The organism is Bradyrhizobium sp. SRL28 (genome assembly GCF_018596315.1).
GTDB lineage: Bacteria > Pseudomonadota > Alphaproteobacteria > Rhizobiales > Xanthobacteraceae > Bradyrhizobium.
In genome coordinates this window covers 225381-280520 of sequence record NZ_JAHEAG010000007.1, presented here as the reverse complement: position 1 = coordinate 280520, position 55140 = coordinate 225381, and the positions used below count along the sequence as shown (strand labels likewise).

The 55140-nt window shown below is 62.8% G+C and carries 58 protein-coding genes and 1 tRNA gene (2 of these 59 running past the window's edge); 32 read left to right on the top strand and 27 right to left on the bottom strand.

Annotation, left to right across the window (positions count from 1 at the left end; translation table 11 throughout):
• Both KIP88_RS18515 and KIP88_RS18510 read right to left on the bottom strand, forming a co-directional pair.
• On the bottom strand, positions 1-842 hold the 5' portion of the coding sequence (locus KIP88_RS18515; RefSeq protein WP_214489374.1) for an iron ABC transporter substrate-binding protein. Its footprint begins 181 nt before the window's first position; the window shows 842 of its 1023 coding nt (coding positions 1-842); it begins with the start codon at positions 840-842; the stop codon falls past the left edge of the window.
• Entirely contained in the window at positions 839-1048 is a 210-nt protein-coding gene (locus KIP88_RS18510; protein WP_214489373.1) for a molybdopterin-binding protein, read from the bottom strand. The genes KIP88_RS18515 and KIP88_RS18510 overlap by 4 nt, the downstream gene beginning before the upstream one ends.
• Before the next feature lie 302 nt (positions 1049-1350).
• Between KIP88_RS18510 and murA the strand changes: the two genes are divergently transcribed.
• From murA to KIP88_RS18460, 10 genes are all read left to right on the top strand, one after another.
• Positions 1351-2640: a UDP-N-acetylglucosamine 1-carboxyvinyltransferase gene (gene murA, locus KIP88_RS18505; RefSeq protein WP_214489372.1), complete on the top strand. Its 1290-nt coding sequence runs from the start codon at positions 1351-1353 to the stop codon at positions 2638-2640.
• A 17-nt stretch (positions 2641-2657) separates the two neighbouring features.
• Positions 2658-3119, top strand: coding sequence for a DUF2948 family protein (locus KIP88_RS18500; protein ID WP_214489371.1), 462 nt, complete (start codon positions 2658-2660; stop codon positions 3117-3119).
• A 228-nt stretch (positions 3120-3347) separates the two neighbouring features.
• On the top strand, positions 3348-4643 hold the full coding sequence (hisD, locus tag KIP88_RS18495) for a histidinol dehydrogenase (RefSeq protein ID WP_214489370.1): 1296 nt from the start codon (positions 3348-3350) through the stop codon (positions 4641-4643).
• Complete coding sequence (locus tag KIP88_RS18490; protein WP_214489369.1) at positions 4640-5143, top strand: UPF0262 family protein; 504 nt, start codon at positions 4640-4642, stop codon at positions 5141-5143. Before hisD ends, KIP88_RS18490 begins: the two co-directional genes overlap by 4 nt.
• Before the next feature lie 21 nt (positions 5144-5164).
• Positions 5165-5629 carry a low molecular weight phosphatase family protein gene (locus tag KIP88_RS18485; RefSeq protein WP_214489368.1) on the top strand — a complete coding sequence of 155 codons (465 nt, stop codon included), beginning with the start codon at positions 5165-5167 and terminating at the stop codon, positions 5627-5629.
• Between the two features lie 283 nt (positions 5630-5912).
• Positions 5913-7325, top strand: a complete 1413-nt coding sequence (locus tag KIP88_RS18480; RefSeq protein WP_214489367.1) for an amidase — start codon at positions 5913-5915, stop codon at positions 7323-7325.
• A 260-nt stretch (positions 7326-7585) separates the two neighbouring features.
• Positions 7586-8209, top strand: a complete 624-nt coding sequence (locus KIP88_RS18475) for a Maf-like protein (protein ID WP_108514414.1) — start codon at positions 7586-7588, stop codon at positions 8207-8209.
• A complete protein-coding gene (yacG, locus tag KIP88_RS18470; RefSeq protein WP_214489366.1) occupies positions 8199-8411 on the top strand; it encodes a DNA gyrase inhibitor YacG in 213 nt (70 codons plus the stop codon). The genes KIP88_RS18475 and yacG overlap by 11 nt, the downstream gene beginning before the upstream one ends.
• Positions 8412-8549: 138 nt before the next feature.
• Positions 8550-8625, top strand: a tRNA-Phe gene (locus tag KIP88_RS18465).
• 389 nt (positions 8626-9014) lie between these two features.
• Entirely contained in the window at positions 9015-10253 is a 1239-nt protein-coding gene (locus KIP88_RS18460) for a CHRD domain-containing protein (RefSeq protein WP_214489365.1), read from the top strand.
• Positions 10254-10538: 285 nt separating this feature from the next.
• Here the strand turns inward: KIP88_RS18460 and KIP88_RS18455 are convergent, their stop codons facing one another.
• The 3 genes from KIP88_RS18455 to KIP88_RS18445 all read right to left on the bottom strand — a co-directional run bounded on the left by KIP88_RS18455 (position 10539) and on the right by KIP88_RS18445 (position 13603).
• Positions 10539-11759, bottom strand: a complete 1221-nt coding sequence (locus KIP88_RS18455) for a bifunctional 2-polyprenyl-6-hydroxyphenol methylase/3-demethylubiquinol 3-O-methyltransferase UbiG (protein WP_214489364.1) — start codon at positions 11757-11759, stop codon at positions 10539-10541.
• A gap of 223 nt (positions 11760-11982) precedes the next feature.
• Complete coding sequence (locus KIP88_RS18450) at positions 11983-12417, bottom strand: hypothetical protein (RefSeq protein WP_214489363.1); 435 nt, start codon at positions 12415-12417, stop codon at positions 11983-11985.
• A gap of 208 nt (positions 12418-12625) precedes the next feature.
• A complete protein-coding gene (locus KIP88_RS18445) occupies positions 12626-13603 on the bottom strand; it encodes a tripartite tricarboxylate transporter substrate binding protein (RefSeq protein ID WP_214489362.1) in 978 nt (325 codons plus the stop codon).
• A gap of 1033 nt (positions 13604-14636) precedes the next feature.
• Here KIP88_RS18445 and KIP88_RS48500 point away from each other — a divergent pair.
• Positions 14637-14948, top strand: coding sequence for a PAN domain-containing protein (locus KIP88_RS48500; protein ID WP_374226478.1), 312 nt, complete (start codon positions 14637-14639; stop codon positions 14946-14948).
• A gap of 25 nt (positions 14949-14973) precedes the next feature.
• Here the strand turns inward: KIP88_RS48500 and KIP88_RS18435 are convergent, their stop codons facing one another.
• Both KIP88_RS18435 and KIP88_RS18430 read right to left on the bottom strand, forming a co-directional pair.
• The gene (locus KIP88_RS18435; protein WP_214489360.1) at positions 14974-15294 is read right to left on the bottom strand and encodes a hypothetical protein; all 321 of its coding nucleotides are present in this window, start codon (positions 15292-15294) and stop codon (positions 14974-14976) included.
• 111 nt (positions 15295-15405) lie between these two features.
• Positions 15406-15900, bottom strand: coding sequence for a ferritin-like domain-containing protein (locus tag KIP88_RS18430; protein ID WP_214489359.1), 495 nt, complete (start codon positions 15898-15900; stop codon positions 15406-15408).
• A 166-nt stretch (positions 15901-16066) separates the two neighbouring features.
• Between KIP88_RS18430 and KIP88_RS18425 the strand changes: the two genes are divergently transcribed.
• Both KIP88_RS18425 and KIP88_RS18420 read left to right on the top strand, forming a co-directional pair.
• The gene (locus tag KIP88_RS18425; RefSeq protein WP_214489358.1) at positions 16067-16255 is read left to right on the top strand and encodes a hypothetical protein; all 189 of its coding nucleotides are present in this window, start codon (positions 16067-16069) and stop codon (positions 16253-16255) included.
• 320 nt (positions 16256-16575) lie between these two features.
• Entirely contained in the window at positions 16576-16866 is a 291-nt protein-coding gene (locus tag KIP88_RS18420; protein WP_214489357.1) for a hypothetical protein, read from the top strand.
• Between the two features lie 105 nt (positions 16867-16971).
• Here the strand turns inward: KIP88_RS18420 and KIP88_RS18415 are convergent, their stop codons facing one another.
• The 3 genes from KIP88_RS18415 to KIP88_RS18405 all read right to left on the bottom strand — a co-directional run bounded on the left by KIP88_RS18415 (position 16972) and on the right by KIP88_RS18405 (position 18895).
• The gene (locus tag KIP88_RS18415) at positions 16972-17217 is read right to left on the bottom strand and encodes a PilZ domain-containing protein (protein ID WP_214489396.1); all 246 of its coding nucleotides are present in this window, start codon (positions 17215-17217) and stop codon (positions 16972-16974) included.
• 119 nt (positions 17218-17336) lie between these two features.
• Positions 17337-18359, bottom strand: a complete 1023-nt coding sequence (locus KIP88_RS18410; protein ID WP_214489356.1) for an aldo/keto reductase — start codon at positions 18357-18359, stop codon at positions 17337-17339.
• 110 nt (positions 18360-18469) lie between these two features.
• A complete protein-coding gene (locus tag KIP88_RS18405; protein ID WP_214489355.1) occupies positions 18470-18895 on the bottom strand; it encodes a PaaI family thioesterase in 426 nt (141 codons plus the stop codon).
• Positions 18896-18974: 79 nt separating this feature from the next.
• Between KIP88_RS18405 and KIP88_RS18400 the strand changes: the two genes are divergently transcribed.
• The 3 genes from KIP88_RS18400 to KIP88_RS18390 all read left to right on the top strand — a co-directional run bounded on the left by KIP88_RS18400 (position 18975) and on the right by KIP88_RS18390 (position 22102).
• A complete protein-coding gene (locus tag KIP88_RS18400; RefSeq protein WP_214489354.1) occupies positions 18975-19604 on the top strand; it encodes a CoA pyrophosphatase in 630 nt (209 codons plus the stop codon).
• Positions 19605-19821: 217 nt separating this feature from the next.
• The gene (locus KIP88_RS18395; RefSeq protein WP_214489353.1) at positions 19822-20802 is read left to right on the top strand and encodes a tripartite tricarboxylate transporter substrate binding protein; all 981 of its coding nucleotides are present in this window, start codon (positions 19822-19824) and stop codon (positions 20800-20802) included.
• A 106-nt stretch (positions 20803-20908) separates the two neighbouring features.
• Positions 20909-22102, top strand: a complete 1194-nt coding sequence (locus KIP88_RS18390) for a hypothetical protein (protein WP_214489352.1) — start codon at positions 20909-20911, stop codon at positions 22100-22102.
• 144 nt (positions 22103-22246) lie between these two features.
• On the opposite strand, the gene KIP88_RS18385 is transcribed toward KIP88_RS18390, so the two are convergent.
• A complete protein-coding gene (locus tag KIP88_RS18385; protein WP_214489351.1) occupies positions 22247-22549 on the bottom strand; it encodes a hypothetical protein in 303 nt (100 codons plus the stop codon).
• A gap of 202 nt (positions 22550-22751) precedes the next feature.
• Here KIP88_RS18385 and KIP88_RS18380 point away from each other — a divergent pair, with 202 nt between their 5' ends.
• Positions 22752-23231 carry a hypothetical protein gene (locus KIP88_RS18380; protein WP_214489350.1) on the top strand — a complete coding sequence of 160 codons (480 nt, stop codon included), beginning with the start codon at positions 22752-22754 and terminating at the stop codon, positions 23229-23231.
• Positions 23232-23238: 7 nt separating this feature from the next.
• Here the strand turns inward: KIP88_RS18380 and KIP88_RS18375 are convergent, their stop codons facing one another.
• The 3 genes from KIP88_RS18375 to KIP88_RS18365 form a co-directional block, all read right to left on the bottom strand.
• The gene (locus KIP88_RS18375) at positions 23239-24456 is read right to left on the bottom strand and encodes an EAL domain-containing protein (protein ID WP_214489349.1); all 1218 of its coding nucleotides are present in this window, start codon (positions 24454-24456) and stop codon (positions 23239-23241) included.
• Positions 24457-24907: 451 nt separating this feature from the next.
• Positions 24908-25867: a TAXI family TRAP transporter solute-binding subunit gene (locus KIP88_RS18370; protein ID WP_214489348.1), complete on the bottom strand. Its 960-nt coding sequence runs from the start codon at positions 25865-25867 to the stop codon at positions 24908-24910.
• Between the two features lie 22 nt (positions 25868-25889).
• On the bottom strand, positions 25890-27917 hold the full coding sequence (locus KIP88_RS18365; RefSeq protein WP_214489347.1) for a TRAP transporter fused permease subunit: 2028 nt from the start codon (positions 27915-27917) through the stop codon (positions 25890-25892).
• 275 nt (positions 27918-28192) lie between these two features.
• On the opposite strand from KIP88_RS18365, the gene KIP88_RS18360 reads away from it, so the two are divergent.
• Positions 28193-28999, top strand: coding sequence for an SDR family NAD(P)-dependent oxidoreductase (locus KIP88_RS18360; protein ID WP_214489346.1), 807 nt, complete (start codon positions 28193-28195; stop codon positions 28997-28999).
• A 9-nt stretch (positions 29000-29008) separates the two neighbouring features.
• Here KIP88_RS18360 and KIP88_RS18355 read toward each other — a convergent pair whose 3' ends face one another.
• Entirely contained in the window at positions 29009-30553 is a 1545-nt protein-coding gene (locus KIP88_RS18355) for a sodium:proton antiporter (protein WP_214489345.1), read from the bottom strand.
• A 62-nt stretch (positions 30554-30615) separates the two neighbouring features.
• Entirely contained in the window at positions 30616-31386 is a 771-nt protein-coding gene (locus tag KIP88_RS18350; protein WP_214489344.1) for a hypothetical protein, read from the bottom strand.
• Between the two features lie 244 nt (positions 31387-31630).
• On the opposite strand from KIP88_RS18350, the gene KIP88_RS18345 reads away from it, so the two are divergent.
• Complete coding sequence (locus KIP88_RS18345) at positions 31631-32395, top strand: tetratricopeptide repeat protein (RefSeq protein WP_214489343.1); 765 nt, start codon at positions 31631-31633, stop codon at positions 32393-32395.
• On the opposite strand, the gene trpS is transcribed toward KIP88_RS18345, so the two are convergent.
• A complete protein-coding gene (trpS, locus tag KIP88_RS18340) occupies positions 32373-33398 on the bottom strand; it encodes a tryptophan--tRNA ligase (protein WP_214489395.1) in 1026 nt (341 codons plus the stop codon). The genes KIP88_RS18345 and trpS overlap by 23 nt on opposite strands.
• Positions 33399-33683: 285 nt before the next feature.
• Here trpS and KIP88_RS18335 point away from each other — a divergent pair, with 285 nt between their 5' ends.
• Positions 33684-35042, top strand: a complete 1359-nt coding sequence (locus tag KIP88_RS18335) for a tetratricopeptide repeat protein (protein WP_214489342.1) — start codon at positions 33684-33686, stop codon at positions 35040-35042.
• A gap of 210 nt (positions 35043-35252) precedes the next feature.
• On the top strand, positions 35253-37163 hold the full coding sequence (locus tag KIP88_RS18330) for a propionyl-CoA synthetase (RefSeq protein WP_214489341.1): 1911 nt from the start codon (positions 35253-35255) through the stop codon (positions 37161-37163).
• Between the two features lie 52 nt (positions 37164-37215).
• Here KIP88_RS18330 and KIP88_RS18325 read toward each other — a convergent pair whose 3' ends face one another.
• The 3 genes from KIP88_RS18325 to KIP88_RS18315 form a co-directional block, all read right to left on the bottom strand.
• A complete protein-coding gene (locus tag KIP88_RS18325; protein ID WP_214489340.1) occupies positions 37216-38847 on the bottom strand; it encodes an ankyrin repeat domain-containing protein in 1632 nt (543 codons plus the stop codon).
• A gap of 242 nt (positions 38848-39089) precedes the next feature.
• Positions 39090-39341 (bottom strand): hypothetical protein, encoded by a 252-nt coding sequence (locus tag KIP88_RS18320; protein ID WP_214489339.1) that lies wholly within the window; start codon positions 39339-39341, stop codon positions 39090-39092.
• Positions 39342-39440: 99 nt separating this feature from the next.
• Positions 39441-40469, bottom strand: a complete 1029-nt coding sequence (locus KIP88_RS18315) for a YafY family protein (protein ID WP_214489338.1) — start codon at positions 40467-40469, stop codon at positions 39441-39443.
• A gap of 88 nt (positions 40470-40557) precedes the next feature.
• Here KIP88_RS18315 and KIP88_RS18310 point away from each other — a divergent pair, with 88 nt between their 5' ends.
• Both KIP88_RS18310 and KIP88_RS18305 read left to right on the top strand, forming a co-directional pair.
• Positions 40558-41202, top strand: a complete 645-nt coding sequence (locus KIP88_RS18310) for a glutathione S-transferase family protein (protein ID WP_214489337.1) — start codon at positions 40558-40560, stop codon at positions 41200-41202.
• A 25-nt stretch (positions 41203-41227) separates the two neighbouring features.
• Complete coding sequence (locus tag KIP88_RS18305) at positions 41228-41662, top strand: DUF6157 family protein (RefSeq protein ID WP_214489336.1); 435 nt, start codon at positions 41228-41230, stop codon at positions 41660-41662.
• Between the two features lie 30 nt (positions 41663-41692).
• Here KIP88_RS18305 and KIP88_RS18300 read toward each other — a convergent pair whose 3' ends face one another.
• Complete coding sequence (locus tag KIP88_RS18300) at positions 41693-42478, bottom strand: enoyl-CoA hydratase/isomerase family protein (protein WP_214489335.1); 786 nt, start codon at positions 42476-42478, stop codon at positions 41693-41695.
• Between the two features lie 472 nt (positions 42479-42950).
• Here KIP88_RS18300 and KIP88_RS18295 point away from each other — a divergent pair, with 472 nt between their 5' ends.
• Together KIP88_RS18295 and KIP88_RS18290 are read left to right on the top strand one after the other, a co-directional pair.
• Positions 42951-43616, top strand: a complete 666-nt coding sequence (locus KIP88_RS18295; RefSeq protein WP_214489334.1) for a Crp/Fnr family transcriptional regulator — start codon at positions 42951-42953, stop codon at positions 43614-43616.
• A 19-nt stretch (positions 43617-43635) separates the two neighbouring features.
• Complete coding sequence (locus KIP88_RS18290; protein WP_214489333.1) at positions 43636-44511, top strand: DUF6537 domain-containing protein; 876 nt, start codon at positions 43636-43638, stop codon at positions 44509-44511.
• A 129-nt stretch (positions 44512-44640) separates the two neighbouring features.
• Here KIP88_RS18290 and KIP88_RS18285 read toward each other — a convergent pair whose 3' ends face one another.
• Complete coding sequence (locus KIP88_RS18285; protein WP_214489332.1) at positions 44641-46041, bottom strand: TAXI family TRAP transporter solute-binding subunit; 1401 nt, start codon at positions 46039-46041, stop codon at positions 44641-44643.
• 419 nt (positions 46042-46460) lie between these two features.
• Here KIP88_RS18285 and KIP88_RS18280 point away from each other — a divergent pair, with 419 nt between their 5' ends.
• Together KIP88_RS18280 and KIP88_RS18275 are read left to right on the top strand one after the other, a co-directional pair.
• A complete protein-coding gene (locus KIP88_RS18280) occupies positions 46461-46814 on the top strand; it encodes a DUF3307 domain-containing protein (protein ID WP_214489331.1) in 354 nt (117 codons plus the stop codon).
• A 197-nt stretch (positions 46815-47011) separates the two neighbouring features.
• A complete protein-coding gene (locus KIP88_RS18275) occupies positions 47012-47416 on the top strand; it encodes a hypothetical protein (RefSeq protein WP_214489330.1) in 405 nt (134 codons plus the stop codon).
• Between the two features lie 99 nt (positions 47417-47515).
• On the opposite strand, the gene KIP88_RS18270 is transcribed toward KIP88_RS18275, so the two are convergent.
• Together KIP88_RS18270 and KIP88_RS18265 are read right to left on the bottom strand one after the other, a co-directional pair.
• The gene (locus tag KIP88_RS18270) at positions 47516-47830 is read right to left on the bottom strand and encodes a YkgJ family cysteine cluster protein (protein WP_214489329.1); all 315 of its coding nucleotides are present in this window, start codon (positions 47828-47830) and stop codon (positions 47516-47518) included.
• Positions 47831-47881: 51 nt separating this feature from the next.
• Complete coding sequence (locus KIP88_RS18265) at positions 47882-48580, bottom strand: YafY family protein (protein ID WP_214489328.1); 699 nt, start codon at positions 48578-48580, stop codon at positions 47882-47884.
• 120 nt (positions 48581-48700) lie between these two features.
• Between KIP88_RS18265 and KIP88_RS18260 the strand changes: the two genes are divergently transcribed.
• Positions 48701-48949, top strand: a complete 249-nt coding sequence (locus KIP88_RS18260; RefSeq protein WP_214489327.1) for a hypothetical protein — start codon at positions 48701-48703, stop codon at positions 48947-48949.
• Between the two features lie 62 nt (positions 48950-49011).
• Positions 49012-49743 carry a glutathione S-transferase family protein gene (locus KIP88_RS18255; protein WP_214489326.1) on the top strand — a complete coding sequence of 244 codons (732 nt, stop codon included), beginning with the start codon at positions 49012-49014 and terminating at the stop codon, positions 49741-49743.
• On the opposite strand, the gene KIP88_RS18250 is transcribed toward KIP88_RS18255, so the two are convergent.
• A complete protein-coding gene (locus KIP88_RS18250) occupies positions 49744-50376 on the bottom strand; it encodes a pyridoxamine 5'-phosphate oxidase family protein (protein WP_214489325.1) in 633 nt (210 codons plus the stop codon).
• Positions 50377-50495: 119 nt separating this feature from the next.
• Here KIP88_RS18250 and KIP88_RS18245 point away from each other — a divergent pair, with 119 nt between their 5' ends.
• Entirely contained in the window at positions 50496-51389 is an 894-nt protein-coding gene (locus tag KIP88_RS18245; RefSeq protein ID WP_214489324.1) for a LysR family transcriptional regulator, read from the top strand.
• Here the strand turns inward: KIP88_RS18245 and KIP88_RS18240 are convergent.
• Complete coding sequence (locus KIP88_RS18240; protein ID WP_214489323.1) at positions 51386-51814, bottom strand: PaaI family thioesterase; 429 nt, start codon at positions 51812-51814, stop codon at positions 51386-51388. The genes KIP88_RS18245 and KIP88_RS18240 overlap by 4 nt on opposite strands.
• A 331-nt stretch (positions 51815-52145) precedes the next feature.
• On the bottom strand, positions 52146-53315 hold the full coding sequence (gene pobA, locus KIP88_RS18235) for a 4-hydroxybenzoate 3-monooxygenase (RefSeq protein WP_214489322.1): 1170 nt from the start codon (positions 53313-53315) through the stop codon (positions 52146-52148).
• A gap of 239 nt (positions 53316-53554) precedes the next feature.
• Here pobA and KIP88_RS18230 point away from each other — a divergent pair, with 239 nt between their 5' ends.
• Together KIP88_RS18230 and KIP88_RS18225 are read left to right on the top strand one after the other, a co-directional pair.
• On the top strand, positions 53555-54571 hold the full coding sequence (locus tag KIP88_RS18230; protein WP_214489321.1) for a TRAP transporter substrate-binding protein: 1017 nt from the start codon (positions 53555-53557) through the stop codon (positions 54569-54571).
• Positions 54572-54650: 79 nt separating this feature from the next.
• Positions 54651-55140, top strand: partial view of a TRAP transporter small permease gene (locus tag KIP88_RS18225; protein ID WP_214489320.1) — the 5' portion only. The gene runs 20 nt beyond the window's last position; 490 of the gene's 510 nt are visible here — the first part of the coding sequence; its start codon is at positions 54651-54653; its stop codon lies beyond the right edge, outside the window.

Here is a 55140-nt window from a genome sequence, read left to right as displayed (position 1 = left end):
CCGAACGGCATCTTGGGCGACAGATGGATCCGGTTGTCGCGCACCGCCTTGACCGCAGCCCAGGACGGATCGTTTCGCACGGTCGCCGCGAACTCCTGATCGATGGTGACGATCACGTCGGGATTCCACACCAGAACCTGTTCGATCGAAACGTTGGCGAGGCCGCCCTGGGTTTCGCCGGCAACATTGCGGCCGAGCATTTCGATGGTCTCGACATTGATCGAGCCGCCGAGCCCGGTCGACAGCCCGCGCGGCCCCCGCGCATAGTAGACCTTTGGTCGCTCGTTTGCGGCAATCGGCTCGATGCGGCCGAGGATGGTCTTGAGCGTATCCTCGGCGTAGCGCGCCAGTTTTTCCGCATCCTCAGGCCGGCCGATCAGCGTTCCTAACGTGCGATAGGTCCCGGCAATCGCCGCAAAGCGGCCATCCAGCAGCGCGTAGGGGATGCTGGTCTGCTCTTGCACGCGATCCGCCAGCGAGACAAAGGTGGCGCTGGTCGAACCGATGTCGAGAATGAGGTCGGGCTTCAGCGCCAGCACCGTTTCCAGATTGGCGGTGTTGCCGCGCCCGGTGATGCGCCCGACCTCCGGCCGTGTGCAGATGTCCGGCAGCATGTAAGCGCATTCTTCAGGCCGGTTGGCGCGCGGCCAGCCGATCAGCAGTTCAGGCGCCAGCGTATAGAGCAGGATCGCCGCCGGTGGCCCGGCCGGAAACACGCGCGATACTTTTGCGGGGACCGGCACGTTGCGCCCTGCGGCATCCCTGATGGTTTGTGCGAGTGCACTGCGCGGCGCAATCAGCGCCGCCGACAGGCCCGCGATCAGGGTGCGACGGTCGATCACTCCGTGCCCACCATCACGTCGCTGGCCTTGATCACGGCGATGGCCGCCTTGCCCTTGGCGAGATTGAGTTCATCGACCGCCTCATTGGTGATCGCAGAGGTAACGATGACACCGCCGCCGATATCGATCCGGATATGGGACGTAGTCGCGCCCTTCACGACATCGACGATGGTGCCCTTGAGTTGGTTGCGCGCGCTGATCTTCATTGGGAACTCCGTCTCCTGTCCGAACAAGGTTGATGCCGAAAATCCGTGAGCGGCTAAGGATGCGCTGTCCTCCTGACGTCAGTATGAACAACGCGAACGGCCAGGCGCGGGGTGTTCGGCCATGATTGTCAAACCACAATCCGCGCTGACAGCCAAGGCGGCCGGGAGATGCATGATGTCGGGGGCAATGTCAGTCTGATCGGCCAAATCAGGTGTTGCCTCATCAAATAGCCGTAAATTTCCAAGCTTTTGCGAGTCGATCAATCTGTCCGATCATTTGTGCAGAGCAAAAGGGTTTTGGCATGGACCGCATTCGTATCGTTGGCGGCAGCAAGCTCAACGGCACCATCGCCATTTCCGGCGCGAAGAATGCCGCCCTGCCGCTGATGATCGCAGCGCTCCTGACGGAGGAAACGCTCGTCCTCGACAACGTGCCGCGGCTTGCCGACGTCGCGCAGTTGCAGCGCATCCTCGGCAATCACGGCGTCGACATCATGTCGGCGGGCAAGCGGCCGGGCGACCGCCAATATCAGGGCCAGACCCTGCACATCTCGGCAGCCGACATCATCGACACGACCGCACCTTATGATCTGGTGTCGCGGATGCGCGCCAGCTTCTGGGTGATTGCACCGCTGCTCGCGCGGATGCACGAGGCAAAGGTCTCGCTGCCGGGCGGCTGCGCCATCGGCACGCGACCGGTCGATCTCCTGATCATGGCGCTGGAAAAGCTCGGCGCCGAACTCACCATCGATGGCGGCTATGTGGTGGCCAAGGCGCCCGGCGGCCTGCGCGGCGGCGAGATCGATTTTCCCAAGGTGACGGTGAGCGGCACCCATGTAGCCCTGATGGCGGCGACGCTTGCGAAGGGCGCGACCATCATCACCAACGCTGCCTGCGAACCCGAAATCGCCGATGTCGCCGATTGCCTGAACAAGATGGGCGCGCGCATCAACGGCGCCGGCACGCCGCGGATCGTGGTCGAGGGCGTCGAGAAGCTGCACGGCGCGCGGCACACCGTATTGCCGGATCGAATCGAGGCCGGCACCTATGCGATGGCGGTCGCCATGACCGGCGGCGACGTGCAGCTTTCCGGCGCGCGTCCCGAATTGCTGCAGTCGGCGCTCGACGTGCTGACGCAAGCCGGCGCCGTCATCACCGTCAACAATGACGGTATCCGGGTCGCGCGCAATGGCGCGGGGATCAAGCCGGTGACGGTGTCGACCGCGCCTTTCCCCGGCTTTCCGACCGATTTGCAGGCGCAATTGATGGCGCTAATGGCCTGCGCCGGCGGTTCCTCGCAGATCACCGAGACCATTTTTGAGAATCGTTTCATGCACGTGCAGGAACTCGCGCGGTTCGGCGCGCGTATATCACTCGACGGCGAGACCGCGACCATCGATGGCACCGCCACGCTGCGCGGCGCGCCCGTGATGGCGACGGACCTGCGCGCCTCGGTGTCGCTCGTCATCGCAGGGCTTGCCGCCGAGGGCGAAACCATGGTCAACCGCATTTACCACCTCGACCGCGGCTTTGAGCGGCTCGAGGAAAAGCTTTCGGCCTGCGGTGCGTCTATCCAGCGCATCAGCGACTAGAAGATTATCGAGGACCTATGCCGGCGCCCGATTCGCTCAAACTGATTGCGCTCGATGCCGACGATCTCGCCGTCATATCGGCCCATGTGCAGGACGCCCGTGTCCAGGCGTCCGACATCGTCTGGCGGCAGGACGAAAAGCGGCTGGTGGTCGGCCTGAACAGGCTGGACTGGGAGCAGACCCTGTCAGGCGGAACCGAGCCGCGCCGTTCGATCGCGGCACTGCGCTTCGACCGTGTTTTGGCCTGCAAGTCGCGCAACATAGATCTGGAGCAACCCAAGGCGGTGCTGGAACTGGTCGGGATCGAATTCCATCCCGGCGAGGCCCCCGGCGGCAGCGCGCTGCTGCTGTTCAGCCATGGCGAGGCGCTGCGGCTGGACGTCGAATGCCTGGAATGCGAGCTGACCGACCTCGGCACCGACGACCTCGGCACCAGCGACCTCGCCATCGCACCCCTGGGGCCGGAGGGGCGAGGATGATACCTCTCCATCGTCGTCCCCGCGAAAGCGGGGACCCATAACCACAGGTGTGAGCCGTGAAAGGGGCTGTCGCCCCAGCTGGCCCCACATGGACATCGGTGGTTATGGGTCCCGGCTCGCGCTTCGCTTGGCCGGGACGACGAGATTTTGGGGTCTGGCAAGGGTTGACGGCCCTTGGCCGCCGCGCCATTGAGCATAGGCCTTCGACCCGATCCCAAGAAAGCCACCATGCCCGTTCGCCTGGACAGAAGCAGCGCCGATTTCGACGAGCGATTTGCGACGTTCCTCGCCGCCAAGCGCGAGGTTTCGGCCGATGTCGAGCGCGCCACCCGCGCCATCGTCGATGACGTGGCCGCGCGCGGCGACGCCGCCCTGCTCGAGGCGACCAAGAAATTCGACCGGCTCGACATCGACGCCTCCGGCCTGCGCGTGACCGCGGCCGAGATCGATGCCGCGGTCGGGGCTTGCGACACCGCAACCCTCGATGCGCTGAAATTCGCCCGTGACCGAATCGAGGCGTTTCACAGGAGGCAATTGCCGAAGGACGAGCGCTTCACCGATGCGCTGGGCGTCGAGCTCGGCTGGCGCTGGAGCGCGGTCGATGCGGTCGGCCTCTACGTGCCCGGCGGCACCGCGGCCTATCCGTCCTCGGTGCTGATGAATGCGGTGCCGGCCCGGGTTGCCGGCGTGCCGCGGGTCGTCATGGTGGTGCCTTCGCCGGACGGCAAGCTCAACCCGCTGGTGCTGGCCGCGGCACAGCTTGGCGGCGTGTCCGAAATCTATCGCGTCGGCGGCGCGCAGGCGGTGGCGGCATTGGCCTATGGCACGGCGACGATCGCGCCGGTGGCAAAAATCGTCGGTCCGGGGAATGCCTATGTCGCCGCCGCCAAGCGGCAGGTGTTCGGCAAGGTCGGCATCGACATGATCGCCGGCCCTTCGGAAGTGCTGGTGATCGCCGACGACACCGGCAATGCCGGCTGGATCGCGGCCGATCTGCTGGCGCAGGCCGAGCATGATGCGAGCGCGCAGTCGATCCTGATCACGGACAGTGCCAGGCTTGCCGCCGAGGTCGAAAGCGCGGTGGAGTCCCAGCTCAAGACGCTGCCCCGTGCCGACATCGCGCGAGCCTCGTGGAACGATTTCGGCGCCATCATCATGGTGAGGCAACTCGACGAGGCGGTGGAGCTGGCGAATGCGATCGCCGCCGAACATCTGGAAATCATGACCGCGGATGTGGAAGGCCTGTCGGCCAAGGTCCGCAACGCCGGCGCGATCTTTCTTGGGTCCCATACGCCGGAGGCGATCGGCGATTACGTCGGCGGCTCCAACCACGTGCTGCCGACGGCGCGTTCGGCGCGGTTTTCGTCGGGGCTCGGCGTGCTAGACTTCATGAAGCGCACCTCGATTCTCAAATGCGGGCCGGACCAGTTGCGCGCGCTGGGGCCTGCCGCGATGACCTTGGGCAAGGCCGAGGGTTTAGACGCCCATTCACGCTCCGTCGGATTGCGCCTCAATTTGCCATGAACAAGCCGCCACCAGACGATGACCAGCACAACCGCATCGTCGCGGTGACGCTCGACGAGGAATCGATCGGGCGTTCCGGGCCCGATATCGAGCATGAGCGGGCGATTGCGATCTATGATCTGATCGAGCAGAACGTGTTCGCGCCGGAAGCCGATGCGCAGGGGCCATTCACGCTGCACCTCGCCATTACCGGCAACCGGCTGATGTTCGACATCCGCCGCGAGGACGGCACGCCCGTCGTCGCGCATTTGCTGTCGCTGACGCCGTTCCGGCGGATCGTGAAGGATTATTTCATGATCTGCGACAGCTACTACCAGGCGATCCGCACCGCGACGCCCGACAAGATCGAGGCGATCGACATGGGCCGCCGCGGCATCCATGACGAGGGCTCGCGCACGCTGCAGGAACGGCTGAAGGGCAAGGTAAGAATCGATTTCGAAACCTCGCGGCGCTTGTTCACGCTGATCTGCGTCCTGCACTGGAAGGGGCAGGACGCATGACGCCGAGAGAAGCCTGACCGCATGGATGCGCCCCGCGCGCGCAACCCGCAGGCCGTGCTGTTCGCATGCGGAATGAACAGCGTGCGTTCGCCGATGGCGGAGAGTCTGCTGCGGCAGATGTTCCCGCAGGCGCTCTATGTGAAGTCCGCCGGCGCCAAGAAAGGCGAGCTCGATCCGTTCGCGGTCGCCGTGATGGCCGAACTCGGCCAGGATATTTCCGGCCACAAGCCGATGACGTTCGAGGAGCTCGAGGATTGGGAAGGGCTCAATTTCGACCTCATCATCACGCTGTCGCCGGAAGCCCACCACAAGGCGCTGGAGCTGACGCGCACCATGGCCGCCGATGTCGAATACTGGCCGACGCCGGATCCGACCGGCATGGAAGGCAACCGCGAGCAGAAGCTTGCCGCCTATCGCGAGGTCTGCGACGGCCTATCGATGCGCATCCGCCGCCGGTTCGCCAAGGCGGGTGCGGCGAGCGGGTAGTTCTTTGCCGGAGACTGGCGTTCCCCGGATGCAGCGCAGCGCGCCGCGCTTGCGGCGTGGTGCGCTGCTGGTCCGGGGTCCACGTCGGCCATAGGTCCCGGCTCTGCGGAGCAGCGCTTGCGCGCTGCACCGCGTCCGGGACACGAGACTAAAGGTCGGTGCGGCGAGCGAGCGGGTGGGGGCCGGTCGCACCGTCGACATCAGACAAGTGCAATACTACTCTCACCGACGGGTGGGGGGGCCTGCGCGCGACTTCGTTGCGCATGTCATGTTGGAGCAAGCGATGAGCGAGATCTGGCAACTCCCGGCCACCGAACTGGCGCAGCGCATTGCACGCCGGCAACTGAGTTCGGCCGAGGTGATCGACGCCCATCTGGCGCGCATCGATGCGGTGAACCCGGCGCTGAATGCCGTGGTGCGCGTGCTGGCCGACGAGGCCCGCGCGGCTGCGGTTAAGGCCGACCAGAAGCTGGCGGCCGGCGAGAACGTTGGCCCGCTGCATGGCGTGCCTTTCACGGTGAAAGAAAACATCGACATGGCCGGCCTGCCCACCACCTGGGGCGTGCCCGCGCTGGCCAAGGCAGTGGCGCCGGCGGATGCGCCGGTCGTCGAACGCATGCGCGCCGCCGGCGCCATACCGATCGCCCGCACCAATCTGCCTGACATGGCGCTGCGCGTGCACACCGATAGTTCGCTTCACGGCCTGACGCGAAATCCCTGGCATCCAAGCCGCACCGCAGGCGGCTCGAGCGGCGGTGAGGCCTCAGCACTGGCCAGCGGCATGAGCCCGATCGGCCTTGGCAATGACATCGGCGGCTCACTGCGGAATCCCGCGAACGCCTGTGGCATCGCTTCCATCCGTCCATCCGCCGGCCGCGTCCCCGATGCGGGTTATGTGCCGGCCGAAGACCGGTTGCTGGCGGTGCAACTGATGAACGTGCAGGGGCCGATGGCACGCCGCGTCGCGGATGTGCGGCTCGGTCTGCGTGTCTTGATGGGCGCGCATCCACGCGATCCCTGGTCGATCGATGCCCCGTTCGAGGGACGAGCGCTGGCGTGGCCGGTTCGCGTGGCCGTGCTGCCCGAGCCGCCCGGCGGCGGCACCGATCCAAAGGTGGCGGCTGTGGTGCGGCGTGCCGCACAGGCGCTGGCCGACGCCGGCTATGTCGTGGAAGAAGCCTGCCCGCCACGCTACGACGACGCGATTGGCTGCTGGCGCCGCCTGATCATGGGTGATTTCGGCTCGGTGCTGGCATTGTTGTCCCCGATGATGGGCACTGAGGCGATGGCCTTCCTGAACAACTTCAATCAGGACATCCCGCCTTTGGCCGACGCGGCGTCATGGTCGCAATTGATGGCCGAACGCGATGGCATCGCACGCGCATGGTCGACCTACATGGCCGACCGGCCGTTGCTGCTGTCGCCGACCTGGACGCAATTGCCGTTCGAGCATGGTTTTGATTCGGCGACCCCGGCCGGAGCGGCCGCGACCAAGGAACTGATGCGCCCGGTGGTCCCGGCCAATTTGCTCGGGCTGCCTTCGGCCTGCGTGCCGGCCGGGCGTGACGAGGAAACGGGATTGCCGATCGGCGTGCTGATCACCGGGCAGCGATTGCGCGACGATTTGTGCCTGGATGCGGCCGAGGCCATAGAGGCCCGCCTGGGCATAGCTACGCCAATTGATCCGGTGCGCTGAAGGGCGCCGTGGCGGGTGGTTTCCCGTCGTTCCTGCGAACGCAGGAACCCATACGCCGCGGCCGTGCGACTTTAGGAAGTGCTAATCGCCGATTGTCATTCCGATGACAACGGCCTGTGGTTATGGGTCCCTGCGTTCGCAGGGACGACGAAAGATTCCCAGTGACAACAATCACTTGTTCCCCGGTTGTGGAATGGAGTGCCTTCCGATAGGTTCCGCGCGCGCATCCCCTCCGAATCCTTTTCCACGACAAACCCCGCATGCTTGGCCGCCCCAAAATCGTTCTCGCTTCCGGTTCGCCGCGACGGCTCAGCCTGCTCAACCAGGCCGGCATCGAGCCCGACGCGCTGCGCCCGGCCGATGTCGACGAAACCCCGAAGCGGGGCGAGCTGCCGCGCGCCTGCGCCAATCGCCTGGCCCGCGCCAAGGCCGATGCGGCGCTGAAATCCGTCCAGCTCGACGACGAGCTGCGCGGCTCCTTCATCCTGGCCGCCGATACGGTGGTCGCGGTCGGCCGCCGCATCCTGCCCAAGGCCAATCTGGTCGACGAAGCCGCGCAGTGCCTGCGGCTGCTCTCGGGGCGCAATCACCGCGTCTACACGGCCATTTGCCTGGTGACGCCGAAGGAGGCGTTTCGCCAGCGCTTGATCGAAACCCGCGTCCGCTTCAAGCGCTTAAGCGAGGACGACATCCAGGCCTATATCGGCTCCGGCGAATGGCGCGGCAAAGCCGGCGGCTACGCCGTGCAGGGCATCGCCGGATCGTTCGTGGTCAAGATGGTCGGCTCCTACACCAACGTCGTCGGCCTGCCGCTCTACGAATCAGTCACGCTATTGGGCGGCGAGGGCTTTCCGATCCGGTTCGGCTGGCTCAATGCCAGCTAAGCCGCCCCAAGCCGCCGGCAGGCCCAAGGATGCCGGGGAATCCAAGGGCGCTTCAAAGCCCTGCCCGGAATGCGGCAAGCCGGCGAGCCCGGCCACGGCACCCTTTTGCTCCCCACGCTGCCGGGATGTCGACCTGAACCGCTGGCTATCCGGCAAGTACGTCATCCCCGGCCGCGAGACAGACCCCGAAGACGCCGAATAAGGGATATTTGCCAATAACTTGGGGAGAGCCCGGAAGGCGGGCCGCGCCCAGCGAAGCCAAAGGCGAAGCTGGGTGGACATGACCCTCCGACCTCTCTATAAACCGCCCGCTCGCTTAGGCCTTTGGGCCCTCGAGTATGCCCAGGTAGCTCAGTTGGTAGAGCATGCGACTGAAAATCGCAGTGTCGGTGGTTCGATCCCGCCCCTGGGCACCATTCAAGCTGAATGCCCCCCATCCAAAAGAACCCGCCCCGCCGAGTGAATGCTCACCTCGGCGTCGCTCGGGATGCGCACACAGGTTTGGAACCGATCGCAAGTTCCAGCTCGCAACCGAAAATTGCGTCGATCACAATGCGTCGATCGCTATAAACAAAACACAATAACGCCCGCTCGAAGGCCTACAGCGGCGGGCTAGGTTGGCGCGATCCAGCGATCCCTTGTTCTCGGCCGAGTACCGCGAGAAGGACAACGCGCCGACTCCGCGATAGCGGAGCGACGCTGCGCCTAATCCACCGGCCCGAGCCGGATTGCAATAGCTGCCACACGTGCACGCCGGCGTCGCTGGCCGCCAGAACCTGTTGAGCAAAGAGCAAAGGAGGCTCGCATGTCCACAGCGTTCCGCGTGGTTCTCGAAGGCACTCAGGAAGTCCCCCCGGTCAACTCGACTGCAAGCGGTCTCGGCACTGTCATCTTTGACAGCACGGAAATTGCCGCGAGCTATACGTTTCGGATCGAGGGCGTCGATTACGGCCCGGCTACGGGTGGTCCGGCCCAGACGCCGTCGCCCCTGGACGACGTCACCTCCACGCATTTTCACAATCAGGTCCGAGGAGCAAACGGGCCCGTTGTATTCGGGCAGATCAACCCGGCCCAGGACGCCGATGATCTCAGCATCGTCCTGAATACGGATGACTCCTGGACTGTAAGTGGCCGATGGGAGACGACGGACCCCGCCAACGTTTCAATCACCAACTTCGCCAACGAACTCGGCTCAGCTCCGGTGGGATCGGAGGTTCCGATCTATTTCAACGTCCACACGAATCAAAATCAGACAGGCGAGATCCGGGGGCAGTTGATCGCAATCGCAGACGACAACGACAACGTCGTTGTCGGAACGCCGGGCGACGATTTTCTTCCCGGGCTCGGCGGCAATGACATCATCCGTGGCCTCGCCGGGAATGACAGGCTTGAAGGCGGCGACGGCGACGACATTATCAGGGGCGGCCAGGGAAACGACAATATCAATACGGGCGCCGGCGATGACCTGGTTTTCGGCGGTCGCGGCAACGACACCATTGGCGGCATGGCCGGACGGGATACAGTCTTCGGCGGTGCCGGCGATGACACCATCGCCTGGAACGACCCGACGGGCGATGTCGTGTTTGGGGATGCCGGGAATGATATACTGCGAGGCGGTGACGTTGCCGCCGACACGATCTTTGGTGGTAACGGTGACGACCTCATCCGGGCGGTCGCCAACCAGTCATTGGCGAATCACGCGCCCGACCGCCTGTTCGGAGACCGCGGGAATGACGCCATCATCGGCGGCAATGCTGCTGATACGATCGAAGGCGGCGCCGGCGACGACATCCTCGCCGGTTTCGGTGGGGCCGATCAGTTCATCTTTCGCGAGTCTGCAGGAGGCGATGATACCATTAACGACTTCGACGTAACGCAGGACGTCGTGGTGTTGGAAGGCTTTGGAGCCGACTTCGACCCGCTGGACAATCTGAGCGGGGGAACTTCGGGTACCACCCTTGATCTCGGCGAGGGCAATCAGGTGCTGTTCGTGGGTCTTCTTCCGAACGAGTTGAACGCCGCGAATTTCCTCGTGACCGCTTGAGTTGGCGCGGGCGGGCCGGATCTACGGCCCGCCCGCGGACTCCCTCTTGGTCGTCTTGCGCAATTCCCGATTTGCGCATTGAACTGGTGGACACAGGCCGGAGAAATTCGCAGCAAGTGTAGCCCGGATGAGCGAAGCGACATCCGGGTTTTGGTTGTGCCGATTCCCGCCTATCGCTTGCTCATCCGAGCTACTTGCTCGGTCAACAATATCGGCGCCGTAATACTCAACGGCGGCTACAGCGCGTTCAGCACCGTCGCGCCGTCCGGTTTCTCGGCCTGGGGCTTAAGAGCCGGATCTGCCAAACAGGAGATTTCCGGATCTCCACATGCGCTCGCAGACGGCGCGAGCGAAATTCGTCCTCTGTTCGGGCTCAGATCGTGTGAACAAGGCGTGGGACAGAATTTCCGAGATGCTCTTTTTTCCGTCTATCTGCTCCAGCAGCAGGGCTTCCGATCTCGATATCGGGGTAATAACTTCCCCTTGAGGCGAAGGGCGCGTCAGGATCAATGCGTTGGCTTCGCCAGCAAGTTTAACGCCCGATCGAACGTGCGGGACATACGACAGAAAATCGTTTGTATCGAAACGAGTAAGGAAGCGCGTGCTTTGGGGCTTCCTGACGAAAAAATCGTGCCTGTCGTTTAGCACGGTAAGATTATCGATGACGGCCCACTGCTCGGCGGCCGGGAGCGCCAAAACCCTTTCCAGCATCTCTCCGCTGAGATACCGATCGGCGCAGTAGGGGGCGTTGTCGCTCCAACCGAAGAAAATGAGCCCAGCCGCTGCAACAAACTCCATGATGTCAGGCACCGAGTAGGCCCTGTCTTGTGGGTGAAGCAGCATGTCCACGACCCCCGCATCGTCGGCGAGGTCATGGGGCAGTTTGCCGGTCGGTGAGATCAGATAATGGTGCGATGGGACAAACTTCAAAAGTTCGCGGGCAGTCCTGAGGCCTTCGGCGTCTTGACCGGCTCCAAGTCGCCGCAAGATATCCTGGACTAGATATACCCCAGCGCGGCCAGCCTTCCCGTAAAGCATGATTGCCATGCTTCCTGATGGATCGAGTACATCTGCGAGCGCCATTAATCCGGCGTCCGGATTCGGAAGGTGATGAAGAACGCCAGTGCAAAGGATCAGGTCAAAAGAGCGATTCAACTGGCCGATGTCCAGCAGGCTCATTTGCCGAAGTTCGAGATTGGTGAGGCTGTGTTTGTCGCGAAGACGGTTCGAATGAGCGAGGCTTGTCTCGGAAAGATCGATACCGAGGACAGCACAGTCTGGGTTGTTAAGGGCGATCAGAGCCGCTTGGGAGGAGCCGCAACCAGCGCATAATATGCGCAGGTCTTGCCGAGGTCGGCCCTCTGGCCACAACTGAATGCCCGCAAATTGGGGGTCACAAGTCAGCGGTCCCCATTTCTTTCGGAATTTCTCGGCGTCCTCGATTGGCGGCGGATAGCTATACGCCTCGTACTGTTTCCTGACCGCCTCTGTAACTGTGTCTTCCATGACACGACCCTAGATCGGACCGATCCGGCCCGCAATATCCCAAATCCGACAAGGAAGATCAGATGGTCGCGGAGAACTTCGACGCAAGGACACTGATGACCATCGCCATGACGACGAGCACAATCGGACTAAGCCTGTACAGCAGCAAGCGTAGCCCGGATAAGCGAAGCGACATCCGGGTTTTGGTTTGTGCCGATCCCGCATATCGTTTTGCTTATGCGGGCTACTCGCTGAACCGCAGCGCCCGTTCGACTTTCTTGCGAAAGCTGGCGCGATCGGTCCCATGGCGGTCGAGCGTGTTCGAAAGTCCGATCAGGCCGCTGCCAGCCGACGAGGGATCGAAACCAAACGGCCTGATTGCAATACAAGCCGCCCTTTCGCTCTCGGCGAACGCCAGCATTTGAGAGGCCAAATCACGTAGAATGCGTTGTGCCTCGCGCGCATTTTTTAAGTCTGTATCGTATTGCCGTATCTGCTCGGAAGTGACGCAGGTCTCGCGAGGTTGTGGTGCCGCGACGTTCGCCAGAAAAAGCATTTGACTGCGCACAGACCGTCGCAGATCGAAGAAATTTCGAATAGGCCGGCCAACAAGTTCGAGCGCAAACCACCCAAATGCGCCGGTCGTGGCGACCGAAATAATGATCACGTACCACTGCATTGGTTGACCGCATCTGCTCTGTTGGCGACGATCGAAGCATACTGGAAGTGGTTCCCACCACACCAAGCATGCTTATCGCCAGATTCCCCCAATAAGCGCAGACATCACCGGCGCCGGTCGCTTTGCAGGTGGCAGGCGCAGTCGCGCCCGCTCCGAACAGTAAGGACTGAGCCCAATCGAGGCTAAGGCGCGCCCAACGTGGCGCGTCTCATTTCTGCTCTTGCGTCTTCATCTCTTCCGCGAATGGCCGCAAGGCTTGCGACATGTCGTCGAGACGCTTTTGCCATTCGGCACCGGGCATGAAAGCAATAACGGGGGCATCGCCAGGCGAGCTCTTGATGTATTCCGGATCGCGCAGGCCATCTGCAATAGCAGCTTCAAGCTTCTTGGCTACCTCGTCCGAAACGGCCTTGGGTGCGGCGAAGCCGCGTTCCGCTGTCATCGTGACCGGGATGCCTGCTTCCTCTGCCGTCGGAACGTCGGGCAGCGACGGAGAACGCTGCTTCGACAGGATGGCAATGGCGCGGAGCGGTCCCTTGTTGGTGCCGTGCAGCTCGGGGACTTCGCTGAGGCTGACCATTCCAACCTCCAGATGGCCGCCCAAAAGATCGGTCCTCTGCGCGGCCGTTCCGCGATAGGAAATTTCGTTGGGCTCGACCTTGCCGGCGTTTGCCAGCATGCGGATCGCCAGATGACCATTCGTGCCCGCACCATTGTGACCGAACGTTACCGAACCCGGCTTGCTGCGCAGCGCAGCCAGAACGTCCGCAAGCGTTGTAAGCTTGCTTTCCGCAGGCACGACGATCACGCTCGGATCGTCCACCACGCGCGCGATAAGGCGGATTTCATCCATGCTGTACTGGGTTTTTCTCGTCATCGGGATGAAATTATAGCCGGGCACGTTGACCACGCCGATCGCGTAAGCATCCGGCGCGGCGCGAGCAATCGCGGCAAACGCGATCTCTCCACCGGCGCCAGGCTTGTTCAGCACGACAAATTTGACCTTTCCGCCCAATCTCTGCTCGACGAACGGTAGCAGCTTGCGAGCCATGACGTCGGTTCCGCCGCCGGGAGCAAACCCGATGACGACTTCAATCGGCTTGTCGTCCGGCCATCCCGCCCAAGCTGGTCCGCCAGCTACGACGGCGAATGCTGCTGCAACGAGTGCGACGACCTTACTATGCATGACGTTCCGCCCTTTTCTTATTGTTAGCCGGCCGCCCCGCCGCCTGGGCAGCGCGACCGATGATTACGCGTATCGCTTGTAACTGCTACGCGCAGCAATGAACAGCAGGCGCAATGGCAAGCGTAGCCCGGATGAGCGAAGCGACATCCGGGAGTTTCGTTGATACCCCATCCCGCATATCGCTGCGCTCATGCGGGCTACCTGCTGCCCGAGAAGAGAGAGGCGACGGGTTTCCTCGCGTGCAATTCCATCCCGCGAAACGATCTCCTGCCTCCGCTGCCGGCTGATTTGCCTCCAGCGCAAGCGCAAATCGCCGCTCGCGGCATGCGACCAATTGGCACGACGGGCAAATCAGTAAAAGCTGTCCAGCCCTCATCGAAAAAATATTCCGCTTCACGCGCAACCCAAATCAACGCCATAACTCCGCGCATCTTACCCACCAAAGGGGCGTTGGCCACGTCACGAACGCGCGGTGAGAGGCGGTGGACGTGAATGGCGCTGGCTGACGTTAGGCGCCTGACGCGGACGGCGAAGTCGTGTGGTTCTGGCGCCGCGGTGCTGGCGCTAAGTCCGGGAGAAGCGAAGCTTCTCGCGGGCGACGGTGGCAAGAAAGCCGTTCACCGGGGAGAGCTCGAAGTAAGCCGTAACCCATCGCGCAGGGAAAGCCGGGATGCCTCCGCTGGACCTGTATGCTCGTGTGCGCGTTCTCTGCGCAAATTGCACACGAGACCGCGGGTGCAGCGTGCACCCGGCTTTCCCTGCGCCCTTTGCTTTTTCGTGGAGGGCGGAAGTTACGCAAAGCTCGGGCGCATTTCAGCCGCGAGAACGCGGACGCATACCCTCTCGCTGTTTGACAGTTGAGTCGCTCAACGACCCCTGACGAAGGCGCGAAACTGACGTGGATGGGCCAATCGCATTTCCGCTTCAGTGGCCGTCCCGTCAATGGCGGCAGGCATGTGAGCCAGTTCATATCCGGCTGCGATCGGTAAACGCTTAAATAGCGACCCCAGGGAAGTTGCCACAGGAGGTTGCCATGTGTCTCCGTAGCCTGATGATCACATCCGCATTCGTCTTAGCCTTTTCTGGAATCGCCGGCACCGCTTCAGCGCAAGATGGCCCCCGCCAGAACACGGATCGGCCCGGCAATGATTTCCGCAACGTCGCCCTGAGAGGCAATTCGGGAGATTGCCTGGAACTCTGCCGCCGGACACGCGGCTGCCGTGCATGGACGTTCGTCAAACCCGGCGTCCAGGGGACGTCTGCCCGTTGTTGGCTGAAGAACGTAGTCCCGGCCGCCGTCGCCAACGCGTGCTGCACGTCTGGCGTGATTAGAATAATAGATTGATTCCGGCTTCCTCTACTTCCACCGACTACATCTGAATATCGGGCCTGAAGAGGGCCCGAACCGTCCATTTCATCTTCGGCTGACTTTGTCTGACGCAAAAGCGGCCGTCGACAACGGGCACTTTGATAATTGAAGTCCCCTTGTTGCCGCAGCAATGCTGGATGCTGTCAGGGAAACCCGGCTGGTAGATGTAGAAGCGCGCATAGAAGGGTTCGACGGTGACCATCAGGTCGATCGAATTCAGGCCGCGGGGGATCTTGTCGCGGAGGTCAACCAGGCGGTCGCCGGGATTGCAGGCCAAAGCGGCCGTGATCAGGAGCCAGTTCATCCCAACAGAGTAAGCCATTTCGTGCAGAGCAAAAGACCGCCCGAAGGCGGTCTCGCTGCGCTTCTGTCAGGGACGATCAAGCTGCATGGATCGCAGTGTTGCATGCCCGTGTGCGCACTTGGCCCACACTCACGCCGCCAGTGCGTCCGGATTGACTTCGCCCTTGGCGATGTCGGTGAGGATAGCGTCGGCCTCTTTCTCCTCCAGAAGGCTGTCGTGCAACAGCATCTGGTCGTCACGCAGGTCGAGCTGGCCGGCAAGTGCGGCGGCCGAGCCGTAAGCGGCGATCTCGTAGTGCTCGAGTTTCTGGGCGGATGCGATCAGGGCCGCATCGCGAAGATCGTCTCCCTCCACGATACCGAGCATCTTGCGGGTTTCACTGATGAGGGCCTGCATGGCCTGGTCGACATGTGCGGCCGGGTCGGCGCCGTGCTTGTGAAGGATGCCGACAAGGCGCTCCTTCTGCCGCATTGTCTCCGCCTGATGGTCCACCAGCGCATCCTTTAGCGCCGGGTGGGACGCTGCTGCCGCCATGCGCAACAGCGCTTCCGAAAGTTGCTCCTCGACACTCACCAGTTCCTGCAGTTCGGCGAGGTACATGTCCTTGAAATTGCTGATTTCCATGACGAAATCCTTATCATCGGATGTGTACGGGACTTCCGGCGCGTCGCTGAATTCCGGAAACGACCGGCACGAGCCGGGCGGCCTTTTCGCGTTCGAGGCCTCGCGATGTCTTTTCAACGAGACCGCGGCGCATCTGGTTCCGGGTCATGGGCCTAAGAGGTGATCGATGACGGAATGGTATTTTGTCTGGGTCGAGGGTCTGCGCGGGCCCATGCCGCAGAAATGGTCGTCGGACGGGCTTTGGGGGCAGGTCGGCCGTCAGGACGTCATTGTCCGTTTCGCGCTGAGCGATGCGGAGGCGCATCTGCCGCTCGACGAATTGGCGAGGCGGCATCCCATTCCCGACGGGAGATAGCAGGCCGCGCCGTTTACCCAACGCGTTCCACAGGGTTCCGTGGCAGTCGCATTTCGAACATGCCTTTCTGCGGAACATTGCGAATTTAATTTCGTTGCCGGGTTGAACGGGCGCAAAGAGGCACCACTGTCCCGTGTTCAATTCGCGCTGCGCGCGGATTGAAGGAGAACTTGCGAACCAGCGCGCTGCGCTGGTGGGGACGAGCGATCAGGATCCGACACCCTTGACGCCTTTCGTATCCTCCGCAAGGAGCAGCCGCGTGCGGTCTTAGCCACCACGCGGTCCTCGACCAACCAGCAAGCCAAGTGAAGGAGTCGTGCATGAAATTGAACTCGGCACAGGTGGAACGCGCCTTGAAGCAATTCGAAGCCCAGGCGCTTCCCGACGATCATCCGGTGGTCCCGCAACTGGCCAGCATGTTTGGCGATCACACATTCTTCCTCGACAGCGGCGGGCTCAACGTCCTGGAACCGACCGAGGCTTCCGAGCGGGAAGCGCCAGTCGGCATGATCGTAAACCTTGCCTATTGGAGCGATGAGACGCTGACGAAACTGTCGCCGCACGAGCCCGAGCCCACCGGCGTTATCGTCAACCTCGAATCCAGACACTGACGCTTGAGACTGCAAGAGCGATCATTTCGCGGTGGGTCCGGTCACGACGTATCAGGCCGGACCCGCTGCGATCCGTCAGGTCAACCCGCGGTGCGGCGGCGTCGGTCAGGTTTCGAAGTGAACCCCGATCCGCCTCTCTTTTCGCCAGACGACGCGACACGGCAGATGGAGGTGGTTGGCTTCGATCACCAGCGTGAAGCGTTCGGGAATGCCGACGGGGGAGCCCACCTCGAGTGCGGCGCCGGTTTCGGAAAGATTGCGGACCGTGCAATCGAAGGCGGCGCCGCCGCCAAACGAAATCCTGCCCGCCTTCAACAGCCGCCGCCGTGGTGCTATTCTGTGCTCGTCCACCAGATGGACCTCCGCCTGAACGGGGAAGTCTTCGACGGTCGCGGTTACTATACCGTTAAGGTAGTTACAGACCTGATACAACGCATGGTGGTAGACAGCCGCAGGACCGTTCCGCCCGTTCATCGGGCAGCGCCATCCGTCCGGGCCCGCCGTCCCTCGATCGGATAGGCCGGGTCATTGAACCCCGGCGTCGAGGGGTGGCCGCTCGCCACGAGTTGATCGATCAGCGCCTCGTCCTCCGCCGTGAAGCGATAATCGAGTGCTTTCAGGTAATCGTCCCATTGCTCCTCGGTGCGCGGACCCGCGATGACAGCCGAAACGAACGACGAGTTCAGCACCCATGACACCGCGAACTGCCCGGCGGTGATGCCGCGGGCTTCGGCATGCCGCTTGATCGCTTGCGCGAGCTGCAGCGATTCCGGTCGCCATTCGGTCTGCATCATGCGCTTGTCGGCGCGGCCGGCGCGCGTCTCCTTGTCGGGCGCTGTGTCCGGCTTGTATTTGCCGGTCAGCACGCCGCGCGCCAGCGGGCTATAGGGCACGATGCCGAGGCCGTAATAGCCGCAGGCCGGAAAATGCTCGACCTCGGGCATGCGGTTCATGGCGTTGTAATAGGGCTGGCTGACGATCGGGCGATCGATGCCGTTGCGGTCGCAGATGTTGCAGATCTCGGCGACACGCCAGGCGCGGTAGTTCGAAACGCCGAAATAGCGGATCTTGCCCTGGCGCATCAGGTCGCCGATCGCGCGCACCGTCTCCTCCAGCGGCGTCGCGTGGTCCTCCTTGTGCAGGTAATAGATGTCGATGAAGTCGGTGCCGAGCCGTTTCAGGCTTTCGTCCGCGGCCTGCAGCACCCAGCGCCGCGACAGCCCGCCGCGATTGGGATCGTCGCCGATCTGGTTGGCGAGCTTTGTCGCCAGGATCCAGTTGTGCCTGTTGTTCGAGATGGCGCGGCCGACCACCTGCTCGGACTGGCCGCCATTATAGGCGTCCGCACTGTCGATGAAGTTGATGCCGGCCTCGCGCGCTTTCGCCACGATGCGCGCCGACGTCGCCTCGTCGGTCGGGCCGCCGAACATCATGGTGCCCAGACAGATCGGCGAAATCTTCAGGCCGCTGCGGCCGAGTTGGCGGTATTGCATGGGGTGGGTCTCCTCCGGCTCTAAGTCGTCATTGCGAGCGCAGCGAAGCAATCCATGCTTCTCAGCAAGCGGAAAGATGGATTGCTTCGCTGCGCTCGCAATGACGATCCCTAACTCTCACTTTTCAATATCTTGAACACACCGCTCGCCATCGCGATACAGCGTTTGTCGACGGTGACTTCGGTGGTGATGAAAATCAGGCTGCGGGTGGAGCGCACCACGTGCGGCTTCGACACCAAAACCTCGCCGATCTTGCCGGCTTCCACGAAGTGCGTATCGAGCTGAACCGTCGCCAATGTCGGCTTGCCTGAGACGAAGCGGGCGGTCATGCCGCAGGTGCGGTCGGCGAAGGTCATGATGACGCCGCCCTGCACCAGGCCGCGGCGGTTGTGGTGCTTGTCCTCGGTAGCGAGCGCATATTCATGCGTGCCGTCGACCACACGCTGCCACAGCGGGCCGATCAGGTGCAGGAAACCTGACGTTTCGACGATCTTCCAGCCGTCGGATTTGAGTTTGTCCGCGGCTTTGCTCGTCATGTCGTGGTGTCCATTCCCTGCGGGTTGTCATGCGGTCCGGGTCATTTCATCTGATGCGCTGGTGTTGTAGTCAAGCGGGATGGCCCGGTCATTTGACGATACCACCCGGCGGAATATCGCAAGCCTCTGCGCGGCATTCACGCGGGTGCCTTCCGTTGACACGGAGCCGGAGCTGAAGAGCGCTGCCGTGGCCATCGCGCTGACGGAAGCCGAGGCCGGCGGTGGCACGACGTTTCTGCTGACCCGCCGTGCCGCGACCTTGCGTTCGCACGCCGCCCAATGGGCGCTGCCGGGCGGGCGCTGCGACCACGGCGAGACGCAGGCGCAGGCCGCGCTGCGCGAGCTTCACGAAGAGCTCGGCGTCGGGCTGACCGAGGACGATGTGCTCGGCCTGCTCGACGATTATCCGACGCGATCAGGCTATCTGATTACGCCTGTGGTGGTCTGGGTGAGCGCCAGCGCCGATTTCGTGCCCAACCCCGCGGAGGTCGCCTCGGTGCATCGCGTCGCGCTCGACGATATTGAACGAAACGATGCCTTCAGCTTCACCACGATCCCTGAAAGCACCCGGCGCGTGATCCGCTTCCGCCATGCCGGCCAGCACATCCACGCGCCAACGGCGGCGCTGATCTATCAATTTGCCGAAGTGCTGGCGGGAAGAAGCACCCGCGTTGCCGAGTTGGAGCAACCGGTGTTTGCGTGGAGGTAGTGGGCCCCCGCGTCATTGCCTGCGACAAACGCTGAGCGTTTGCGCAAGGGAGCGAAGCGACGAAGCAATCCATCTCTCAGCGAGCGGATAAATGGATTGCTTCGCTTCGCTCGCAATGACGAACCGTGGTGTCGGCCCCGGGTCGGCTTGCGAATACGGATCGTTTCAGCGACGATGGCCGCGCCAACAATAAAACAGTTTTGGGAGCGCGCTCATCATGTCCACGTGGATTAAGAGCTTTTGTGTTGTCGCCGCATTGCTCGGCCCGAGCGTAGCCATCGATTCAGCCCAAGCGCAAACCTATCCGGCCCGCGCCATCACGCTGGTCATTCCATTCGCGCCCGGCGGCAGTACCTCGATCGTCGGCCGCGCGATTGCCGACAAGATGAGCGAACTGCTCGGCGAGAAGGTCGTGGTCGACAATCGCCCCGGCGCCGGCGGCACGATCGGCACCAAGGCGGTCGCCAAAAGCGATCCCGATGGCTACACGCTGTTGCTGGGCTACACCGGCACGCTGGCGATCGGCCCCTCGCTCTACAAGAATCCCGGCTATGATCCGCGCAAGGATTTTGCGCCGATCGGCATGATCGGCAACGCGCCGAATTCGCTGGTGGTGCATCCGTCGTTCCCCGCGAAGAGCGTGGCCGAACTGATCGCCTATGCGAAGGCCAATCCCGACAAGGTCAATTTCGGCTCGGCCGGTGCCGGCACCGCCAGCCACATCACCGGCGAATATTTCGCCCGCGCCGCCGGCATCAGGCTCGTGCACATTCCCTACAAGGGCACGGGTCCTGCGTTGACCGATCTCCTCGGCGGCCACATCCCGATGGCGTTCGCGCCGATCCCGGCCTCGCATGCCAATGTCTCCGCCGGCAAGCTGCGCGCGCTCGCGGTGACCAGCATCATCCGCTCGGGCCTGTTGCCCGACGTGCCGACGATGATGGAAGCAGGCCTCTCCAGCTTCGACGCGTCGCTCTATTACGGCCTCGTCGCGCCATCAGGCACGCCGCGGCCGGTCATCGACAAGCTCAACAAGGCGCTGCGCGACGCACTCGCTTCCGACGAGGTGAAGAAGCAATTGGGCAATGACGGCACCGAAATCACGCCCGGCACGCCGGAAAACTATGCTGACTTCATCGACAAGGATGAGAAGAAGTGGTCGCGTCTTGTCAAGACCAGCGGTGTTGAACAGGAGTAGGATCCGATCCACCTTCTCCCACAAGGGGAGAAGGGAAGAAAGAACGCCGCTTAATGTCGCTCCCTTCAGGGGCTGACTTCGCGGGCACGCTTGCTACAACGGTGCCATGCGCCTGCCATTGATTCGCATGAGTTCCGGATTTGTCGCGCTCGCGCTGCTTGCGAGTGCGCCGCCTGCCGTGGCGACCCAGCCGATCCCTCCCTCAACTGCCGACGCAATGGCGCAAGCGGCCTCGCCGCAGGCGATCGCCGAATATCGTCGCAAGCTCAGGGAATATCAGGAAGCGCGCGCCGCGTTCGACGAGGAGGCGGGGGCCTATTGGTCTTCGATCTCCGAGAAACGAAAGGGCCGCAACGCCAAGCGCCGGGAACGCCAGGCTATTGCGCTGAACGATTACGTGCTGACGCAGCCGCCGGTCTACAGCGGGCCGAAGCGGCCGGTTAATCCGGAGCCGGAGGAAGAGAAGCCGCCGCGCGAGCGCAAGCCGCTGCCGGTGGTCGCCGATTTCCTGAAAGCCGCTGCCGACCATTTCCAGTTCGTGCCGCAGCGGCCGGCCGCCGAAGTCGACTTCAAGCGCGCCTATGCTCGCTACGCGCTGGCCGCCGGCCTGACGCGCGAGCAGGCGGTGCGGGTCTATTCGTTCGAGACCGGCGGCAACGGCAATTACGATATGCAGTCGGGCCTGAATCCCTCAAAGCCAGGCTCCCGCGCGATCTCGACTGCGATCGGCTACAACCAGTTGCTCACCACCAACAGCGTCGAACTGCTGGCCGAACAGGGCCACGAACTCATCAAGGAACTGACGGCAAAGGCCGCGACGTTGTCGGGCGCGCCGCGCAAGGCGATGGATCACAAGCTTGCGGTGCTGAAAAAGATGGTGGCGTTCGCGCGCACCGTACCCGACACGTGGTCCGAGCATGAGAAGCTCGCCAATACCCCGCAGGGTTGGGCTGTGCACGCCATGGTGCTCGATGTCGACGTCGGGCCGATGCTGCAGACCCACAAGCTCTTGACCTCGGTCCATTTCGCGCGCGCCAAGGGCTACAATCGCCCGCTCTCGGCCGCCGAACTCGAAATGATGAACCTGACCGGCGACGGCACCGGCCTCGACATGGTGACCATGCCGCAGGCGATGCGTGAACAGGTGCCGACCTCGAATTTCTTCCAGCGCGGCGGCTACGAGCGCAACCCCGTCGCGATCCGCCACAACACCGTGGCGAAACTGCTCGCGGTCACCGACGAGCGCATGGATTTCAACTCTGGCAAACCCGGCGCGAAAGAGCTGGCGGGGGCGTTTTAGTCGTGCCGCGACCCCGAACCATCATGCCCCGCGAAGGCGGGGCATCCAGTAATCGGCGCTATCAGAGTATAGTCACAGCGGCGCGGCGTACTGGATCATCCGCTTTCGCGGATGATGATACCCAGATTGTTGGTCGATTGCCCCTCAATTCGACCCGAACTTGAACCTGCCGTCGTCCTCGAGATAGGGGCCGGTCCGCATGTAGAGTTGTCCATTCTCGCCGATGAAGAACAACGTTCCCCTCGGCACCTTCTTGGCGCCTTTCAGCAGTGTGCCGGCATTATTGGTGCCCATCTTGTAGGACAGCGTCTTGCCGTCCTTGCCGTAGGCATAGCCCATGTCCTGTCTCAGCTCCCAAGGCGTCGGCGCCGCACCTTGCGCAAATGCGCAAGTCGAAAGCCCCGCCAGGACGGCCACCGCCAAAGCCGTCTTCGTTGAAATGCTCATCATCATCCATACTCCCCGCAGCCATTCGGCCTCTTGCCCCACGCTTTGAACAAATCACGAACGGTGTTGCGCCGTCAATTGGCACCTTCGACGCATCACACCGTCCTTGAGACTTTGTGATTTCCCGCGTTCGACTTCGCGACTATGTTCGCCTTTCCGGCTACAAGCATGCATTGCGAAGAACGTCATAGGGATGGTCAGGATGAACCACGTCATGAAGGTCGGTTTGGGTGTTGCGCTGTCGTTCATGACACTGGCTTCCGCGGCACAGGCCGACAATTTCAAGCTCAGCAACAATCAACGTATCGCCTGCAGCCGCGGTCTTGCCCCGGGCAAGCTCAACACGGCGACCTGCAAATCCTATGCTTATGTGTTCAACGTCAAGACCTCGGAATATTTCCGCTGCCAAGTTTCGCTGGCGCTGACGCGGGACAACAAGGAAGTCATCAACGTGCAGGCCGATGGCGGCTGCACGAAGAAACCGCGCATCTTCGATACTGACGGCGACTATGCGTTCGATGCCACCGAAACCGAGCCGCCGAACACCAATTCGTTCTTCGGTCCCGGCGGTTATGCGGTATGGGCCAGCGACAACAATACGCCGAAGGTGCGTGGCTGCATCATCATCTCGTCCGGCCTCGGCTCCGACATCGCGAAATGCATCGATATGAAGTTCGAGTGAGCCCGGCTCAGGACGGCTTGTCGGAGCCGGCCGTGAGCTGAGGGCGCGAGCGGGCAAATTTCCGCACCGCCACCGGCTTGCCGAACAGGTAGCCCTGGACCAGATCGAACCCCATGTCGTGGGCCGCGAGATAATCAGCGCGGGTTTCGATACCTTGCGCGGTGGCGAGGGCGCCATTGTCCCGGGCCAGTTCGACGATGCGCCGGCATACCGTCTGCTTCAGCCGGTCGTCCGCGCAGCCGTTGATATATTGCTGGTCGACCTTCAGCTCGGCGAACGGGAAGCTCCGGAGCTCCAGGAGAGACGGCCATTCCGCGCCGACATTGTCGATGGCGATCGCGATATTGTGCAGGCGCAGCCGTCTTGCTGCGTCCACCGCCAAGTCCGGGTGCTCGATCACCTCGCTGCTGTTGATTTCGATCAGGAGCCCGCCAAAGGCGGGGTGGGCCGGCATGGCGCGGCACAGATCGCGCACCGCCGCGGCATTGCCGAAGAACGATACCGGCAGGTTGATCGAAAGGTCGACAGGCCCCTGGCTCTCCAGCAGATAGCGCCAGTCCTCGATGGCGCGGCCGACCACGAATTCGGACAAAGCGCGAAAATGCGGATCCTTATCGTCGGGAATGAAATAGGCCGGCGGGACCACGCCCCAGGCTGGATGCCGCATCCGGACCAGCGCCTCCGCGCCGCTCGGCACCAGCGTGCGCGTGTTGATCTTCTGCTGATACCACAATTCGAGCCAGCCGGCCTTCAAGGCCTCGGCGACATCGACGGCCGGGCTTGGCGCCGGCTCGGCCGGTAGCAGCTCCGCGACGCTGGCACGCAGGCTCGCCGCGCCGAACGGCGTCTGCAGCGAGGGCAGCATGGCAATACTGTATTCTTCGCCAATTTGCCTGACCGCCTTTACCATAATCGAGTCGGGTTGACCGATAACGAGGACCTTGCCGCCGAAATTCTTGCGGACAATGACCTCGAGAATTTCGCCGACATTGATCCCGTCGACGCACACGCTGAGCACGATCAGGTCCGGCTGCTCGGCCTGCAGCACGCCTGCCAAATCGCCGGCCTGACCGCATTCGCAGGTCACGAAGCCGAGATCCTCGAGTGCGTCGGAAAGGAACAATCGGAGGTGTTTTTTGCTGTCGACGACGCAGGCTCTGGGTGTCAGCTTCCGATGCCCGAAGTGCGCTGCGCGCGTATGCTCGCCAAAGTTGACCTGCTCCATGCCGCCCTCCCATCAGATACCCCGGCGCTAGTCGTACATCCGCGTTGGGGTCGCAATAATGGAATTTTGCGGGAGGTCACATGATTACTTCAGTAGGGTTAAAGCCGCCGACACGAATAAAATTTTAGGAAATCCTCCTGGCGCAGTGGCCCGTTGCCGGGGTTGGATAAAGCCATCCGTCGATTTCGTGAGCTTCAGTGAGTTGATGCCTTGCCTGGGCGATAATTTGATCCGCCCCGCCTGTTAACGCCTGTGGTCGCTTGTCGGCGCGGCGATGTTCGTGGCTTGAGAACAGCTACACCGTGGCGCCTCCGCGCTTCTTCGCAGGAGCAGCAATGATGCGGTGCACGCAATTTCTCTTCCGGCAAAAAAAGTGACCGCGGCCTTCGGCAGGCCGCGGTCACTGTAACCTGCGTCCAGACAACGCTTCGCGTCGTCCGGATGGTTAAACCTAGCCGCCGATACCCTTTTCCTTGAAGTATTTCAGTGCGCCGGGATGGAATGGGATCGGTGAACGCTCCTGCACCTGGTTGTCGAGCGTAAAACTCTCGGCTTCCTTGTGCACGGCAACAATGTCGGCCTTCTTCTCCACCAGCGTCTTGACGATGGTGTAGGCGTCCTCGTTGCTCATCTTGTCGCCGGTGACGATCAGGTTCCAGACGTCGGTGATGGAATTGTCCTTGTCGTAGCCCGGATACGAACCTGCCTTGATCTTGCTGGAAGTATAGAGCTTGCCGTATTTGGCGTTCATCTTCTCGGCCAAGTCGCCATGGTCGATCAGCTTTATCTTCAGGCCGGGCGTCGCCGCGAGATCGGTGACCGCGGCGGTCGGGATGCCGCCGACCCAGAAGAAGGCATCGATCTTGCGGTCCTTGACCGCGTTGACGGATTCCGAAACGCCGAGCCGCTCGCGCTTCATATCCTTGTCCTTGTCGAGACCCGCGGCCTCGATGACGCGGAACGCCATCACTTCGGTGGCGCTGCCGGGTGACCCCGTCGAAACGCGCTTGCCCTTCAGATCCGCCATGGTGTTGATGCCCGTGCCTTCGACCGTCACCACATGCATGCGGTTCGGGTAGACCACGAGCAGCGCCTGCAACGGCACCTTGCCGCTCTTGAACTTGTCCTCGCCCTTCAACGCGTCGAGCGCGGCATCGGCCATCGTGAAGGCCAATTCGCTCTTGCCGGCGCCGATCAGCTTGAGATTGTCGACCGAGCCGCCGGTGACCTCGGCAGTGGCCTGCACGTTGGGAAGGTTCTTCGAGAGCACGTTGGCGACGGCCCCGCCGAGCGGATAGTAGACGCCGCCGGTGCCGCCGGTTCCGATCGACATGGTCTTCTGCTGGGCATGGGCTGCGCCCGCGAAGGCGAACCCCAGAGCCATCGCCAGTATCGCTGTGGTCTTTTTCATTTTTGTCTCCTCAATCGCTTCTCTATGTTGTGAGCGCGGGTCGTTCTGGCGACCGCGTTCTGGCCTGCCACAGCAATACGCCGAAACCGATGATCAGGCCCGGCACATAGGTGTAGCTGATATCGCGTCCGGTGATCCATTCGACGATTGCCTCAATCAGGCTCGGGAACACCAGCAGCAATCCGGATAGCAGAAGCAGGCCGCGCTCGACCGCTGTATTTTGTCGCAGCGCCCAGTTCTGGGCAAATGCGGCCAGCGCCAGCAGGCCCAGGCTCGTCTTGATCGTGATTTCGAGAATATCGAGCCACGAACCGCCCTTGGGAATCGACATCAGCAGCCCTGCGCCCTGCGGGTCGAGCACAAATACGAACGGCACCAGGAAGGCCGGCAGCGTGTATTTCCAGGACTGCAGGGTAGTCCTGTAGGGATCGCCGCCGGTGATAGCGGCCGCAGCGAACGGCGAGAGCGCCGTCGGCGGCGAAACCTCGGACAAGACGGCATAGTAGAAGATGAACATGTGCGCGGCGTAATCGGGCACGCCGAGCTTGATCAGCGCGGGCGCCGCGATGACCGCGCAGATGATGTAGGACGCGGTCACCGGCACGGCGAGGCCGATGATCCAGACGATCAGCGCGGTGTAGATCGCGGTCAGCAAGAGGCTGCCGCCGGCATAGGCGATGACAATCGACGAGAATTTGAGGCCGAGACCGGTCAGCGTCACGATGCCGACGACGATGCCGGCGCAGGCGCAGGTGGTCGCGGCATTGAGCGCGCCGATCGAGCCGTCGGCCAGCGCCTTCACCAGCTTGGTCGGCACCAGCGCGGTTTCCCTGCGCAGGAAGCTCAGCGCGAACGTAACGACGATGGCGTAGAACACCGACAGCGATGGCGAGTAGCCGATGATCATGAACACGACCACGGCAAGCAGCGAGATGAAGTGGAAGCCGTACCGCCTGGTCATCTGGCCGAGCGACATCTCGGGCGTGAAACTCACGTTCTTGGCGTGGAATTTCTTGGCGTCCAGTTCGACCATGAACAGCAGCGACATGTAGTAGAGACAGGTCGGGATGGTCGCCATCCAGATCACGTCGAGATAGCTGATCTTGAGAAACTCGGCGATCAGGAACGCGGCTGCGCCCAGCACCGGCGGCGACAGGATCGCGCCCAGTCCGCCGGCGGCCAGCAATCCACCCGCGGCGTTTTTCTCGAAGCCCGCCTTGGCCATCATCGGATAGGCTACGGTGCCGATCATGACCGTCGTGGCGACGCCGGATCCGGAGGGGCCGCCGAGCAGGAACGACGACAGCACGACGGTGCGCCCGGCGCTGTTGGGCTTTCCGCCCATCAGGGCAAGCGAGAAATCGATGAAGAACTTGCCGGCGCCGGAATGCTGCAGGAATGCGCCATAGATGGTGAACAGGATGATCAGCGTCGCCGACACGTCGACCGCAACGCCGAAAATGCCCTCCAGCGTAATGAAGAGGTGACCGACCAGGCGGGCCAGGTCGTAGCCGCGATGGGTCCAGGGCGCCGGCAGATACGGACCGAGCATCGCATAGGCGATGAACAGCACCGACACCACGGGCATGATCGCACCGGTGGTGCGCCGCGTCGCCTCCAGCAGCAGCACGATGAAGACGATGCCGATGATCACGTCCCAGCGGTCGGGCGTGGTGGCACGGTCGGTGAAATCCTCGCCGCCCCACAGCGCATAGACGATGGTCGCGACCGCGACTATTCCGGGGACGACGTCCCACCAGCGCACGCGGTTGCGAAAGCGTGTCGCCAGCGGAAACAGCAGGAAGCTCAGGACCAGCGTAAAGGCGACGTGGGTGTAGCGAAGTTCCTGGGTCGGAACGATGGCGTAGGCCGCGTAGAGGTGAAACAGGCTCATGACCACGGCAATCGTGGTCGAGATTCGTCCCCACCATCCCATCAGGCGGTTAGCCGCGCCTTCCTCCGCCTCGATGAAGGCTTCTGCCTTGTGCCGCGCTTCGTCCGAAACCGCAACGACCTCGTCATTGGGCGGCGTTGTCTTGTCTTCTGCCATTCTTTCCCCGGGGACCCGTTAACTCCCAGACCCGGTGTCCCCCGGGTCTTTCGCGGGCGCATTCAGTCCAATTTGGGTAACCGTGGCAAGGGCCTTGTAGGCGTATGCCGGGGGCATCTTTTGGCTTATTGGACGGCTTGACCTGAGGCGCCGCCAATCCGTAGCCCGGATGGAGCGAAGCGAAATCCGGGGAAACTGTCAAACAAGAATCCCGGGTTGCGCTTCGCTTCACCCGGGCTACAAGAAAATGAGAAATTCACAGGGAGAAGAAGTCGATGGAACGGCTCAAGGGCAAGACGGCGATGGTGGTAGGCGCAGGCTCGATCGGTCCCGGCTGGGGCAATGGCAAGGCGACCGCTGTCACCTTCGCGCGCGAGGGCGCGCAGGTGCTTTGCGTCGATCGCAACGCGGCCGCGGCAAAGGAGACCGCCGAGATCATCACCGGCGAGGGCGGCAAGGCGGCGGCTTTCACCGCCGACGTCTCGCGTGAAGCCGAGGTCGAGGCGATGGTTTCAGCGTGCCGCAAGACCTATGGCCGCATCGACGTGCTCGACAACAATGTCGGCATCGCCGAAATGGGAAATGTCGTCGAGGTGGACGAGGCCAGCTGGGATCACGTCTTCGCGGTCAATCTCAAGAGCGCCTATTTCGCCATGAAGCACGTCATCCCCGTGATGCAGAAGCAGGGTGGCGGCTCGATCATCAATATTTCGTCGATCGCCTCGATCCGCCATCTCGGCATTTCCTACGTCACCTATGGCGCCTCAAAGGCGGCGATGAACCAGATGACGCGCACCACCGCCGTGCAGTTCGCGCGCGATCATGTTCGGGTGAACTGCATCCTGCCGGGCCTGATGAAGACGCCGATGGTCGAGCATTCCGCCGGGCTTGCGGCCAGTTATTCAGCTGGAGATGTCGAGGCGATGTGGCGGGCGCGCGACGCGCAGGTGCCGATGGGGCACATGGGCGACGCCTGGGACGTCGCCAATGCCGCGCTGTTTTTGGCGTCCGATGAATCGAAATACGTCACCGGGATCGAGCTCGTGGTCGATGGCGGTATCACGAGCAAGTCGGGCGCGTGACGCGCTACGTTATGCCTGTGCGCTCAATTCGGCGCGGTCGAGCTCTTCTTCCACCTGGTGGAAGGCGTCGTCGCTGATTTCCTCGAGCTGGCGCATCCTCAACAGCGCCTCTCGTGCCGCACCGATGGCGCGGCGGCGCAGCGGATCGGCCGGTAGCTCGCTGGTCGCGATACCGATTTCGGGTTCGGTTTCGGCGCGCAACAACACGGCGCGGTATTCGAGCCGCAGGATCTCGGCCTCCTCGGACGGATCGGATTCGATCGCTTCGAGCGCGGCGCGATAGGCGATGCAGCGGGCTTGAGCGGCCTCGCGCGCGACCGGATCGTCCTTCTCGAGTTTCAGCGCGAGGATCACCGGCCGCAGCGTCAGGCCCTGGATCACGAGCGTCCCCAGCACCACGGCAAAGGCCGTCAGCAGGATGAGATCGCGATACGGGAAGCTCTCGGGCAGCGCAAAGGCGGCTGCCAGCGTAACGATGCCGCGCATCCCGCACCAGGACACGATGATGCCGCGTTCCACTGTCGGTACCGCGGGAGACACATGCGGAGGAAGCAGGCCGTGTGCGTTCAAGGCGCGCAGCAAGGCGCCATATGGCATCACCCAGGCGATGCGGGCGAGGATCACGACGCCGAGGATCGCGGCGGCAAAGCTGCAATATTTGAACCGCACCTCGTCGTCGAGCCCGGACCAGATCGGATTGAGCTGCATGCCGATCAGAATGAACGCCAGCACGTTGAGCACGAACACGACGGTTTCCCACACCGCATAGGAGGCCACGCGCAGCCGCGCCGGGGTGCGCTCGGGCGCGGTGCGGGCGATCGTGATTGCATAGGCGACGATGGTGAGAATGCCGGACAGCCCGATATGCTCGGCGACGATCCACACCATGAACGTGCCGGCGAATTGCGTGATGATTGCGCTCGGCGCCTCGGTGATGCGGCGCGTGATCTTCGTCCAGACCCGCGCGAACAGGAAGCCGGCAATGAGGCTCCCGAACAGCGCCAGCGCAACGGATGGCACGAACTCGTGCACCTTCATGTGCTCGGCGGCAACCAGGCCGACCGCGACGCGGTAGATCAGGAGTGCGCTGGCATCGTTGAGCAGGCTTTCGCCCTCGAGGATCTTCTGGATGCGGTAGGGTAGGTTGACCTGGCGCAGGATCGCGGTGGCCGCCGCGGCGTCGGGCGGTGCCACGATGGCGCCGAGCGCGATCGCGACCGCCCATGGCATGTCCGGGCGAAGCCAGTGCGCGACGACAGCGACGGCCGCGGTCGTGACCCCGACCGCGACCAGCACCAGCGTCGAGACCGGCAGCCAGTTGTTCCGGAGGTCGCGTAGTGAAGTATCGAAAGCCGCGTCCAGCAGCACCGGCGCGACGAACAGCGCCAGCGCCAGCTCAGGCTCCAACGTCCACGACGGACTCCCGGGCACGAATGCCAGCAACATGCCGCCGATTGCAAGAAATGTCGGATAGGGCACGTTGAGCCGCCGCGCCAGCGCGGACAGCGCCACCGCGCCAAGCAGCAGACCGATAATCCATTCGAATGCTAGCAAATCTGGGATTCCTGCCGGTCGAGATCGATGTCGCCATCAATCTAGCACCAAAACCGGCAAGTCTATTGCGCCATCGCCAATATGCCGCCGGCGAAGGAATGCCACAGCGGCGTGACACTGACCGGCCAGTTCAGCAGCTTGACGGCGATCAGTGCAATGCCGCCATAGACATAGACCGGATGCGGCCGGCCGCGCGTGCGCCAGTCGAACACCATGGCGACCACCAGCAACAGATAGGCGATGATGGCCGGCGGGATGGTCACTGGCACCGGCGGCGGACCAAGCGGCCCGGGAGGTGCCAGGAAGGTGAGAAACCAGCGCGCGACCGCGGCGTCCAGCAGCGAGATGCCCGCCAGCAGCATCAGCCGCTTGTGCGTCTCGGGCTTGCGGATGGCGGCAATGGCCAGCGCGAACACCACGGCGAAGAACAGAATTCCGCTTAGCGGAACAATCGCGAATGCGATTCCGTCGTCGGTCAATCCCGCCGCGGCGGAGCGCTTCATCGCATTGACAGACACCAGGAAGCCGAAGATCGTCATCGCGGTCGCCAGCGAGACGCCGATCATTCCGATGGTGCGGTGCCGGGCGACCCTCCCGGACGCGGCGAGCCAGCTCTGGAATGCGAAGTAGAGCGACCAGGCGAAGAACAGCAGCCCGTGAAAATGGACGACCGGGGAAGCCGAAAACGAGCGATTGGCCAGCGGCAGCCAGTAGGTCGGGGCAAAACCGAGAAAGGCGACGGCCGTGCAGGCCAGCGCCATGTAGAAATAGAAGTAACCTGATTGGGATTGCGCAATGGCGCGCGGCGGATTGAAGTCGGTCAATGTGGTCATGGATGTTGAGTCTGTGCGGCCTGCAGAAGGTTCAAGACAAATTTCGTGACCAAACATGTCCGTTCGCGTGCGGACGACGATGTTTTCGCGCGTGTCACGTTTCGGCCAGAATCTGTCCCCGTACGAAACCGGATACGCGCACGCGCCAGTTGTCGAAAAAGCGCGCGGCTTGCTAGGATCGCGCGCTAATCCAAAACTTCCCGGATACAAGACTTCCCGGACACAAGGCTTCCCGGATCAATTGATGCGATTCCATTCCAACATCCGCAGGCTGGTTACGGCTTCCTCGCTATGGATCGCGTTTACGCAGGGCGTATCGGCGACCAGTGTCGAACCGGCCAAGGATTTGCGCGTCGATCCCGCGCTCTGCCTGGCCGCCGCCCTCACGCGTGACGACGACAAGACGGTCGCGGCTTGCGGCGCGCTGATCGACAACGCAAAGACCGAAAAGGCCGACCGTATCAAGGCGCTGATCGCGCGTGGCGCCGCCTATGAGCGCAAGGACATGATCGACCGCACCATCGCCGACTATGACGGCGTGCTGCGGCTCGATCCCTCACTCGCCGATATCCACAACGCGCGCGGCGAACTCTGGCGCAAGAAGGGCGACCTGCCGAAGGCGGTGGCCGATTTTGCTGCGGCGATCAAGCTGAACCCGGACCACGTTGCGGCCAGAGCCAACCACAGATCCATGGCGCTGGAGCTGGAGCGGTTGGGCGCGCTGAAGGCGGTCGCCGGCAAGCCGAGCTTCAATTGCGCCACCGCCCGCCGCAAAGTGGAAAAGGCGATCTGCGCCAATCCCGAACTCGCCGATCTCGATCGCGAGGTCCAAGGGTCGTATGTCAGGGCGGCTGCAGAGAAGATGACCCCGCAGCAGGCGCGCAAGCTGCGGCGAGAGCAGACGGAATACATCTCCCGCCGCAATGCGGAATATGGCCGGCCCGGCTACGATCTGAAAAAGGCGATGCGCGACCGCCTGCAACAGATCAACGGAATCGATGGATACTAGGTTGCAACATGAACAGTCCAAGGCCTTCGACAACTTCCCGCTTCGTTGCCTCGGTCCGGCTCCGCGCCTTTTCCGTACCGCGGCGAATCACGTCGAGCACATAGGCCGGATCTTTGGCCAGTTGCGTCCTACGTTCTCGCGTCGGCCCAATCAGCGCCTGCAGGATGTCGTCGAGGCGGTGCTTGATCCTGCTGTCGCCTACTCCTCCCCGCCGATACTGCGCCTTCAGCTCTTCCAGCGTGGTGCGGTCCTCGTCGAAAGCATCCAGATAGGTGAAGACGACATTGCCTTCCACTCGTCCGGGATCTTCGACCCGTAGATGATTGGGGTCGGTGAACATCGCCTTCACGGCCGCCGCGATCTCGTCCGGCGAGGCCGAAAGGGCGATGGCGTTGCCGCCGGATTTTGACATTTTCGCTTTCCCGTCGACGCCCGGCAGCCGCCCCACCTGCGGAATGACAGCCTGCGCTTCCGGCAGGATGGCGCGTCTGGCGGTGGTGTTGATACGGCGCACGATCTCGTTGGTCTGTTCAATCAGCGGCGCCTGATCCTCGCCCACCGGCACGACGGTTGCCTTGAACGCGGTAATGTCCGCCGCCTGCGCCGCAGGATAGCACAGGAAGCCTGCCGGGATGTCGCGCCCGAAGCCGCGGCCGCGGATCTCGTCCTTGATCGTGGGGTTACGCTCCAATCGGGCGACGGTCACGAAGTTCAAATAGAGCATCGACAGCTCAGCCAGCGCGGGCAGGTGGGATTGCAGGCAGATCGTGGTCTTGTCCGGGTCGATCCCGACGGCAAGGTAGTCCAACGCCACCTCCATCACACCAACCCGCACCTTGTCGGGGCTGTGAGCATTGTCGGTCAGGGCTTGCGTATCGGCCAGGAGCAGGAACTGCTCGTGGGTGTCCTGAAATCGCAGACGGTTGAGCAACGATCCGGCGTAGTGGCCAATGTGCAGCGGGCCCGTGGTGCGGTCGCCTGTCAGAACAACGGGTCTGGTCATGAGGTGTCCTCGTGAGATGAGGGGAACACCGCATGGGGGATCATCAAAACAAAAGGCCGCCCTTGCGGCGGCCCCAGATGCAATGAAACGTCCGGCCGCCCTGTCAGAAGGCCAGCCACCAAAGCGTGACAATGATCATCGCGCGTTTCATGGGGTCTCCCTAGGCTATGCGCGGATACAGGTCAACAGATACCCCGAGCCTTCGAACCTTTGGAAGATCAGCGGCGACCTAGTGATCGGGCGCGGCATAACCGCGCGTACTTCATTTATTTTGAAGAGCCGATTATGCGATCATTTGTTTCGCGATTTGCCGCGAGCGCGGCCTTTACCATTGCAATCCTGACCTCCTTCGGCGCCCCGGCCCAGCCGGCCGCCGAACCGCCGGTCACCTGCGCGGCGCTCTCGGCCGCCGAGCCCGCGAAGGTGATCGAGGCTTGTACCGCGCTGATCGACAACCCGGCCACGCCGGAGGGCGACCGGCTTGATGCCACAATTACCCGCGCCGCCGCGCTGCATAACAGCGGCCAAACCGCCAAGGCCCTGGCCGAAATCGATATTGTCATATCCAACGATCCCAATCGCGCCCGCGCCTTCCGCGCCCGCGGTGAAATCCTGCGCCAGACCGGCAAGATGGAAGGCGCGTTCGAGGCGCTGAACCAAGCCATCCGGCTGGAGCCGGACAATGCCAATGGTTACGCAAACCGCGGCAATGCTTTCAACAACGCCAAGAAATACGATCGCGCCATCGAGGACTATAACGAGGCGCTGCGGCTAAAGCCTGATTTTGCGCAGGTGTTTTCCGACCGCGGCGCCGCCTGGTATTTCAAGGGCGAGTATCAGAAGGCGATTGCCGATTACGATGAAGCGCTGCGTCTCGAGCCGCACCGCGCGCGGACCTACAGCAACCGTTCCGCGGCTTACCGCAAGCTGGGCCACACGGAACGGGCGATCGAGGATGTTACCACGGCGATCCGGATCGATCCGACGCAGCCGGAGTTCTTCGATAATCGCGGCCTCGACCTCGCCGGCAATGGCGACTACGCACGCGCGATCGCCGACTACGACGAGGCGATCAAGATCCGCCCCGAGGCGAAATTCCTGACCAACCGCGGCGACGCGTATCAGGCCAGGAAGGATTACGATCGCGCGATTGCAGACTACGGCGCGGCGCTGAAACTCGATCCAAAATTCCAGCGCGCCTACAACAACCGCGGCGCGGCCTGGGTCAAGAAGGGCGACCGCGGCCGTGCGCTGCAGGACTATGCCGAAGCGGTTCGCCTCAATCCCTCCGACAGCACCGCCGCCGCCAATCACAAGGACGTTGCGCAGGAGATCGAACGGCTGGGTTCGCTGTCGTACCAGAAGAACCTGCCGAGCTTCAATTGCGCCACCGCGAAGCGTCAGGTCGAAAAGGCGATCTGCGCCGACCCGGGCCTCGCCCAACTCGACCGCAACATCAACGACGTGTTTCTCCGAGTGATCGCAAGCGCGGAATCCGACAGCCATCGCGCGGCGCTGGCGCTGACCCGGCAACAGCGCAGCTTCATCGAAAAGCGCAACAGCTCGTTCGGCAAACGCGGCTACGACCTCCGCCATGCGATGGAGGAGCGGCTGGAGAAGCTCAATACGATCGCCCGGCAGTGAAGGTTTGGCCGTACCGGCCAAGCTATTCTCGGCTTGATCTCCCGCCGCTTCCCGTGACAATGGCGGAAAGGGATAAAGCGTAATGTCGCCCCCGCATCGTCATGGCCGGGCTTGTCCCGGCCATCCACGTCTTGCTTTCTTCGAGGGGAGACGTGGATGCCCGGGACAAGCCCGGGCATGACGGCGTATGCGGCGACCGGGAGAATCGCCATGAGCGTTCAGAACAACAGCCGCTATCACGAGGTCCACGCCCGCTCGCTCAGCGACCCCGATGGCTTTTGGGCCGAGGCGGCGCGCGAGATCGACTGGATCGAGCCGGCCAAAAAGATATTCGATCCCTCGATGGGCGCGTATGGCCGCTGGTTTGCGGGCGCCGTGGTCAACACCTGCTACAACGCGCTCGATCGCCATGTCGCTGATGGACGCGCCGATCAGGTGGCGCTGATCCACGATTCGCCGCTTACCAACACGATCTCGAGATTCACCTATGCCGAGATGCTCAAGGAGGTGCAGACGCTCGCCGCCGTGATGGCCGATTCCGGCGTCGCCAAGGGCGACCGCGTCATCCTCTATATGCCGCTGGTGCCGGAAGCGGTGTTTGCGATGCTGGCCTGCGCGCGGATCGGCGCGGTGCATTCGGTGGTGTTCGGCGGTTTTGCCGCGAAAGAGCTCGCGACGCGCATCGAGGACGCCAAGCCGAAACTGATTTTTTCCGCGAGCTGCGGCATCGAGCCCGGCCGCATCGTGCAGTACAAGCCGCTGCTCGACGAGGCGATCAAGCTCTCAAGCGTCAAGCCGCAGGCCTGCGTCATCCTGCAACGGCCGCAGCAGACTTGCGAACTCACGGCCGGCCGCGATCACGACTGGGCAGCGCTCCGCGGCGCCGCGCTCCAAGCCGGCAAGGCCGCGCCGTGCACGCCGGTGCTGGCGACCGATCCGCTCTATATTCTCTACACGTCAGGCACCACGGGAATCCCGAAGGGCGTCGTGCGCGACAATGGCGGGCATCTGGTCGCGCTGAAATGGTCGATGTTCAACCTCTACGGCGTCAAGCCCGGCGAAGTCTGGTGGTGCGGCTCCGACATCGGCTGGGTCGTCGGCCACAGCTACATCGTCTACGGGCCGCTGATTCATGGCGCCACTTCCATCATGTATGAGGGCAAGCCGGTCGGCACACCGGATGCCGGCGCGTTCTGGCGCGTCATCTCCGAGCATAAGGCCGTCGCGCTGTTCACCGCGCCGACCGCCTTCCGCGCCATCCGCAAGGAGGATCCGGACGGCGCGTTCATTCGCAAATACGATCTGTCGAAATTCCGCACGCTGTTCCTGGCCGGCGAACGTGCCGATCCGCCGACGGTAGAATGGGCGGAAGCGCAGTTGAAGGTACCGGTCATCGATCACTGGTGGCAGACCGAAACCGGCTGGTGCATCGCCGGCAACCCGGTGGGGCTGGGCATGCTGCCGGTCAAGCACGGCTCGCCGACGGTGCCGATGCCGGGCTATCAGGTCGACGTGGTCGACGAGGCATCCAGGCCGGTGCCCGCGGGCACCATGGGCTCGATCGTGATCAAGCTGCCGATGCCGCCTGCCTGCCTGCCGACATTGTGGGAGCAGGACGGGCGTTTCAGGGAAGCCTACCTCACGGAGTTTCCCGGCTACTACAAGACCTCCGACGCCGGCTACAAGGATGACGACGGCTATGTCTGGGTGATGGGCCGCACCGACGACATCATCAATGTCGCCGGCCACCGGCTCTCCACCGGCGGCATGGAGGAAATCCTGGCCTCGCATCCCGACGTCGCCGAATGCGCGGTGCTCGGGATCAAGGACGCGATCAAGGGCGAAGTGCCCTGCGGTTTCCTGGTGCTGAAAGCCGGCGTGACGCGCGCGCCTGCCGAGATCGAAAAGGAGATCGTGGCGCTGGTCCGCGACAAGCTCGGGCCCGTAGCTGCCTTCAAGCTCGCGATCACGGTCGGGCGATTGCCGAAGACACGCTCGGGAAAAATCCTGCGCGGCACCATCAAGAAGATCGCCGACGGCGAGAGCTGGACCATGCCGGCCACCATCGAGGACCCCAAGGTGCTCGACGAAATCGGCGACGCGTTGAAGGGCAGGGTATAGGGGTTAAGCCAATCGCTTGACCCGGCCATGACCAGCTTGGCGCACGTGTCGGCTAGCCCAGCAATTCCTCGGTGACTTCGTCGGAAAACTGCTTTCGCACGCCGGCAATCAGCACCCGTTCGGGATCGTCAGGGATGGCTGTCGCGCCGGGCATGCCATGATCGAGCAGGGCGCGCGCACAGCCGACCCAGTCTCCGCCGTCGACCGGCTCGTTGAGGGATGCCCATGACAGCGAACCGCAGGCGTTGTCGCCGAAACCGTGCTGTTCCGTCCATTTGGCGCCGTGTTCGAGCAGAAAACGTGTCAGGCCGGCATTGCCGCTGAACACCGCAAGATTGAGGGCGGACGCATCCCAGTCGCCGCCGCGCACGGCGATCGGCCAGCCGATTCTGACCATCAGCTTCACGGCGTCGTCGGCGCCTGCCGCGGTCATATCAGGCAACAACCGCAATTGCGCCGGCGACAGCGAAGCCGGCAGGTCGGGCCGTCGCGAACCGACCGCACGCGCCTCGGCTTCGTCACCGCGTGCGCATGCGGCGACGAAGCGCTCCTCTTCGGAAATATCTGGTGCGTCAGTCTGCTCGCGCAGCAAATCCGCAACGTCTGATAGCCCGAACCGCAGCGCCAGCCGGTACGGGCTGACGCCATCCTGGCGCGTCGCCGATGGATCGGCGCCCGCGTCCAGAAGGGCCTTCGCGTGACGGGGCCGTCGGCGGTAGATGGCCCATGAAAGTGGCGAGCCCCAATCGGTGATCGGCGCATTCAGCGCCGGCTCGTTCGGGTCGCCGCCATGCTGCAGCAGCAGCTTCAGCGCGGTGTCGTCATCGAGATCGATCGAGCGGTAGATCGCATTGCTTTCCGCAATGCGGGCGCCGTGCTCCAGCAGCAGACGCGTGCACGCTGGATTCTCCAGCGAGTGATAGAGCGATTCGCCGTCATTGGGGTTCGCGCCGGCATTGAGCAATAATCTGGTCAGGTCGGGATCATGGTTGCTGCCCGCGGCGCCGTAGAGCGTCGAGAGCGGACAGCTCTGGTCCGGCTCGCTCAGCGATCCCGGCGGCCAGCGGCTGTAGATGTGCTGGTTGACGTCGGCGCCATCAGCGATCAGCAATTTCGCGCTCGCGTGCAGCCGTTCGCGAAATTCTTCCACGCGCAGCAGGCTCGAATGCGCGACGGCGAGAAGCGGCGGCAATCGCAGCGGGCCACCTGATCGGTTGACCCATGCCGGATCGGCTTGCGTCGCCTGTCGCAGCGCGCGTTCGTCGCCGATCGCGCAGGCTAGATAAGGATCGCCTGCGACGAGGTCGGGGTCATCGGCCAGAATTCGTAAAGCAACGCGCGGGTTCGCGCGGTTGACCGTGCCGCTGACGTCGCCGGAATAAAGCAGCTGAGCCAGGTGCAGGACGCGAACGGCGCGCTCCTTCTGCGCGACCGCCTGCACCTCAAGGTAACGCTTCAGGTCAAGCCAGGAAGCAAAACCGTGTTCGCGCGCCAGGCACGATTGCGCATCGTGCAGGCGCAATCCCCGGGACGAAAGGTCCTCATCGCTGAGGCCCGCCGTTGCCGGCAGCGTGCTGCGAAACCGCGCCATCGCGGCCGCATCGCGGCTTCGATAGAGGCGGATCAATTGCTTGGCTTGCTTCTTCAGATGATCGAGATTCAATCGATCGAAAGACCGGTCCATCAGACACCTCCGTGCATGACATCGCCGACGGCCCGCAATACCGGCTGCACAAAGGCACTAGATGTCGCTCGAAAGCTGCAAGTGGGTTCAACCCTTCCCGCGGGCCCGGGAGCGGCTTGCACCGCATCCGCTACAATATGGTGGGCGCAGGCATTGGTCAACGTGACCGGAGGAGACACGATTCCAACGAGAAAAATCCCGGCCGCATGCCGCGGCCGGGATGATTATTGCAAATCGTTCGATCAGTAGGCGCAAACGTTCACGGTGCGCAGGCGCATGCCGCGGCGGGTTTCGACCCAGCGCTGTCGCAGGCAGCCGTTCAAACCGGTGTCGACATAAACGCCGCCGAAGCCGACGCCGATGGCGGGACCCCAGCCATAACCATGTCCCCAGTGATGATGGCCGTGGTAGAAGCCGCCGGCGGAAGCAGGCGCTGCAGCGGCAATGGTGAGCGAGGCGGCGGCGATCAATCCGAGGGTAACCTTGCGAAGCATCGTATTCTCCAGTTGGTTGGCACGAGGCCTTGTTGCGTCCCTGCCCATCAGTCGGGCCGACGACGTTCTGCGTTCACGTGCGAAGGGGAGAATCGTGTTTCAGGAGTGTTTCGTGGCGCGAGATCTGCGGAAATCCTTATCGTCCTGATAACCATCCTGCGCCGTCCGGTAGCGTGCGGCCATGGCCTGGGTGAGTTCGGCCATCTTGTCGCGCAGCTCGGCCGGTGCCAGCACCTCTGCCTCTGCGCCGAGACGCAGCAGCTCGGCCGCCGCGTGCCACACCGTTTTCCCGATCGGCACAAAAGCGATCCGCCAGCCGGCGGCATCGGCGGTTTCCTCGATGCGGGTGCGCGTCCTCACGTAAGGCTGGCTCAAGGCGTTGAGCAGTTTTATGCCGAACGGCGACAGCCGGACGGTGGCGCAGTTCGGATGCATCTCGGCTTCGAGCCGGATCGTCGCGGCTTGCCAATAGGTCGCGAGATCGAAATCGGTGGGCCGGACGCAGCGCTCCTCCAGAACGTTGCAGTCGAGAACACGCGACACGCGATAGGTGCGCACGCTGCCATCGACGCTTCCAGCGAGATACCAGCCACCGCCTTTCAGCACGAGACCGAGCGGTGCGACGCGACGGCGCTTCTCGGCCCTCCAGCTCTGGTAGCGGATTTCGATCAGGTTTTCGCGCAGCACCGCACCGGCAACGGCGCGCAGATGCTTCGGCTGCTCGGCTTCGCCGAACCAGCTTGGGGCATCGAGATGAAAGCGTTCCTGCATCCGGCCGGCGTTCGGGCGCAGATTGGCCGGCAGTGCCGCCATCAGCTTGGTCTGCGCCGCCAGCATCGCAGCATCGAGGCCAAGCGCGGCTGCAGGCCCCGGCAATCCCGTCATGAACAGCGCCTCAGCCTCCGGCTGCGACAGTCCGTTCAGCCGCACGCGATAGCCATCGAGCAGCCGATAGCCGCCTTCCGCGCCGCGCTCGGCATAGACGGGAATGCCGGCCGCGGCGAGCGCATCGATGTCGCGATAGATGGTGCGCACCGAAACCTCGCATGCGTCGGCGAGTTCAGGCGCGGTGACCTGTCCCCGCGCCTGGAGGGTGGTGAGGATCGAAAGCAGCCGGCTCGCGCGCATGATCCCTTAAACCATACCTGACACAGGATGTCAGGTATGGTCGGGCATACAGGGTCCGTTGCCCGCGAGGGCCCAATGGAGACTGCCAATGACCAGCAAGGACCGCATCACGCTTTATTATTCGCCGCAGACCCGCGCGACGGGCACGCGGGTGCTGCTGGAGGAACTGGGAGCCCCCTATGATCTCCATGTCCTGAACATGAAGGCGGGCGAGCAGCGCGAGCCGGCCTATCTCGCTGTCAATCCGCTGGGCAAGGTGCCGGTGATTCGCCACGGCGAGGCGCTGGTGACCGAACAGGTGGCCATCTACATCTATCTCGCCGACCTGTTTCCGGGAGCCGGGCTGACACCCGCGCTCGACGATCCCTGCCGAGGTCCCTATCTGCGCTGGATCGCCTATTACGGTTCGTCCTTCGAGCCTGCCCTGATCGACCAGTTCATGAAGCGCGAGCCGGCGCCGCCGGCGCATTCGCCATATTCCGATTACGACTCCATGCTTGGTGCATTGGAGGCGCAGCTTTCCAGGGGACCCTATCTGCTCGGAGAGCGTATGACGGCAGCCGACATTCTCTGGGGCGTGGCGTTCAGTTGGACGATGATGTTTGGCCTCGTTCCGCGAAAGGACGTATTCACCGCCTATGCCGAGCGCATCACGTCGCGGCCCGCCTTTCAGCGGATCAACGCTGCTGATGACGAAATGGCGGCCCAGCACGCCACAGCCTGCGGCGGGTGAGGCACCACGAGAATTGGATTGCTGGATGGCAAAGACAGTTCACACGACCAACTGCTTCGACACCTTCATCCAGGTCGCGGAGGATTGTCCCGCGCGCGTCGGCGAGGAGCCGCCGCCCCGCGCGGGGAATCCGACGGTAGCCGGTCTGCAATACAAGATGATTGCGAAAGCACCCTACACGTACACGTCCGACGACGTGATATTCGCGACCTCCACCCAGGGCCGGCAGCTCGATGCGAAGGCGACGAAGAAGGAGCGAAGCCTCGCCCGCGACGAATTCTTCTCCAAGGGGCAGGCGTGTCTGAGAGCATCGGGGCTTGGCAAGCGCTTCGGCTGGGGCGTGCATGCCGATGCCGAGGGGCGCGTCGCGATCTATGCGATCGACAGCAAGCGCTACCAGGCGCTTGCGCGGGACCCTGATATCAAGCAGGTCCGGGCGATGCGGACGAGGCGAGCCTGAGTTTTCCTTGGCTCCTCGGAATTTGGCTTCTCAGAATTTCGGTGGACGCTTCTCGGCAAACGCTTTGATGCCTTCCTTGATCTCGGCGCTACGCATGCTCTCGCGATGGCGGAGATCTGCGGCTTCTTCATCGAATTTGCCGCGGGCGAATTCGTTGATGGCGCGCTTCATGCCGCGCATCGCAAGCGGCGCGTTGCCGGCCAGTATGGTGGCAAGGCGGTCGACTTCCTCGTCGAGCGCTTCCCAAGGCACCATGGCGGTGAGGTAGCCGATCCGCAGCATTTCCGGTGCGCTGATTTTCTGCGCGGTGAGAAACAGCATTTTTGCGTTGTCGACACCGAGCCGCGACACATAGCGGGCGATGCCGCTCTTGTAATAGTGCAGGCCGAGCCGCGCCGCCGGCATGAACATTTCAGCCGTGTCGACGCCGATGCGGAAGTCGCAGGCCAGCGCGAGGTCGGTCGAGCCGCCATAGACGCCGCCATTGAGCCGGCAGATCGTCGGCACGCCGAGGTCCTCCAGGCGGTCGACCACCGCTTCGAACGCCGATCCCGCGCTCGGCTGTTCCTTCGCGCTGCCGGCGCGGTCGGCCACCGAATTGAGATCGTAGCCGGCGCTGAAGGCGCGGCCGGTGCCGGTCAGCACCAGCACGCGGATCGCCGGATCGGCCTCGATCCGGTCGAACAGTTTGGTGAGATCGCCGAGATCCTCGCTCTGCAGCCGGTTCAGATGTTTCGGCCGGTTGAGGCGAATGGTGGCGCGCGCCCCGCTGATCTCGAGTATGGGCGCGCTCGCCGCTTCGGCTGCTTCACGCATTATTTTCTCCATTGTTAGCCGTCATTGCGAGCCACCGGGCCGGGCGAATGCCCGCCCGATGACAGGCTCCGCGAAGCAGTCCATCTTGCCGCTCGGAGAAAGAATGGATTGCTTCGTCGCCTCGCTCCCAGTGCCGAGAGAACGAGCCGCTTGGACATCGGATGACGAGGGGCCTGATGGGTGCGACAAAAGCTGGATAACGGTCAAGCCGCAAGCGTGACCCATTCCAGCAAAGTGCCTGCCTGCGTGAAGGCCGTCAACTACGGCCTTCACGCAGCGCCACGCGTCCCGGGGCCACCGGTCCGGCCACAGCCGGGCGTCGGGGCGAGGCTGAATTTTACTTGGGAATGGTGAGAATCCCGACAAATCGTCGTTCTTTCCTCGTATATCAAAATGGCCCCGCGGACATTACGATAGCGGGCACCGCGAAGAATCGTGAAAACGCACACGTTTAGATATTGGTTGGCCTCCAATGGATACGTCTCATCTGGCACAACACGCAGGAACCGCCGGCGCGCTGTTCGCGACCATCTTCGTGGTCGCCACCACCACGATGAAGACCATGATCCCGTTGCGGGTCTTCGGCATTCTCGCCAACGTCATCCTGATCATCACCGCGATCCCGGCTCGCAACTATCTGGTTATGGTGGTGCAGGTGCTCATGCTGCTGGTCAACTCCTACCGCCTGCATCAGATGCTGCAGTTGGTGCGCGACGTGAAGAAATCCGTCAACAGCGATCTCTCGATGGAATGGCTGAAGCCGTTCATGACCGAGCGTCAATGCACAGCCGGCGAGATTCTGTTCTACAAGGACGAAAAAGCCGAGGACATGCTCTATATCGTCAGCGGCAAGTTCAAGCTGGTCGAGTCGGGAATCGTGCTGCCGGTCGGCGCCATCGTCGGTGAACTCGGCATGCTGTCGCCGTCGAACATGCGAACCCAGACGCTGGAATGCGTGGAAGCCGGTCTCGTCCTGAGCGTCAGCTACACCAAGGTCGAGGAGCTCTATGTGCAGAACCCGGCTTTCGGCTTCTATTTCCTTCGCCTGGCCAGCGCCCGGCTGTTTCAGAACCTCGAGACGCTGCAGCAGCAGTTGAACCAGCAAACGGCGTCCGCCGCAGCGCCGAAGCCCGCATAGAGGCCGGGAGCCCAAGGGAGTGTCAGACCGCGGTATCCTGTCGTCGTTGCGTTATCTGTTCGCGGATTTCATCGGCGAGGATGACGACACGCCGCCGTTCCTGCCCGAAGGGCTGCCGGCGGCGGTCATGGCGGCGGCGAGCGACGCCATCCATCTGCTGATCGACTATCAAGGAACAAGCTACGCCGAACTTTACGTTCACCGGCTGCGGCGGTTCGTCGGCAAACAAGGCGTCGACGACGCCATGCTTGCCGACATTGCGCGGCTGATGGCGGTGCGCATGGCCTATGAAGATCCGATCCGGATCGCGCAATTGAAGCTTGCCGAACTGAATCAGGCGTCAGGCAAGCCTGCCAAGCCTGCCGTCGATATCAGGAAGTTCAGGATTGAGGAATTGATCGGCGCGCTTCCCGCTGTCATCTCCGAGTATGTGCTCGATGCGCTCGATTGGGCAGGCTGGTCGAACAAGCGGGTCTCCATCCGCTTCAGCACGGCAAGCCGGTTCGGCGTCCGCCGCCTCAAGATGGAGGCGGGACTGCGGCGATGGCGGCTGTTTTCGGTGCGTTATGCCAAGGAGCGGGTCTGGGTCGAACGCTGGCTGCATATGATCGACCGCAGCCTGACCAAGCAGCCCGCGGCTGCGTCCGCGATCGTGCAGACCGCGACCATGATCGAGGGCTATGGCGACGTCTATCGTCAGGGCCTGGCGGACTGGAATGCGATCATCGACGGCCTGGTCAAGCCGACCTTCGATGGCGTGCTGGCGCTGCCTGATCTGGGGAGTGCGGTGACCGAGGCGCGCGCAGCCGCGATGCCGGACCCGCGGCAGGCGGCACTTAAGCGCAGGATCGCCGAAATCCGGGCGCGGGCGCCCGCCGGCTCGAACGCGGCCTGATGCCATGGTGCTTGGCCGAAATGCGTAGGGTGGGCAAAGCGCAGCGTGCCCACCATTCCGCGGGTCGTGCGTGTTGTGGTGGGCACGCTTCGCTTTGCCCACCCTACACCGTGCCTGAACAGTCGGATTTTACGCGCTCTGCGCGGTCTTCACGGCTACCACCTTGTCATCCCCGAGCGGCGGGTGCCGCTTGATATGTTCGCGGCGCAAACCGATCTCGTCGCGCACGAATTCATAGCCGAGCTTGAAGGTGTCCAGTCCGTCGCTGGAAATGGTGCCGTCGCGCAAGCCTATCACCACGCCGCGCAGGATCGTTTCCAACTCGTCCTGCAGTTCGTCGAGGGCGTCCAGCGATTTGGCGTGTTCCATGCGCTCGCCGATATCGAGAATGGCGGTCGCGAGCTGGCTGGCCTTCTCCGGCGCGACTCGGGTGACCTTGGCGTAGATGGCGGCAAAGATCGTGCCGATGATGCTGAGCGCGGCGAGCGCAACATACATCAAATCGCTGTAGCGCTCGACAAAGGACTTGGTTTCGTCGTTGATGTATTCGGCAGCGCCGGGGTGCGCCACGATGAAGGCATCCTTGTCGGTCGCCGCCGGCTCGATCTTGGAGGCGAAGCCGTCGGTGAGCGAGAGCTCGGCCTTGTTCTCGTAGATGATCCGCGCAAGGTCGCCCACGGTCGTGGTCGAAAGCTTGGATTGGGCGACCAACAGCCATTCGAGCCCGACCGTGTCGACGTCTTCCGCAGGGACAGCAGGCGAGGCGGACAGCATTCCGGTTGCCACCGTTTCCTCTGATATCGCCGGGTATTTTCTGGCGATCGCTTTCGCCGAGTCGATCGCGTTCAGGGTGAAGCCGCCGCGCCTGGTATATTGCTCGTAGCTCTTGTCCTTCACGATCTGGGAGGCGTGCGCGATCTTGACTACGGCGCCGAAGCCTGCGGCGAACAGTTGGTCGAAGGTCGCGCCCGGCGGCGCCAGCTGGACCCGCGCCCCAGCATCCGGCGTGTCGGAGAGTTCGAGAATATTGCGCACCAGCGCAGCCCCGCTCTCGCCGTCGGCGATGACCGCGATCTTCTTTTTCTTCAGCTCCGCGATGGTTTTGATTTTCTTGCCGGTCGGGCTGATCAGCAGAAGCAGGTCGTGTTCGAGGATCGCCAGCGCGCGGGCGCGGGGCGGTATCCTGGCGTCGGTGCGCAATATCGCAAGATTGGCTTCCTTGCGGTCGAACTGTGACAACGCCTTTGCATTGTCGCCGTTGGGCACGATCTTGAGCCGCAGCCGCGAGGAATTATTCTTCAGCACCGTCGCCAGCCGGGCGGCGAAGCGCGCCTCGGGGCCGTTGGGTTCGCCGACGGCAAACACCAGTGTCTCCGAATTGCGCAGCCAGGTCCGGCCACCCCACACCACGGCGGCGGTCAGGATCAGGGTCAGGATGGAAAACAGCAGGATCTGGGTCCCGTTGCTCTTGACGACCCGCGAACGGCGACGCGGCATTTCCGGATGCGGCGTTGGGGCTTCAGCACTCATGGCTCGTACCCGAGATCAGGGACGCGTCGCCGCCGAGTAGGCCGCAGGCCGTCCGAACAAATTCGTAAATACCTAGAAAAGAACGATAATTTTGCCCGCCGGCCAAATGATAGCCCGCTCCTATGGGATTGCAAACCGCGCCGACCGGTAACCTTACCCTGCAGGCCACGCTGCGCGCCCGTGCCACAGTATCGCAGTTCCGCCACACCGTGCGATTTTCAGACTACCCACAGGTGCATTCCGGCGCAGGAGGTGTCATAAATAAAGGCAACGTTCGAATAGTCCGGGTTTGACAACAACATTGCGCTGACAGCCTAGGTCCCGGTTTTTCGCCACCTCTCCAGTCCCAGCAAAGGGCGTCAGCTTTGTTGTTTCCTTCGATGTCGTCCGCGGTCCCGGTAGGTGCACTGATAGGATGGATGCTGCTTCTGACCGTGAAGCACGTCATAGCCGACTTCATGCTGCAAAATTCCTGGATGGCGATCGGCAAGGATCAAAAGACCGGCTGGGCCTTGCCGCTATTGGCGCATTGCCTCGTGCACCTCGCGGTATCGCTGGCGCTGATCCTGATCGTCGCGCCGCGATTCTGGTTCGTCTCCTTCATCGACTTCGCCATTCACATCACCGTCGACCGTGTCAAGGGGATCATCGCTTCCCGGTACGGCGTGACGCTGGAGAACGAGCATCCGTGGTTCTGGACGCTGATCGGCGTCGATCAGGCGCTGCACCATCTCACCGGTTTCGGCCTGGCGATTTTCATGGCGGCGAACTGATCCCGCAGCCGGCGGCCTCGGCCTGTTTGTTTCAATCCTGCTCCGGTATCGGAAGGCGCGCATCCGCTTCTCGCGCGAATCATGTTGCGATTCTAACTCAGTCGTGACTGAGCAAGTCCCCCGGAACACTACTGATGCGCGTGGTTAACCTTTCATTAGAGTATTGCACTGCATCTTCCGCAAAGGGAGAACCCGCAATGTTTTCAAGCCGCGACGCCTTCGAGAACGATTTCTGTCCGGTCCGGGACGAGCTACTTGGCGAGATGTATCGCGCCAATGCCAACGGCCTGCCGCTGCTGGTGGACAGCGTTTCGTCCGACGTCCGCGCCATGCTGGCGCTATTCTGCTACCGGCGCAGCCACCTGCACGCGCTGGCCGTTGCGATTGCAGCAAGCTGCACCGAACGTGAGCTGATCCATTTCGGCGGCCGGGTCGGTTCCACGCTCTATGCGCTGTCGCGCGAACCCGCCGCGCGGGCCGCTTCGTCGTCATCTCACGGCGGCCGCAAGCCGATCACGCTTTCGACCAAGCCGCTCTCGACCTTCAAGCCGATCGATGACGAGATCGACGACGAAGATTTTGCCGAAGCGGTGACGGCGTAACGCAGCCATCGTAGCCCGGGTGAAGCGCAGCGTAACCCGGGGCTCTCCCGCAACCGGCTGAAGTTCCCGGATTGCGCTTCGCTACATCCGGGCTACCGCTCACGCTAGCACCGGCAATCCGTGCCGCTTTCGCGCCATTGCGCATTCGATATCGCCGGGCATGCAGGTGCGGCACACTTCGGGCCGCACCGTATAGATCAGGCACGACGTCGCCTCGCCGACCTCGCCTGAGAGCGCCGAACATCGGTCGCCGTCGCAGCGCATTCCCGACAGTCTTTCGTTGACGAATCTTTCCGGGATCAGGTCGAGCGCCGCATCGTCCTCGATAGTGAAACGCGGCCAGTTCTGCGAGTAGCTGCAGCAGGCGCCGCAGGCCTGGCAGGGACTCTCGTGACCGGTGGTCGGGTTATCCATGGGGTCGTTTAGCCGGGAAAGCGGGGCTGCGCGAGAGGGGGCGCAGAACAATCAGGTATCCTTGGGCGCTTCCCAGACCAGGCTGCGCCGCCATTTCGCCCGCAGGAGGTCGCGCCGTTCCGGATATTTTTCGTCGTGGTAGACCGCGTCGACAACGCGGTCGGTGCGGAAACTGCGGAAATCCTTGCGCAGCTCGCACCACGCCGCGAGTATCCGCACCGCCTCGTGATAGCCGACCGCGATCGGCCAGATGGTGCGCTGGCTATCGCGGCCGTGCTCATCGCGATAGTTCAGCGTGATTTTCTTGCCCTCGTGGATTTGCGTCCGTGTCCGCACCATGTCGATACGGTCAGGCTCCCGGTTCCATGCCCGCCGGGCGCGACTGGCAGGCTCCAGCACGAACGGCCGCAGGCGTTCCGGCACGGTTTCGGCGACTTTCGCCATCAGGTCCTGCGCGGCGCGCGCCAGCGCGGGATCGGCGTGGCCGACCACCCATTGCGCACCAAGCACGCAGGCCTCGATTTCGTCCGGCGTGAGCATCAAGGGCGGCAGATCGAATCCTTTTTCCAGGATGTAGCCCACGCCGGCTTCGCCTCGGATCGGCACCCGCTGCTCGATCAAGGTCGTTATATCGCGGTAGATGGTTCGCTTCGACGTCTCCAGTTCGGCCGCAATGGCATCCGCCGTCATGGGCTTCCTTGTGCGCCGAAGCACCTGAATGATCTGGAACAGCCGGTCGGCCCGTCGCATGGCTCGTTCTCTTTTCTAAAAGGCGCTCTTTTCCAAGAGGCACCTGCCCGATGCTGACAGCATGTTGGCAGCAGGGGGTGGGTATATCGGGACAACACCTCAAGTGAAGGGAATTTGTCCATGACGATTTTCAGCGATTTCGGCCCCCTAGGAAGCCGCGGACCTCTCGTGAATGCCCAGGGATTTGCGTTGGAACAGCTGGCTTCCATCCAGTGCGTTACGTCAGATCTGCGCTGGGCGATGGTTGAACTGGCGTGGCGCTCATTCAGCGCAATGTGCGCCTTTGCGCAAGGGCGGCTTGTCGCGTGGGTGCGCAAGATCCGCACGCCGCGGGCCGAAGAGGCCCGCGGCCGGCATTGCTGCTGCTGACACCATGGTGGCAGCAGGGGGGCGCTAGCCTCGGAGCACGTTTAGGAAGATCGGAGACCAGCATGATTACCCTTTATGGCTTCGGCGCCGGTTTCGGCCTGCCGGAGATCAGCCCCTTTGTGACCAAAACCGAGGTCCAGCTGAAGATGGCCGGTCTTGCCTATCGCAAGGAGAAGGCCAAGCCGCCGGCCTCGCCGAAGGGGCAATTGCCCTACATCGTCGATGAAGCCGAGACGATTGCCGATTCCACCTTCATTCGCGCGCATCTGGAAGCCAAATACGGTTTCGATTTCGACGCTCCGCTCAGCCTGCAGGCGCGTGCGCAGGCCTGGGCCTTCGAGCGGATGATCGAGCACCATGTTTATTGGGCGCTGGTCGGCGCGCGCTGGGTCGATGGCGACAATTTTGCCAAGGGCCCTGCACATTTCTTCGACAGCGCGCCGGTTCATCTGCGTGAGAAAATGCGCGAGGACGCGCAGTTCCGCGTCGCCGAGAATTACCTGCTCAGCGGCCTCGGCCGTCACGCTCCCGAAGAGGACGTCGATCTCGCCGTGCGCTCGCTGTTTGCGCTGTCGGTGCAGCTTGGTGACAAGCCATTTCTGATGGGCGAAACGCCCTGCGGCATGGACGCCACCGCCTTCGGCGCGCTCGCCGGAATTTTGACGCCGTTCTTCGAATCGCCGCTGCGGCAGCGGACCGAGCAGTTCGCCAACCTCACCGCCTATGTCGACCGGATGATGCTGCTGTATTATCCGGAATTCGCCTGGGCGCCGGTGCAGCAACAAGCTGCGTGATCATGGCGCCGTCTGTACGGGCTGGCCCTGCAAAGCGGCCAGCTCCGCTTCGAGTTCGGCGATGCGGGCATCGCGAACGGCGAGCGCCTGCGCAACGTCCGCGGCGTCGAACTTCTGCGGGATATGCTGCGGGCAATTGGTGTCCCACGCCGAGATCTTGAACAGGATGACCTGCTCGGGCCGCGCCTTGTAGCCTTGCGGCATCAGCGATTTCGTTAGAGCGGGATCGTCTTCCACCACGCGCGCCTCGCCCCAGATCTTCACGCGGCGGCGATGCGTGTAGTCCATCACGAAAATATGCGCTCTTGGATTCTCCGACAGGTTGCCTTGGGTGATGTATTGCCGGTTGCCGCTGTAGTCGGCAAACGCGATCGTGTTCTTGTCGAGGATTTTGACAAAACCCTTCGGCCCGCCGCGGTGCTGGATATAGGGCTGGCCGTCCGCGGCAGCCGTCGCGAGATAGAAGCTGTTGGTCTCGGCGAGGAAGCCGGCGAGATTCTCGTCGATCTCGGTGCGCCAGCCGCCGCGCTCCTCGACATGGGCATAGGCGTCGCGCGAGCCCTTACGGCTCTGGATCGCCTTCACCGCCGGGGTGAAGGCCACGTCGCTGGAATAGGTGTGAACGTCAGACATCTGAGCCTCCGTTACGGGGCGCCAAAACGGGTCGTCCTCGGCCTCCAAAATGGATATTTCTATAATCTAAACAATCTGGAGTATTGACACTTCACTATTGCAGATTATGCAATAGTCCGATGGACCGGATCGATGCCATGCAGGCCTTTGTCGCCGTCGCCGACCTGCAGGGTTTTGCCCCCGCGGCCCGCAAGCTCCGTCTGTCGCCGTCTGCTGTCACGCGGCTGATCGCGGCGCTGGAGGAGCGGTTGGGCGCGCGGCTGCTGCAGCGGACCACACGGCAGGTGACGCTGACCGACGCCGGCTCACGCTACCTGGAGCGCGCGCGGCGGATCTTGGCTGATATCGGGGAGGCGGAGGGGGCCATCGAGGGCGAGCGTACGCGGCCGGAGGGGCAGCTCGTCATCTCGGCGCCGGTCGGTTTCGGCCGGCTGCATGTCAGCGGAATCGTGACCGCCTATCTGAAGCGCTATGGCGATGTCGGCGTCGACCTCCGTTTGTCGGACCGCATGGTCAACCTCGTCGAAGATGGCGTCGATCTCGCGATCCGGATCGGCCATCTGCCCGACTCGACGCTGGTGGCGCGTCATGTCGGCGAGATGCGGCGGATCGTGGTGGCCTCGCCCGGCTATCTCACAAAGCGCGGCGCGCCGGAGCGGCCGCAGGAAATCTCCGCGCATGACACGATCCAGTTCGGCGCCATGACGGCGGCGCTCGACTGGCGTTTCGTCGAGGGTGGCCGCGAGATCCGCGTCGCCAGCACGCCGCGATTTGCCACCAACAGCTCCGACGCCGCGATCCAATATGCGGAAGCGGACGGCGGGCTGACACGGGTGATGGCCTACCAGGCCGCCGAATCGCTGAAAGCGCAGCGGCTCAGAATCGTATTGGCGCAATTTGAACAGCCGGCGCTGCCGATCCACCTCGTCTATCCGACGTCGCGGCTGCTCTCGGCCAAGGTGCGCACCTTCATCGACCTCGTGACCGAGATGGCCGACTGGCATTTTGGTTAGGGCACAGGTTCCTTCTTCGGCACGACGCGAAACGTCGCGTTCGCCCGCGCGATCACGACGTCATCGGCCTTGATCAGGCTCTGCGCGAAGCAGATCGTCTTGCCGGTCTTGACCACATCGCTCTCGACCGCGAGCCATTGCCCGACTTCGGCGGTACCGACGAAATCGACCGCGAGCCCGATCGTCACCAGCGAGGACACCCCGCCCATGATATGAGCGCAGCTATGGCCCATCGCGTTGTCGGCAAGCGCTGCGATCAGTCCGCCATGAATCAAGCCGCGACCGTTGGTGTGCGGTTTTGCAAGACGCAGCCCGATGATAACGGCCTTGTCGGTCCGCTTCGAGTAAAGCGGCTCCCATGGGTCGGTTAGCGGGCTGCGGCGGGTGTGGGGCTCAAAACCCTCGGGGGTGTCGGTGGCTGTCATGTGTGGCTCACGTGCTGACGATGTTTCTCGTCATTGAACGCACGTGGCTTGCGAAGTCACCGCCTACAAAGTTTTAAACGGGATTCGCATGGGTGTTTGAAATGCCGCGCTCTTTCGTCATTGCGAGCGGAGCGAAGCAATCCATGCTTCCGCGTATGCGGGACGATGGATTGCTTCGTCGCTTCGCTCCTCGCAATGACGGCGGTATTGTCTCGAATTCGTCCGTCTAAACGGCAGCAGCACTTCGTAGGGTGGGCAAAGCGAAGCGTGCCCACCATTTACAGTTAGCATTCGAATGGTGGGCACGCTTCGCTCTGCCCACCCTACAAGCTTAAAACGGCAATCCCACATAATTCTCCGACAGCGACGCCGAAGCTGCCTTCGAACTGACTAGGTAATCCAGCTCGGCAAGCTGGATGCGCGCGCCGAATTCGCCCTCGTCGGGGAATTTATGCAGCATCGAGGTCATCCACCAGGAGAAGCGCACGGCCTTCCAGACCCGCGCCAGCGCTTTTGCCGAATAGCCATCAATGCCGGCCGAGGATTTCTCGTCGTAATATTCGCGGAACGCCTGCGAGAGGTAATGCACGTCGCTGGCGGCAAGGTTCAGCCCCTTGGCGCCGGTCGGCGGCACGATGTGGGAGGCGTCGCCGGCCAAAAACATCCGGCCGAAGCGCATCGGCTCGGCGACGAAGCTGCGCAGCGGCGCGATGCTCTTTTCGATCGAGGGGCCGGTCACGAGTTCGTCGGCGGCCTTCTGGTCGATCCGGCGCTTCAGTTCGTCCCAGAAGCGCTCGTCCGGCCACTGTGCGATATCGTCGTCGAGCGGGCATTGCACGTAATAGCGGCTGCGGCGGGTCGAGCGCATGGTGCAGAGCGCAAACCCCCGCGCGTGGTTGGAATAGATCAGCTCGGGGCTGACCGGCGGGGTTTCCGACAGGATGCCGAGCCAGCCGAACGGATAGATCCGCTCATAGGTCTGGATCGCCGACGGCTTGACGCTGGCGCGGCTGACGCCATGAAACCCGTCGCAGCCGGCGATGAAGTCGCATTCGATCTCGTGCGTGAGGCCGTCCTTGACATAGCTGACGCGCGGGCGGTCGGTATCGAAATCGAGCGGTTTGACGTCGGCGGCCTGATAGACCGTGGTGAGGCCGGCCGCCTTGCGGGCATTCATCAGGTCGAGCGTCACTTCGGTCTGGCCGTAGATCATGACGGTCTTGCCGGTGGCGCCGTGCATGTCGATGCGGTGGCGTGCGCCGCCGAACGCGAGTTCGACCCCATGGTGGACCAGCCCCTCGTGATGGGCGCGCTGGCCGGCGCCGACCTCGTCGAGCAGCGCCACCGTGCCCTCTTCGAGCAGGCCGGCGCGGATGCGGCCGAGCACATATTCCGGCGTCTGGCGCTCGAGAATGATGTTTTCGATGCCGTAATGGTGTAATAGTTGCCCAAGCAACAATCCTGCCGGACCTGCACCTATGATTGCTACTTTTGTCCTCAATACTGGCTCCCCGATTGCTGTAGTCTGCTGCTCGCCGCCCGCGGACTTGCCCCGATAATTATATCATATAACGTTTTTGGCAAAGCACGTTGGCGCAAAAACCGTGAAGCGCAGTTCGCCGCAGCGCAACAACGATGCGGCCGGATGTCCGTCTTGAAAAAGCGGGTGGACTAGATAACATGTTAAATAATGGGGCCGCGCACCAATAAGGGCCCGTCATGCCAGGGGAGAGAATGTTCATGAGAAAAGCGTTGTTGGCGCTGCTGCTTGCAGCCGGTGTGACGCCTGCGTTGGCGCAGGAAAAGACCTTCGAACTGAAGATTTCGCACTGGGTGCCGTCCTCGCACCCCCTGCAAAAGTCGCTGGAAGACTGGGCGGCCGCCGTCGAAAAGGATTCCGGCGGTACCATCAAGTCCAAGGTGTTTCCGGCCCAGCAGCTCGGCAAGGCGTTCGACCACTACGATATGGCGCGCGACGGCATTGCCGACGTCACCTATGTCAACCCCGGCTACCAGCCCGGGCGGTTCCCGATTATCGGCGCAGGCGAACTGCCGTTCCTGATGTCGGATGGCAAGGGCGGCTCGATGGCGCTCGACGCCTGGTACCGGAAATATGCCGAGAAGGAGATGAAGGACGTCAAGTTCTGTCTCGCCTTCGTCCATTCGCCATCGTCGTTTCATTCGCGGACCAAGAAGATCGTCGTGCCCGACGACATCAAGGGCATGAAGATCCGTCCCGCCCATGCCACCATGGCCAATTTCGTGACCCAGCTCGGCGGCACCAACGTGCAGTCCTCGGCGCCGGAGGTCCGCGACATCATCGAGCGCGGCGTCGCCGACGCCGTCACCTTTCCTTGGGGCTCGCTGCTGCTGTTCGGCATCGACAAGGTGACCAAGTACGACATGGAGGCGCCGCTCTATGTCACGACCTTCGCCTTCGTGATCAACAAGGACAAATACAACCAGATGTCCGACAAGCAGAAGAAGGCGATCGACAACAACTGCAACACGGAGACCGCCGGCAAGGTCGGCGAGCATTGGGGCAAGATGGAGGACGCCGGGATCGCGAAGATCAAGGCGGAGTCCAGCCACGAGGTCTACAAGCTCACACCCGAGCAGATCGGACTTTGGAAGAAGGCCGCCGAACCGCTGGTCAAGACCTGGGGCGACGGCGTCAAGAAGAACGGCGGCGATCCGGATGCGGCGCTGGCCGAGCTCAAGGCTGAGCTGACCAAGCATAACGCGCTCGCGCAGTAGACGCGTAAATACCCTTCCGGCGGCAGGAATTCTCCTGCCGCCGTTTTCCCCCTGCCATTGTCAGCCGTTCGGAGCGGACATGAATCGCGCGTGGATGGATCGTTTCATCGACACCATCGAATGGATCGCCGCCGGCTTTGTCGGCATCGTGGCGCTCAACATCTTCATCGGCGTGCTGCTACGCAACACCTTCAACTATGCAATCCCGGATTCCTTCGATATCGGGCGCATGCTGCTCGGCATCCTGATCTTCTGGGGCATCGCCGCCACCAGCTATCGTGGTGGCCACATCACCGTCGACCTGGTCTGGGCCAATGTCGGGCCGAAATACCAGCGCATGATCGATGTGTTCGCGACGCTGGTGCTGCTGTTCGTGGTGGCGGTGCAGACCTGGACGCTGTTCGACAAGGTGCACGGCACCTACAACGACAACGTCCTGACTTTTGACCTGCGCATGCCGACCTGGCCGTTCTTCGCCATCGCCTGGGCCGGCGACGGCGCCGCGGTCCTGTTGATAGCAATCCGCACCTATCGGCTGATCTTCCATCCGGAGGATATCCATGACGCCA

What these genes read in the sequence shown, in the direction of transcription:
- KIP88_RS18510 (WP_214489373.1), bottom strand. Translation starts at nt 1,048, where the DNA reads ATGAAGATCAGCGCGCGCAACCAACTCAAGGGCACCATCGTCGATGTC.
- murA (WP_214489372.1), top strand. Translation starts at nt 1,351, where the DNA reads ATGGACCGCATTCGTATCGTTGGCGGCAGCAAGCTCAACGGCACCATC.
- KIP88_RS18500 (WP_214489371.1), top strand. Translation starts at nt 2,658, where the DNA reads ATGCCGGCGCCCGATTCGCTCAAACTGATTGCGCTCGATGCCGACGAT.
- hisD (WP_214489370.1), top strand. Translation starts at nt 3,348, where the DNA reads ATGCCCGTTCGCCTGGACAGAAGCAGCGCCGATTTCGACGAGCGATTT.
- KIP88_RS18490 (WP_214489369.1), top strand. Translation starts at nt 4,640, where the DNA reads ATGAACAAGCCGCCACCAGACGATGACCAGCACAACCGCATCGTCGCG.
- KIP88_RS18485 (WP_214489368.1), top strand. Translation starts at nt 5,165, where the DNA reads ATGGATGCGCCCCGCGCGCGCAACCCGCAGGCCGTGCTGTTCGCATGC.
- KIP88_RS18480 (WP_214489367.1), top strand. Translation starts at nt 5,913, where the DNA reads ATGAGCGAGATCTGGCAACTCCCGGCCACCGAACTGGCGCAGCGCATT.
- KIP88_RS18475 (WP_108514414.1), top strand. Translation starts at nt 7,586, where the DNA reads ATGCTTGGCCGCCCCAAAATCGTTCTCGCTTCCGGTTCGCCGCGACGG.
- yacG (WP_214489366.1), top strand. Translation starts at nt 8,199, where the DNA reads ATGCCAGCTAAGCCGCCCCAAGCCGCCGGCAGGCCCAAGGATGCCGGG.
- KIP88_RS18460 (WP_214489365.1), top strand. Translation starts at nt 9,015, where the DNA reads ATGTCCACAGCGTTCCGCGTGGTTCTCGAAGGCACTCAGGAAGTCCCC.
- KIP88_RS18455 (WP_214489364.1), bottom strand. Translation starts at nt 11,759, where the DNA reads ATGGAAGACACAGTTACAGAGGCGGTCAGGAAACAGTACGAGGCGTAT.
- KIP88_RS18450 (WP_214489363.1), bottom strand. Translation starts at nt 12,417, where the DNA reads ATGCAGTGGTACGTGATCATTATTTCGGTCGCCACGACCGGCGCATTT.
- KIP88_RS18445 (WP_214489362.1), bottom strand. Translation starts at nt 13,603, where the DNA reads ATGCATAGTAAGGTCGTCGCACTCGTTGCAGCAGCATTCGCCGTCGTA.
- KIP88_RS48500 (WP_374226478.1), top strand. Translation starts at nt 14,637, where the DNA reads ATGTGTCTCCGTAGCCTGATGATCACATCCGCATTCGTCTTAGCCTTT.
- KIP88_RS18435 (WP_214489360.1), bottom strand. Translation starts at nt 15,294, where the DNA reads ATGGCTTACTCTGTTGGGATGAACTGGCTCCTGATCACGGCCGCTTTG.
- KIP88_RS18430 (WP_214489359.1), bottom strand. Translation starts at nt 15,900, where the DNA reads ATGGAAATCAGCAATTTCAAGGACATGTACCTCGCCGAACTGCAGGAA.
- KIP88_RS18425 (WP_214489358.1), top strand. Translation starts at nt 16,067, where the DNA reads ATGACGGAATGGTATTTTGTCTGGGTCGAGGGTCTGCGCGGGCCCATG.
- KIP88_RS18420 (WP_214489357.1), top strand. Translation starts at nt 16,576, where the DNA reads ATGAAATTGAACTCGGCACAGGTGGAACGCGCCTTGAAGCAATTCGAA.
- KIP88_RS18410 (WP_214489356.1), bottom strand. Translation starts at nt 18,359, where the DNA reads ATGCAATACCGCCAACTCGGCCGCAGCGGCCTGAAGATTTCGCCGATC.
- KIP88_RS18405 (WP_214489355.1), bottom strand. Translation starts at nt 18,895, where the DNA reads ATGACGAGCAAAGCCGCGGACAAACTCAAATCCGACGGCTGGAAGATC.
- KIP88_RS18400 (WP_214489354.1), top strand. Translation starts at nt 18,975, where the DNA reads ATGGCCCGGTCATTTGACGATACCACCCGGCGGAATATCGCAAGCCTC.
- KIP88_RS18395 (WP_214489353.1), top strand. Translation starts at nt 19,822, where the DNA reads ATGTCCACGTGGATTAAGAGCTTTTGTGTTGTCGCCGCATTGCTCGGC.
- KIP88_RS18390 (WP_214489352.1), top strand. Translation starts at nt 20,909, where the DNA reads ATGCGCCTGCCATTGATTCGCATGAGTTCCGGATTTGTCGCGCTCGCG.
- KIP88_RS18385 (WP_214489351.1), bottom strand. Translation starts at nt 22,549, where the DNA reads ATGAGCATTTCAACGAAGACGGCTTTGGCGGTGGCCGTCCTGGCGGGG.
- KIP88_RS18380 (WP_214489350.1), top strand. Translation starts at nt 22,752, where the DNA reads ATGAACCACGTCATGAAGGTCGGTTTGGGTGTTGCGCTGTCGTTCATG.
- KIP88_RS18375 (WP_214489349.1), bottom strand. Translation starts at nt 24,456, where the DNA reads ATGGAGCAGGTCAACTTTGGCGAGCATACGCGCGCAGCGCACTTCGGG.
- KIP88_RS18370 (WP_214489348.1), bottom strand. Translation starts at nt 25,867, where the DNA reads ATGAAAAAGACCACAGCGATACTGGCGATGGCTCTGGGGTTCGCCTTC.
- KIP88_RS18365 (WP_214489347.1), bottom strand. Translation starts at nt 27,917, where the DNA reads ATGGCAGAAGACAAGACAACGCCGCCCAATGACGAGGTCGTTGCGGTT.
- KIP88_RS18360 (WP_214489346.1), top strand. Translation starts at nt 28,193, where the DNA reads ATGGAACGGCTCAAGGGCAAGACGGCGATGGTGGTAGGCGCAGGCTCG.
- KIP88_RS18350 (WP_214489344.1), bottom strand. Translation starts at nt 31,386, where the DNA reads ATGACCACATTGACCGACTTCAATCCGCCGCGCGCCATTGCGCAATCC.
- KIP88_RS18345 (WP_214489343.1), top strand. Translation starts at nt 31,631, where the DNA reads ATGCGATTCCATTCCAACATCCGCAGGCTGGTTACGGCTTCCTCGCTA.
- trpS (WP_214489395.1), bottom strand. Translation starts at nt 33,398, where the DNA reads ATGACCAGACCCGTTGTTCTGACAGGCGACCGCACCACGGGCCCGCTG.
- KIP88_RS18335 (WP_214489342.1), top strand. Translation starts at nt 33,684, where the DNA reads ATGCGATCATTTGTTTCGCGATTTGCCGCGAGCGCGGCCTTTACCATT.
- KIP88_RS18330 (WP_214489341.1), top strand. Translation starts at nt 35,253, where the DNA reads ATGAGCGTTCAGAACAACAGCCGCTATCACGAGGTCCACGCCCGCTCG.
- KIP88_RS18325 (WP_214489340.1), bottom strand. Translation starts at nt 38,847, where the DNA reads ATGGACCGGTCTTTCGATCGATTGAATCTCGATCATCTGAAGAAGCAA.
- KIP88_RS18320 (WP_214489339.1), bottom strand. Translation starts at nt 39,341, where the DNA reads ATGCTTCGCAAGGTTACCCTCGGATTGATCGCCGCCGCCTCGCTCACC.
- KIP88_RS18315 (WP_214489338.1), bottom strand. Translation starts at nt 40,469, where the DNA reads ATGCGCGCGAGCCGGCTGCTTTCGATCCTCACCACCCTCCAGGCGCGG.
- KIP88_RS18310 (WP_214489337.1), top strand. Translation starts at nt 40,558, where the DNA reads ATGACCAGCAAGGACCGCATCACGCTTTATTATTCGCCGCAGACCCGC.
- KIP88_RS18305 (WP_214489336.1), top strand. Translation starts at nt 41,228, where the DNA reads ATGGCAAAGACAGTTCACACGACCAACTGCTTCGACACCTTCATCCAG.
- KIP88_RS18300 (WP_214489335.1), bottom strand. Translation starts at nt 42,478, where the DNA reads ATGCGTGAAGCAGCCGAAGCGGCGAGCGCGCCCATACTCGAGATCAGC.
- KIP88_RS18295 (WP_214489334.1), top strand. Translation starts at nt 42,951, where the DNA reads ATGGATACGTCTCATCTGGCACAACACGCAGGAACCGCCGGCGCGCTG.
- KIP88_RS18285 (WP_214489332.1), bottom strand. Translation starts at nt 46,041, where the DNA reads ATGAGTGCTGAAGCCCCAACGCCGCATCCGGAAATGCCGCGTCGCCGT.
- KIP88_RS18280 (WP_214489331.1), top strand. Translation starts at nt 46,461, where the DNA reads ATGCTGCTTCTGACCGTGAAGCACGTCATAGCCGACTTCATGCTGCAA.
- KIP88_RS18275 (WP_214489330.1), top strand. Translation starts at nt 47,012, where the DNA reads ATGTTTTCAAGCCGCGACGCCTTCGAGAACGATTTCTGTCCGGTCCGG.
- KIP88_RS18270 (WP_214489329.1), bottom strand. Translation starts at nt 47,830, where the DNA reads ATGGATAACCCGACCACCGGTCACGAGAGTCCCTGCCAGGCCTGCGGC.
- KIP88_RS18265 (WP_214489328.1), bottom strand. Translation starts at nt 48,580, where the DNA reads ATGCGACGGGCCGACCGGCTGTTCCAGATCATTCAGGTGCTTCGGCGC.
- KIP88_RS18260 (WP_214489327.1), top strand. Translation starts at nt 48,701, where the DNA reads ATGACGATTTTCAGCGATTTCGGCCCCCTAGGAAGCCGCGGACCTCTC.
- KIP88_RS18255 (WP_214489326.1), top strand. Translation starts at nt 49,012, where the DNA reads ATGATTACCCTTTATGGCTTCGGCGCCGGTTTCGGCCTGCCGGAGATC.
- KIP88_RS18250 (WP_214489325.1), bottom strand. Translation starts at nt 50,376, where the DNA reads ATGTCTGACGTTCACACCTATTCCAGCGACGTGGCCTTCACCCCGGCG.
- KIP88_RS18245 (WP_214489324.1), top strand. Translation starts at nt 50,496, where the DNA reads ATGGACCGGATCGATGCCATGCAGGCCTTTGTCGCCGTCGCCGACCTG.
- KIP88_RS18240 (WP_214489323.1), bottom strand. Translation starts at nt 51,814, where the DNA reads ATGACAGCCACCGACACCCCCGAGGGTTTTGAGCCCCACACCCGCCGC.
- KIP88_RS18230 (WP_214489321.1), top strand. Translation starts at nt 53,555, where the DNA reads ATGAGAAAAGCGTTGTTGGCGCTGCTGCTTGCAGCCGGTGTGACGCCT.